Here is a 56,885-nt window from a genome sequence, read left to right on the forward strand (position 1 = left end):
GCGGTTCATCGGTTGCTGATCGGTCATGCGTGCCTCTTAGGTCGTTTTGTCTCGTCGCCTGTGCTGTCTCGCGCGTTGCGCGGGCGTGCTCTAGCGACTATAGCCTGCAGGAACGAATATTCCACGACGACCTCGGAGACCAATATGTCGAATGCACAGCTCGAAGCCGCCATCGAAGCCGCGTGGGACGCGCGCGATACGATCACCCCTGCAACCGGCGGCGAAACCCGCGAAGCCATCGAGACGACGCTGAACGCGCTGGACAAGGGCGAGATTCGCGTGGCCGAGAAACAGGAAGACGGCAACTGGCATGTGAACCAGTGGGCCAAGAAAGCCGTGCTTCTGGGCTTCCGGATCAAGGACATGGAATTGCATGACGGCGGCCCGCAGGGTTCCGGCTGGTGGGACAAGGTCGACAGCAAGTTCAAGGGCTGGGGCACCGCCGAGTTCAAAGCGGCCGGGTTCCGCGCCGTGCCGAATGCGGTTGTCCGCAAATCTGCCTATATCGCGCCGGGCGTCGTGTTGATGCCGTCCTTCGTGAACCTCGGCGCGCACGTCGACAGCGGCACCATGGTCGACACCTGGGCCACCGTCGGCTCCTGTGCGCAGATCGGCAAGAACGTGCACCTCTCCGGCGGTGCTGGCATCGGTGGTGTGCTTGAGCCGCTGCAAGCCGGTCCGGTGATCATCGAAGACAACTGTTTCATCGGGGCGCGTGCCGAGGTGGCCGAGGGCGTGATCGTCCGCGAAGGTTCCGTACTGGGCATGGGGGTCTATCTCGGCCAGTCGACCAAGATCGTCGATCGCGAAACTGGCGAAGTGTTCTACGGCGAAGTGCCGCCCTACTCCGTCGTCGTCGCTGGCAGCATGCCGTCGAAGAATGGCGTGAGCCTCTACTGCGCGGTGATCGTGAAACGGGTGGACGCCAAGACCCGTTCGAAAACCGGGATCAACGAGCTGCTGCGGGACTGATTTTCGCGATATGGTCTTGCGGGCGTTGGAGGGGGAACCTTTCGGCGCCCGTTTGCGTTGGATCGAAAGAGAAACAGGAGGCCAACATGGGACTTGGACTTATCGCATCAATCATCGTCGGCGGGCTTGCGGGCTGGATCGCCAGCAGTTTCATGAAGGCCGACACGGGCCTTTTGGCCAATATTCTCCTGGGGATCTTGGGGGCTTTCGTGCTCAACCTGATCCTGTCGCTCGTCGGCATTTACGCCGCAAATAGCTGGGTGCCGCAACTTATTGTCGGGATTTTCGGGGCGAGCCTGTTGATCTGGCTGGCCCGGCGCCTGCAGTAAGCCGCGCCGGGAATGGTTTTAGACCTGAGGAAACGTCGCGCCCCAGATTCGGGGCGCGTCATGTATCAGGCGCTTGGCTTCGATTTCCGATAAATGCGCCAAGGCACGGGCCTCGCAGCCTCCGCTTTGCTTCAACGCCTTCGACCAGAGTCTGCGCACAGAACGTGGTGACCAAGGTAAAGCCGCCTCGGCCAACCAGAGCCGTAAAGTTCGCGGCAGGTGGTCGAACTCCCGCATCGGATCGCTCGACCGTCGGCGTTTGCGAAGGGAGGTACTGAGATTGCTCATGCTGCGGCCCGACCCCATTTCGGGAAGGGATCTTTGAGCGTTTCGGCCAGCTTAGGGTCGATTTTATCCTCCGGACCGATCAGGGCGGAATCGAGTTTCGCGCGGATCATGGTTTCATCCATACCCGAGCCGATAAAGACGATCTCTTGGCGCCGATCGCCGAATCCATCGACCCAAACCTCCGCAATCTGCGCCCGGCCTTCCGGGTGATTGGGCCAATATTTCTCCGGCACGGCGGCCCACCAATTGCCAAGCGGCTTGATGGTGCTGAGCGCCCCGGCCATGGAGAACTCCGCTGCCCACTCGGGCCGTGTCGCCATCCAGAAATGACCTTTCGCACGGATCACACCCGGCAGATCACCGTTCAGAACGGTCTCGATCGCAGAGGGGTCGAACGGACGCCGTGCGCGGTAGACGAAGGAGGTCACATCGTATTCGTCGGTTTCAGGAACGTGATCGGCAAAGCCGTAGAGTTCCTTGGCCCAGAACGGGTGCTCATGGGCATGGTCGAAATCGAAGAGCCCGGTGCCAAGCACCTCTTCGGTGGCGACCTCGGAGAAATCCGTCTCGATCACCTTGGCGTCGGGGTTCAGCGCGGCAACGATCTTGCGCGCGGCGAGAACCTTGTCGGGGCCCGCGTCGGAGACCTTGTTCAGGACGACGACATCGGCAAATTCGATCTGATCGACCAACAGGTCGACGATCCGGCGCGTGTCGCCCTCGCCCGCCACTTCGCCGCGATCTTCAAGGAAATCAAAGCTGGAGTAATCGTTCAACATGTTCACTGTGTCCACCACGGTGACCATGGTGTCGAGACGGGCAATGTCGTCGAGGCTCTCGCCATGCTCGTCGCGGAAGGCAAATGTGGCGGCGACGGGAAGCGGCTCGGCGATGCCGGTCGATTCGATCAGCAGGTAGTCGTATTTCCCCGCCTCCGCGAGACGGCGCACCTCGGTCAGCAAATCGTCCCGGAGCGTGCAGCAGATACAGCCGTTGCTCATTTCAACAAGAGTTTCTTCGGTTCGGGACAGATCGGCGCCGCCCTGGCGCACGAGATCGGCGTCGATGTTCACCTCCGACATATCGTTGACGATGACCGCCACGCGCAGACCGGCGCGGTTGTTCAGGAGGCGATTGAGCAGGGTGGTTTTGCCGGAGCCGAGAAAACCGGAGAGGACGGTGACGGGCAAGCGTTCGGACATGTGCGAGATCCTTCGTGGAGAGATGGGATCGACTTTTAGATATGTAATAACATAACGTCAAGCTGCACTTGCGATGCCGCGCTTGACTTTCCCGCTCTCCCTCCGCAAAGGAAGGCTATGTCGAAAACAGCCAAACCCTCCCGTCAGAAAGTCTACACGCTCCTGGTCGAAATCGGCCGCAAGGAAGGCGATGGCTTGCCAAAAGACGCCACCGGTGGGGCGTTGATGATCTACGCTTCGGGTGTGGACGAGGCAGAGGCCGTGCGCGAGACCGTTGCGATCCTGAAACAGGCCGATCTCGCGCCGCTGGATGTCACAGGCTATGGCACGCTTGAGGAACGCTTGGCCGAAGGCCACGACATTTCCGATGAGGAAAAAGAGCTGATGCAACGTGCGCTCGACGAAAATTCTGTGATCGTGGCACAGATGACGCCCTTCTATGAGGGCGACGACGGAACCCGTCACTGACACATCTTGCGGTGTTTTCCTGCGGATCAGTCTCTATTTTATCCCGAACCATTTGCGATAGATCGTGTCATAAGTGCCGTCTTCGCGCAGTTTCAACAGGCTGTGGTTGATCTGATCGGCATAGGGGGAGTTGGTTGGCAGAGCGATGCCGTAATTTTCCGGCAGGAAGATCGGGCCGACGAGTCGGGCCTTTCCCTTGCCGGCGTGTGTCACGTAATAGGCCAAAATGGGAGCATCGAACACGATGGCTTCGACCTCACGGGCCTCGAAAGCCTCAAGCATTTCGGTCGGGTTGGCATAGCCAGTAAAGCGCAGATCGCGCCGGGTTAGGAAATCCGAAGCGGTCGAGGATTCGACCGTGCCGATGGATTTTCCATACAGATCGCCAATCCCCGAGACATTCGACTGAATGGCGTCAATGGTCAGAACGGCGGTGATGCGCGCGACAAAGACCGAGACCAGAAACAGAGATGAAATCACCAGGAACACCCCGAACACACGCCCCATCGGAGAGCGGGGCTGGCGTTCCTCGAAACCGCCGTTGACGACAAGATTGAGTGCCCACCAGAAGGCCGGGAACATTGCCTTGCGCGCGGGCATGTTGAAATAGTCCTGATGATGTTTCTCGAAATACCACATCAACATACCGCCGCCGAACAGGAGCGCAAAAGCCCCGGCGATGGCGATCAACATGTCCCGTGACATCACGGCTGACCAGATCGACACATTGCTGCCGTCGGTATCGGTCATGATCTGAAGCCCGGCTTCGAAAATCGGCTGGGTGAAATCCATGACCAGCTCGCGGTTCGCGGTGATGGAGATATTGGCAATCGCGGCGTCGGCAGTGCCGGCCTCAATCGGTCCGAGCATGTCGGCGAAACTGTCGACCCGTTCAATCTCGTAGTCCCAGCCGAGATCCTTGGCCAGAGCCTCCCAAAGCTCGAGAGAGAATCCGGTCTGCTGGCCGTTTTCCTCCATGGAAAAGGGCACGCGGGTCACGGTCATGATCTTGTGGCTCTCGGCCCAGAGCATGGCCGGACTGAGAAACAGAAATAGAGCCGCTAAAAAGCGAAAAAAAAGTTTCATGTTATCCCCTCATCTCCCTGTGGCATATGGCATAGGGCGGGCGATGCTTTCAATCGAAGATCAAAGATAACGTTCGGACAAAAGCGCGATGGCTTCGTGACGCAACAAACTTGCCGGGCCGGAGCCGGTGCGTGCGGGAATATCGTCGGTCTCCAGATGCGACAACCGTGTCGCAGCGCCATGTTCGGCATGGTGATTCCGTGCAAGTGGCATCACCGCGATTCCCGCAACCCGATAGGCGCTGTGCTCGGCCAGAACCAGATTGTGCCGTGTCGACAGAAGGTTCAGACAGGGGCAGGCACCGGGCAGAAAGGGCGCAATATGCATGGCGCGGACGGAGACATGCTCTGCACCGAAGAGGTAGGAAGTGTCGATGCCTTGCGTGACGATTTCACATCGTGGTGTGGCCTCGAGGGTCTGCCGCAGGTTCTGGAATGGACGCCGCAGACGCAGCGGTGTCATCTGACCAACTGCGGGCAGGGTCGAGCGGACATTCGCGAGCAAGGGCGAAAGCCCCCCCGTCTGGGTAGCGATCAGTGTGCCGGGGCTCAGATCCTCGATAGCGCGTGGGCCATATTCAGTCTCGACCAGCGCGCCGGGGGCAAGACCCTCGGCATAGCCCAGAGGCTCGATGTGATCGGCAAAGGCGAAACAGCCTACGTCCGGCGCGAGAGAGGGCTCTCCGACGGCAAAAAGCACGCGGGCCAGATCTTCCCCATGGATCGCAGCAGGCTCTGCGCCAGTCACGGATTTCATCTCGCCTGTGTCGAGACATTCGGCGCCCAGCCAACAGCGCGCACGGCTCAGATCCCAGCCGTAGAGAATGCGAATGGGGGAATCTTTGCGCCAGTCTGACAGGTCGAGAGACAGGACCGAGAGTGCGAGATCGCTTTCGATCGCAAGCCAAAGTCGGCCATTCGGTCCGAGAACCATATGCAGGCTGCGGCGAAACCGCTCAAAGCGTTCAAAGGTCAGAAGGTCGAGGGGTTGCCGGAACTGATCCGGAATGGCGGTCTCCAGAAGCAAACTGCCCTGAGATATGCGGCGCGCGGGCACCTTTGCACGCGAGAGGCCCTTGTCCAACCCGAGCGGATTGTAAACCGGTTTGCGATCTGTCGCCCCTGCGCCAAGCCAAGCCATATCCACCTCCGACAAGGTTGCGCGCCACAAGGGGGCAACCGTTCACCTCTGTGACGCGGGTTTGGGAGATACGCCGACAACGCGCAGGATTTCTGCGCAAGAACACTTGTTAAATGCTGTTCGGAACGCCCGGGTTGACCCGATGCTGTTCGAAACCGTCCGCCTCATCTTGTTTTGCAGAATGTAAACCATGTTTATGAAGATTTGTTAATCTTTTCCCTGGGTTTGGCATGGCAGCGCGCCAGGCTTGTGACCGCCGGGCCACAAGTGACATTGCCCATCTCACGGCAGGACGATAATTCTGGTGCAAAAGGAGACCCTGATGCCGCTCGATCCCGTTGACCTGTCTGCCGCCCTGATCCGTTGTCCGAGTGTGACCCCCACGGAAGGTGGCGCGCTCATCCTGCTGCAAACCACGCTCGAAAGCGCGGGTTTTGACTGTGTTAGGGTCGATCGTAACGGTACGCCAAACCTGTTTGCCCGCTGGGGCGACAAGGGGGCGACAAAGACCCTGGGGTTCAATGGCCACACGGATGTGGTGCCGGTCGGTGACGCCGATGCATGGACGCATGATCCTTTCGGCGGCGAGATCTCTGACGGTATCCTGTGGGGGCGGGGCGCGACGGATATGAAGACGGGCGTGGCCGCCTTTGTTGCTGCGGCTTGCGATTATGCGGCCCAAAACCGGCCCGAAGACACGGCAATCATCGTTACCATCACGGGAGATGAAGAAGGCGACGCCACGGATGGCACCACCGCGCTTCTCGACTACATGACCGAAGCGGGGGAGGCGATGAGCGATTGCATTGTGGGCGAACCGACCTGTCCCAACACCATGGGCGAGATGATGAAAATCGGCCGACGCGGCTCGATCACGGGCTATTTCACCGCGCGTGGTGTGCAGGGCCATGTCGCCTACCCGAACCAAACCCACAACCCGGTGCCCGTGCTGGCGCGGCTGATGGCGGAGCTTTCCGCCCATACGCTGGATCAGGGCACGAAACATTTCGATCCGAGCAATCTCGAAGTGACCACATTTGACGTTGGAAACCCGGCCACCAATGTTGTGCCTGCGCAGGCCAGTGCCACGGTGAACATCCGGTTCAACGATGCCCATAGCGGTGCGTCGCTCAGCGACTGGATGCGTGCGAAGGCGGCGCGCATGGCGGAGGAGACCGGGATCGAGATCGACGTGACCTTGCAGATTTCCGGGGAAAGCTTTCTGACACCGCCGGGCCGCTTCGTTGATCTGGTGGCAGGCGCTGTTGAGCAGGTCACCGGGCAGAAACCGATCCTCTCCACCACTGGCGGCACCTCGGATGCGCGGTTTATCAAAAACCACTGCCCGGTGGTCGAATTCGGCCTTGTCGGCAAGACCATGCACAAGGTCGACGAACATGTTGAAATCCAGCATATCGAAGACCTGAAACGGGTCTATTCCTGCCTGATCAGAAACTATTTTGCATGACTGTGACCATTGCCCCCACCGAGGATGTGAAGACCTGTATCGCACTGCGGATTGAGGTTTTCGTCGAGGAACAGAAAGTCCCTCTCGAGGAGGAAATCGACGATCTCGACGACATTGCCACGCATTTTCTCGCACGCGATGAGGCCGGGGTTGCGGTCGGCACCGCGCGGGTGTTCGAAGAGGGTGAAATCGGCAAGATCGGCCGGGTTTGTGTCGTGGAAACGCTGCGCGGCACCGGTCTCGGGGCGCGCTTGATCGAAGCCTGTCTCGCGGAAATCCGCAACCGCCCACATCTGAAAAAGGCCAAGCTCGGCGCGCAAAACCACGCGATCGGTTTTTACGAACGCTTTGGATTTCGGACCATCGGCGAGGTCTACATGGACGGCGGCATTCCGCACACCGACATGGTGCGCGTGCTGTGACACCGCTCTTGATCGTCATGGTCAAGGAACCGCGTCTGGGGCGTGTGAAGACCCGCCTTGGGCAGGATTTGGGTCTGGTTCAGGCGACGTGGTGGTATCGTCATCAGGTGGCGCGAACGCTTCGAACCCTGCAAGACCCGCGCTGGCGTATCGTCCTGGCCGTCAGCCCGGACCGCGTTGGGCTTCTTAGCCCGATCTGGCCCGGGCACCTGCCCCGCATTGCTCAGGGAAATGGCAATCTCGGCGCGCGCATGTCACGTTGCCTTGCCTCTGTCGGAGATGGGCCCTGTTGCCTGATCGGATCGGATATTCCGCAGATTGAAAAGCACGATATTGCAGCCTCTTTTGCGGGATTAGGCTCATATTCTGCAATGATCGGCCCAGCCACGGACGGTGGTTACTGGCTGATCGGATTACGTCACCCGAAGCGCCAGCCGTGGGGCTTTCTTCGCAATGTGCGCTGGTCCACGGAACACGCGCTGGAGGATACGTTGGCCTCTGCGCCGTCGCTCACATGGGGACGGAGTGCGACGCTTTCGGATGTGGATACGGGCGTGGATCTTGCGCGTCTCAAACATCGCAGATGAATTCCTCGCGACACTACGCTTTGCCAGTGGTGAGGCGATGCGGCGCGTGGTAGCGTCGAGCCATGAGCAGCATCCCGACGAAGGACGAAATCCTGCAATGGATTTCGGACCACCCGACCCAGACCGCGAAGCGCGACATTGCGAAAGCCTTTGGCATCAAGGGCGCGGCGCGCATTGATCTCAAACGTGTGCTCAAGGAGCTTGAGGACGAGGGTCATCTGCGCAAACAGCGCAAGACCTATCGCGATCCCGACAAGCTCCCGCCGGTCTCCGTTCTGGCGGTTCTGGCACCGGACATGGATGGCGATCTGTTCGCCAAGCCGCTCGAATGGGCGGGGGAGGGACCAGAGCCGCGCGTATTGCTCTCGCTGCGAGAGAGCGATCCGGCGGTGGGGGAAGGCGAACGAATCCTGGCCAAGTTGCAGGAAGTCAAAGCCGACGACCACCAATATGTCGCCCGTCTGATCCGCAAAATCGGTTCCAATCCCCGCAAGATCCTTGGCATCTATCGCAAGGGCGCCGAGGGCGGTCGAGTCGTTCCGATCGACAAGGGCAATGAGAAAGACTACCTCGTGCGCCCGGGAAACGACTATGGCGCACAGGACGGCGAGTTGGTCGAGGCGGAACAGGCCGGGCCGAAGAACCGCATGGGCCTGCCGAATGCCCGGATTGTGACTCGTCTGGGTGATCCGAGTGCTCCGAAAGCGGTGTCGCTCATTGCCATCCATCAACACGGCATTCCCGACGATTTCCCCGACGAGGTCATCACCGAGGCTGACAAGGCCAAGCCTGCGGGTCTCAAGGGCCGCGAAGACCTGCGCGAACTGCCGCTCGTGACCATCGACCCGGCGGATGCACGCGACCACGACGATGCGGTTTGGGCCGAGTTCGACCCTGATCCCAAAAATGAAGGCGGTTTTGTCCTTTGGGTCGCGATTGCCGATGTGGCCTATTACGTGACGCCCGGTTCGGCGCTGGATCGCGAGGCGTGGAAACGTGGCAACTCGACCTATTTCCCGGACCGTGTGGTGCCGATGCTGCCGGATCGGCTCTCGGGTGATCTCTGTTCCTTGCACGAAGGCGTGCCGCGCGCCTGTCTTGCCGTGCGCATGGTGATCGACGCCGATGGCAAGAAGCTGTCGCATCGTTTCATGCGCGGGCTGATGCGCTCTGTTGCTTCGCTGAACTATGCCGAAGTGCAGGCCGCGCGTGACGGTCAGGTCAGTGACAAATGTGGCCCGCTGATGGAAAGCGTGATCGAGCCGCTCTATGGCGCCTACGAGGCGCTCACACGGGCGCGCAAGGCTCGTCAGCCGCTTGATTTGGATCTTCCCGAGCGTAAAATCGTCCTCGGCGATGACGGTCGGGTGAAATCCGTGGCCCTTGCCGAACGCTATGACGCACATAAGCTGATCGAAGAATTCATGGTGCTCGCCAACGTCGCTGCGGCAGAGGAGTTGTTCCATCGCAATCGGCCTCTCTTGTATCGGGTGCACGAGGAACCTTCCGACGAGAAACTGGATGCCCTGCGCGAGGTGGCGCAGGCGTCCGGCTTCACTCTGGCCAAAGGACAGGTGATTCACACCTCACATCTCAACAAGTTGCTGGCCCAGGCCGAGGGCACGGATCACGACGAGCTGATCAACATCTCGACCCTGCGGTCGATGACGCAGGCCTATTACCACCCGGAAAACTACGGTCACTTTGGTCTCGCTCTGCGCTCCTACGCGCATTTCACCTCGCCAATCCGTCGCTATGCCGATCTGATCGTCCACCGTGGGCTGATCTCGGCTCATGGCTGGGGCAAGGACGGGTTGTCCGAGGAAGACGTGGAAAGGCTCGAAACCACCGCAAAACACATCTCGGAAACCGAGCGTCGTTCGATGACGGCGGAGCGGGACACCAATGATCGCTATCTCGCCGCCTACCTGAGCGAACGCGTGGGCAATGAGATGACCGGGCATATTTCGGGTATCCAGAAATTCGGCGCTTTCGTGAAGCTCGATGAAACGGGGGCAGATGGGTTGGTGCCGGTGCGCAGCATGGGGGCGGAGTTCTTCCATTACGACCCGAAGGAACAGACCTTGATGGGGGCCGATACCGGCATGGTGATTTCCATCGGCCAAAAAGTCGTGGTGCGCATCGCCGAGGCGGTGCCTGTGACTGGCGGGCTTGAACTGGAACTCCTGTCGATCGACGGCGCCAGCCTGCCACGCGGACCGCGCCGGGCGAAGGGCCGTGTCGTGTCACGCAAGTATAACAAAGGTAAGGCGAAAAAGGACAAGCTGCGCAAAAAGGTCGAGCGTCGCAGGCGCTAAGGACAGACGTTGAATGCGGACAGCGGAAATTTGCCGTCAGAGCATTTGTCCGGTTCAAGCCATACGGGGATTCGGTTTAGGCTGAGGCAAAAGCAAATGGAGCAGTTTGGTATGCGTAGCCTTGTGATTGGCGCCGTGAGTGTTGTTTTCGGCCTTGGCCTCAGCCCCTCTTTCGCGCAGAGCTCTGCGCGTATGGCACAGGATGTGCCGCAACTTCCGGGAGCAGGATTGGTGCAAAACGTGGCCTCTCAGGCGGGATTCGAGACCTGGATCGAGAATTTCAAAACGCGCGCGCGGCGCGAGGGGATCTCCGAAACAACCCTCAATGAGGCGTTTCGAGGCGTACGGTACAATTCGGATGTGATCGCCAAGGATCGCTACCAATCCGAATTCACCAAACAGATCTGGGACTATCTCGACAGCGCGGCTTCGCCCACCCGTGTGTCCAACGGCCAGAAGGCGATGCGTCAGCATGCGAAGACGCTCGATGCCATTGAACGCCGGTTCGGGGTCGATAAATACGTGGTCGCGGCGATCTGGGGCGTCGAGAGCGCCTATGGTGCGACCCGTGGCGACATCAATGTGATCGAGGCGATGGCGACGCTGGCCTATGACGGGCGGCGCGGTAAATTCTTTGAGCAACAGCTCATTGCTGCGCTGAAAATCCTCCAGAAGGGCGACACCCATGCCCGCAACATGAAAGGCAGTTGGGCCGGGGCCATGGGCCACACCCAGTTCATCCCGACCTCGTTCGAGGCCTTCGCGGTCGATGGCGACGGCGACGGCAAGCGGGACATCTGGTCGAACGACCCGACAGATGCACTGGCTTCGACCGCCGCCTATCTTGCGCGGCACGGTTGGAACAAAGGCCAGCCCTGGGGGGTCGAGGTGCGCCTTCCGCGCGGGTTCGACTATACGTCCGCGCGCCGCGACAACATGCGTGCGCCCGGCGACTGGGCCGCTTTGGGCGTGGTTGGGGTCGATGGCCGACCTGTGCCGAATTATGGTCGGGCCTCGATCCTCCTGCCCGCTGGGGCACAGGGCGCGGCCTTCATGATCTTCGACAACTTTGCCGTGCTGGAGCGCTACAACAAGGCGGATGCCTATGTGATCGGCGTCGGTCACCTGTCCGATCGGCTTAAGGGCGGGGCGGAGATTCAGGCCACCTGGCCGCGTGGCTATGCGCCTCTATCCTTCAAGGAAAAACAGCAGATGCAGCGCATTCTGAAGCGCAAAGGCTTTCTCAACGACAAGGTGGACGGCATCATCGGCCCGAACACGATCAACGCGATCCGGGCCTATCAGACCTCTGTCGGGGTAACGCCGGATGGCTATCCGTCGCAGGAATTCCTGAAACTGTTGCGCTGAGACGCGCGATCAGGCCACCCGCCGAGAGGCGCAATCAAACAAGGTGGCCGTTGAACTCGGCCACAAGCGCCTCGTAAATGTCGCGCTTGAACGGCACAATATCAGACACCAATCTGGCGGAATCCGTCCATTTCCAGTGGCTGAATTCGGGATGATCCGTCTCAATCACGATGTCCTTGTCCGTGCCTTTGAAGCGCAGCAGGAACCAGAGCTGTTTCTGACCGCGATACTTGCCCTTCCAGACCTTGCCCAGAAGGTGATCCGGCAAATCATAGGTCAGCCACTCCGAGGTATGACCCAGCACCTCGACCAGATCGGCGGTCACACCGATCTCTTCCCAAAGCTCGCGAAGTGCGGCCTCTTGCGGTTCTTCACCGTCGTCAATCCCACCCTGCGGCATCTGCCAGGCGCCGGGCGTGTCGATGCGCTCACCGACGAAGATACGCCCTTCCGCATCGAGCAGCATGATGCCGACACAGGGGCGATAGGGCAGGGTGGAGAAGTCTTTGCTCATGGGAAGCCTTTGGAAAAGAGAGGCGCCAAAGCGCCCCTCATGGTTGGTGTCAGTCGCCGATTTTCGACAGGCCTTTGAGCAGGTCGATCGCATAAGCCAGTTGGAAGTCCTCGTCGCGCAGTTTCGCGGCCTCTTCGGCGGCGGCGCGTTCTTCCTCGATCTTGGCCCGTTCGTCCTCGGTCAGGCTGTCATTGTTCAGCGCGCCGCGCAGATCGGCCTCGGAGCGGAACTTCGGTGTATCTTCACCCTCCGTTGCTTCGGGCTGACGCGGCGGCTGGTCGACGACGATATCCGGAGAAATGCCGAGCGCCTGAATGGAGCGGCCCGACGGCGTGTAATACCGCGCGGTGGTCAGGCGCATCGCCCCGTCGGAACGCAGTGGCATGACGGTCTGCACCGAGCCTTTGCCGAAGGATTTCGTGCCCACGACCACGGCACGATGGTGATCCTGAAGCGCACCGGACACGATCTCGGAAGCCGAAGCCGACCCGCCGTTGATCAGCACGACCACCGGTTTGCCCTGTGCCAGATCGCCGGGGGTGGCGTTGACGCGGGTGCTGTCTTCGGGGTTGCGGCCACGGGTGGAGACGATTTCGCCTTCGTCGAGGAACGCATCCGACACCTTGATCGCCTGATCGAGCAAACCACCGGGGTTGTTGCGCAGGTCCACGACGATGCCGTCGACATTCTCGATGCCGCCCAGTTCCTCGATCCCGTCCTTGAGCCCCTGTTCGAGGTTCGGATAGGTCTGGTCGTTGAAGGTTGTTACCCGCAGCACGATGGATTTGCCTTCGACGCGCGACCGCACGGCGGTCAGTTTGATCGTGTCGCGGATGATCGAGACGTCGAACGGATCGTCGACGCCCGCGCGCACGAGGGTCACGATGATCTCGGAGCCGACCGGCCCGCGCATCAGCTCGACTGCATCGTCAAGCGTCATGCCCATGATACTCTTGCCGTCGACCGCGGTGATGTAATCCCCGGCTTCGACACCGGCGATATCGGCGGGTGTGCCGTCCATCGGTGCAACGACCTTGACGAAGCCCTCTTCCTGCGTGACTTCGATGCCCAAGCCCCCAAAGGAGCCCGACGTCTGCACCCGCATGTCGGCGGCGTCTTTTGGCGAGAGATAGGAGGAATGTGGGTCGAGCGAGGACAGCATGCCGTTGATCGCTGCCTCGATCAGGTCTTCGGCATCAACCTCCTCGACATATTGCGCGCGGATGCGTTCGAACACGTCCCCGAAGAGATCGAGCTGCTCATAGACATTCGTCGTCTTCTCTGCCTCTTGAGCGAGAAGCGGTCCGGCGAATTGCGTCGAGATCAGCGTGCCTGCAAGGATGCCGGCAACCCCGGCCATCATGTATTTCTTCATCTCATTCCTCTCTCCGGTCCGCAGCCCGCGTGACCCTTGATCGTCTCAAAGCGGACCGCCTGCGAACCACCGTTCCGGGTTCACGGGCTGCCCGCCCTCTCTGACCTCTATATAAAGCGTCTCCGACAGACCCGCGCCAGTGCCTTGTGTGGCATTCCGGACAAAGGCGTCGAGATCGGGAGACGCCCCGCCCATCAGGCCCACGGCCGTATCGGCGGGCAATACCGCGCCAACATCTCCATAGACCTCATCGAGCCCCGCCAAAATCAGCAATACGTCATTTGCGGGCTCAAAGATGATCACGTTTCCGTAGTCGAGAAACGGCCCCTTGTAGCGCACGGTGGCGGGCCAGGGTGTGGTCACCAATGACAAGGGCCGCGTGGCCCAGAGCCAGCCGGGACGTTTGACCCCCGCCGCGTCCGCCTCGTTATAGCCGCGCAACATCTTGCCCGGCACCGGCATCGGCCAGTTGCCGCGGGTGCTGTTCGGATCGGTGATTGGCGGCACCCCGTCGACCACATCCATGATCGCAAGACCCGAGGCAAAGGCCTCGAGCGTCTCTGAACTGTCCAAGAGGGTCTGCATCCGTTCGGGATCGGCGGTGAACCGGCGGGGCAGATCGGTGCGGTCGGACATCGCCTGCGACAGGTCGGTGCGCGCCTGTTGCACGTCCTGCAAGCCACGCGACAGGGTGTCGAGCGCCTCACTCTGCAATTCGCGCAGGATCTGCATTTCCTCAAGGCGCACGCGAATATCCTCGACCTCCGCCTGCATCGACGGCGTGACGGCAGAGACCAGCATCCCCGCACGCGCCTGCCCCAAAGGTCCGCCGGGATGCACCAGCGCTTCCGGCGAAGCGTCGGGTTTCATCGCGATCAGCACACCGAGCAATTGCGCGAACTGGCCGCTTTCATCGGCAAATTCCCGCGACAATTCGGATTCGCGCAACGCCACCTGCCGAAGCCCGGCACGCATCGCCTCGAGCCCATCCTCATAGGCGCGCACCACGCCGGTGAGTGCCTTGACGCGGTCGGTCGAGGATTGCGCGGCCTGAAGCGCCCCATGAGCGTCGTTGAACTGGGCCAGGGCGGCTTCTGCCAGATCCGCCGGGCTCTCCTGCGCCAGCACAGGGCCGCTGGCAATAGCCCCGCCCAGGATCAGATAAAACGCCGCCGCGCGGAGACGCATCATTTGACGATGAGGCTCACGCCGGTCATTTCCTCGGGCTGCGGCAATTGCATCAGCTCAAGGATCGTCGGCGCCACATCGGCAAGCCGCCCGCCATCGCGCAGTTTGACCCCTTTCGGCCCGCCGAACAGGATCACCGGCACCGGGTTCGTCGTATGCGCCGTGTGCGGCCCGCCAGTCACCGGATCGACCATGGTCTCGCAATTGCCGTGATCCGCGATCACCAACATCGCGCCGCCGACCTTCTCCAGCTCCGCGATCACCTTGCCCAGACCATCATCCACCGCCTCGCAGGCGGCCATCGCGGCCTCCAGAATTCCGGTGTGACCTACCATGTCCGGGTTGGCGAAATTGGTGACGATCAGGTCATAGCCCTCGTCGATGGCCCAGACGAATTTCTCCGCCACCTCGGGCTCGCTCATTTCGGGTTGAAGATCATAGGTCGCGACTTTCGGTGATTTCGGCATGAAGCGATCTTCACCCTCTTCCGGCACTTCCTTGCCACCATTGAGGAAGAAGGTCACATGCGGGTATTTCTCGGTCTCGGCCAGACGGAATTGTTTCAGCCCATGTTTCGCGACCCATTCGCCCAGCGTGTTGCGAATGTCGCGCGGCGGATAGGCGGTTTTCATATAGGCGTTATGACCGGTGGAATACTCGACCATGCCCAAGAGCGCCGAAAACGTCGGGCGATCCCCGATGTCGAATTCGGTAAACCCCGGCTCGCCAATGGCGCGCAGGATCTCCCGCGCGCGGTCCGCGCGGAAGTTGTTGCAGAAAAAGCCGTCGCCGTCTTTCACACCCTCATACCCGTCGATCACCGTCGCCTTGATGAACTCGTCCACATCGCCGCGCTCATAAGAGGCCGTGACAGCCGTCACAGCATCCGGCGCGGTTTCGATGCCCTGGCCATGAATCATCGCATCATAGGCCTGCGATACCCGTTCCCAGCGGTTGTCGCGGTCCATCGCGTAATAGCGCCCGATCACTGTACCGACCTTGGCGCCCTCCGGCAGGCGCGCCACGAAATCGGCGATGAATTTATCGGCGGATTGTGGCGCCACATCGCGCCCGTCGGTGATCGCATGAATGATCACCGGCACCCCCAGATTGGTGACCGCTTTGGCGGCGGCCAGCGTATGTTCGATATGGCCGTGCACACCACCGTCGGAAATCACCCCCATGAGATGCGCCGTGCCGCCTGCGGCTTTCACATCGCCCGCGAATTTCACGATGGCTTCGTTCTTGAAAAAAGACCCGTCCTCGATGGCCAGGTCGATCTGGCCCAGATCCATCGCCACCACGCGCCCCGCGCCGATGTTGGTGTGTCCCACTTCGGAGTTCCCCATCTGTCCGGTCGGCAAGCCCACATCCGGGCCAAAGGTGATCAGCGTGTTATGCGGACAGTCCGCCATCAGCCGGTCGAAATTCGGCGTGTTGGCCAGAGCCGGCGCGTTGGCTTCCGGCGTCGGGCCGATGCCCCAACCATCGAGAATGCAAAGAACAACAGGTTTCGGCGCGGCCATGACGGGCTCCTTTCAATCTCAGAGCGAACTCTTTGACCCTATCTAGCGCGCCGCTGCGCGCGTTTGAACCGCTTTGCGCTTCATTGCAGCAAAAATACTCCGATCAGACCCGATGATAGGGCGATCCGGCCAGAATAGAGGCGGCGCGGTAAAGCTGTTCGGTCAACATGGCGCGGGCCAGCATATGGGGCCAGACCATTTTGCCCAGAGAAATGGAAAAATCCGCCTGTGCCCGCAGGCTTGGGTCGATTCCGTCCGCGCCGCCGATGACAAAAGCCACGTCGGAGCGCCCGGCATCGCGCCAGCCCGCGAGTTTCTCGGCAAATTCAGGCGACGTGATCACCTGACCGCGTTCGTCCATGGTGACGATGACGCTGCCTTTCGGCAAAGCGCGCTCCAATAGCGCCGCCTCCGCCACCATACCGCCGCCCTTCTTGTCCTCGACCTCTGCAATCGTCAGAGGGCCGAGGCCAAGGGCGCGCCCGGTGCGGTCGAACCGGGTGGTATAGTCGTCGATCAGAGCGGCTTCGGGCCCTTTGCGCAAGCGCCCGACCGCACAGATATGCAGCTTCATGAGTGTCTCAGCTTGCGGTGGTCTTTCCCGCCAGAGCGGCTTTCGCCTCTTCCGGCGACATCCACATTTTCTCGAGCTGATAGAAATCGCGCACTTCCGGGCGGAAGATGTGGACGATCACGTCGCCCGCGTCGATCAAAACCCAGTCGCCCTGTTCCTTGCCCTCGACACGGGAGAAAATCCCGCATTGCTGTTTCAGTGCATCGGACAGTTTCTCGGCCATGGCGCTCACCTGACGGGTCGAACGACCCGAACAGATCACCATGTAATCCGCAACCTCCGACTTGCCGCGCAGGTCGATGGACACGAGGTCTTCGGCTTTATCCTGATCGAGGGAGTGAGTGACGAAGTCCAGCAATTTCTGGCCTCCGATCCGGTCCGGCATCGCACCCGTCATGGGCGTCTCCGGGGATGCGGCATGCTCAGCCGCGCTCTGTACGTGAGACAGGACATAGTCCTCCAAAGGTTGAACGCCGTTCCGCCCCGGCGCCGGGCATGGATCAAATGTAACATCTGTATGGGCAAATCTCAATGTTTCGTGCGGTAAAGATCAATCGAGGGCCTGCTGAGCCTGTCGTGTGGCGAGGGTCGAACCCTCCAGCACCCGCACTTCACGTTGCGGGAAGGGAATGGAAATGCCGTTCGCCTTGAACGCATCCCAGAGCGCCAGATAGACATTGCCACGCACATTGGTCAGCCCGCCGGTCGGGTCGGTGATCCAGAACCGCAGGATGTAATCCACCGAGCTGTCGCCAAATCCGACGATATGGCACACGGGCGGTTTATGCGTGAGCACCCGGTCCACGCTCTGGGCGGCCTCGACGGCAATCTTGCGCACCTGATGCGGATCGTCGCCATAAGACGTGCCGAAATAGAGATCGAGCCGCACGAAATCGTTGGTATGGGACCAGTTCACCACCTGCCCCGTGATCAGGTCTTCGTTCGGGATCAGATATTCCTTGCCGTCCCGTGTGGTGATCGAGGCATAGCGTGCGCCCAAAGCATTGATCCAGCCGAAGGTGTCGCCAAGAGAGATCACGTCGCCCGGTTTGATCGACTTGTCCAGAAGGATGATTACCCCCGAGACGAGGTTCGACACAACCTTCTGAAGGCCGAAACCAAGCCCGACACCGATCGCGCCCGAAAGCACGGCCAGACCGGTGAGATCGAACCCCACGGCCTTCAGCCCGATGAAGAACGCGGCGCCGTAGAGGAAAAGTTGCACCCCCTTGATGATCAGTTCCCGCATCGAGGGTGAAATATCCTCATTGCGCCGGATTTGGGTCGATGTCTGGCTTGAGATCAGCCGTGCGAAAGTGAAGAGAAGTCCGGTGACCACCAGCGCCTTGAGCACCGCCAGCGCCGAGAGGCGGAAGCTGCCAAAGGTGATGGCCATGGTGTCGAGGAAGGCGGCGGTCTCCTCCACGGCGCCGAAGAAATACAGCGTGACATATGCCCAAAGTCCCCAGCGCAGAAGCCGCCTGAGCGCGCGGTTTTTGACCAGTTGAACGACCAGTTCGACCGCCACCCAGGCGGTGACGATCCGGGCGAGAATCGCGATCAGATAGGAGCGAGACGGCCATGTCATCTCATGCATGACAAGATAGGTGCCCCAGAGCAGCAGAGCCCAGACAATCAGGATCAGTCGCTTCTCGATCGCCAACAACCAGCGGAGCTGCCATTTCGGACGCCCTTCGAGTCCCCGCATCCAGTTCCGCATCCGGCCCCGCAGATTGCGTCCAACTGCAAGCGCGATGGCGAAGGCAATCAGGGAAATCCCGATCTGATAGAGGTTCCAGCGCCTGAGCAGCCCCTCGAGAAACGAGAGAACCTGTCCGCCCGTGTCGCCCAGAAGATCGGTGATTTGTGTCGGATCCAATCCGGCCTCCCTTTTACACAAGCTTGGCACGGCGAAGCGCAATCGGGCAAGCGCATCTCTCTTGCGAGACTCGCGCGCAGGTTATATGTGAGCGCCATGGAACGTATGTTTGAGATCGCAGACCGTGCATGGTTGCCGTGGCGTTTCCACGGCGCAATGCAATCCGTCCTAGCCCGACTTTGAAGCCGGGCCTTTTGGCGTGTCCGCGCGCATGATCCAAAACTTCCAATTTCACAGCACATCCACGGGAGAGCGAAATGACCGCCCCGAAGACACTCTATGATAAAATCTGGGACGCCCATGTGGCCCATGAGCAAGAGGATGGCACCTGCCTGCTCTACATCGACCGCCACCTCGTCCACGAAGTAACAAGCCCGCAAGCCTTCGAAGGTCTGCGCATGGCGGGCCGCAAAGTGCGCGCGCCGGAAAAAACCATCGCCGTGCCGGATCACAACGTGCCGACCACGCTGGACCGCGTGTCCGGCGTGATCGCCAACGAAGAGAGCCGCATTCAGGTTGAAGCCCTCGACAAGAACGCGAAAGAATTCGGCGTGAACTATTACCCGGTTTCTGACGTGCGTCAGGGCATCGTGCACATCGTCGGCCCGGAACAGGGCTGGACCCTGCCCGGCATGACTGTTGTCTGTGGTGACTCTCACACCGCGACTCACGGCGCGTTTGGCGCGCTGGCCCACGGCATCGGCACCTCCGAGGTCGAGCACGTTCTGGCAACGCAAACGCTGATCCAGAAGAAGTCCAAGAACATGAAGGTGGAGATCACCGGCAAGCTGCGTCCCGGCGTGACCGCCAAGGACATCACGCTTGCTGTGATCGGCGAAACCGGCACCGCCGGCGGTACCGGCTACGTGATCGAATATTGCGGTGAAGCGATCCGCGATCTCTCGATGGAAGGTCGGATGACCGTCTGTAACATGGCGATCGAAGGCGGCGCCCGCGCCGGTCTCATCGCCCCGGACGAGACCACGTTCGAATATGTCAAAGGTCGCCCGCACGCCCCGAAAGGCGCGCAGTTCGAGGCCGCTTTGAACTGGTGGAAAACGCTCTACACCGACGAAGGCGCACATTTCGACAAGGTCGTGACGCTGAAAGGCGAAGAGATCGAGCCGGTTGTGACCTGGGGCACCTCGCCCGAGGACGTGCTGCCGATTTCCGCTGTTGTGCCCGCGCCCGAGTCGTTCAAAGGCGGCAAGGTGGACGCGGCGAAACGGGCCATCGAGTATATGGGGCTCGAAGTGGGTCAGAAACTGACCGACATCCAGATCGACACCGTGTTTATCGGGTCGTGCACCAATGGCCGGATCGAGGACCTGCGCGCAGCCGCCGCGATCCTCAAAGGCAAGAAGATCAAGGACGGGATGCGGGCCATGGTCGTTCCCGGCTCCGGTCTTGTCCGGGCTCAGGCCGAAGAAGAAGGCATCGCGCAGATCTTCATCGACGCGGGCTTTGAGTGGCGTCTGGCCGGGTGCTCCATGTGCCTCGCGATGAACCCCGATCAGCTGTCCGAGGGCGAGCGCTGTGCGTCCACGTCGAACCGCAACTTCGAGGGACGTCAGGGTTATAAGGGCCGCACGCACCTCGTGTCGCCTGCCATGGCCGCCGCTGCCGCCGTCACCGGTCATCTGACCGATGTGCGCGAACTGATGACCGAAACCGAGACCGCTTAAGGAGCCGCAAAGATGGAAAAGTTCGAAAAACTGACCGGCATCGCGGCGCCCATGCCGCTGGTGAACATCGACACGGATATGATCATCCCGAAAGTGTTCCTGAAAACCATCAAGCGCTCCGGCCTTGGTGTGAACCTGTTCGACGAGATGCGCTATGACCGTCAGGGCAATGAAATCCCCGATTTCGTCCTGAACAAACCGCAGTATCGCGACACGCAGATCCTCGTGGCGGGCGACAACTTTGGCTGTGGCTCCTCGCGGGAACACGCGCCGTGGGCGATTGCGGATTTCGGCATCAAATGCGTGATCTCCACGTCGTTCGCCGACATTTTCTACAACAACTGCTTCAAGAACGGCATCCTGCCGATCGTGATGCCGCAAGAGGTTGTGGATGTGTTGATGAAGGACGCCGAAAAAGGCTCGAACGCCCGGATGGTCGTCGATCTTGAGGCCCAGACCGTCACCACGTCTGATGGCGAAAGCTTCCCCTTCGAAGTTGACGCGTTCAAGAAACACTGCCTGCTCGAAGGTCTCGACGACATCGGCCTGACCATGGCCCATGTTAAGGATATCGACGCCTACGAGGCGAAGATGGCGCAGGAACGTCCCTGGGTCTGAGGCTCACGGATCAAGAACGGAAAACGGCGGCCATTGGGTCGCCGTTTTGCATTGGGTTCACTTCGCACGCATCAAGCGGCGAATTTCGGCAAGGCTGTCCAACTGCTTGGCATTCGGCTTTTGTCCGACGCCTGCATAGATGGAATGGAGGATGCCTTCGACCGGGCCGTAGCCGTCGGAGCCCGCGAGCTTGTAGAGCTTGCGCGCAAGCCGCGTGATTGCAGTGCTCGACCCGTTGCAGGATGCGATCAGCCAGTCGGCGAGCGTCTTGATCTCTTCCGCATCCGTCAGGCTGAAATCCAGATCCTTTTGCAGCCGGATCACATATTGCAGGATCAGTTCCGAAGTCGGATAGCCCGCTTCGTCGATCACCGCCTTGACCAGAGCGGCCACCGCGATCCGGGCATCTTCGATCTGCTCCACGGGATGCGTTCCCGACTTGCGGGTAAAGCCGAAACGGCGCACGGCGAGCCGGAGATCGTCCGCCATCCCGATCAGATCGGAGGCGGCATTGGCGGCATTGCGCGCCCGGTTCATGTAGAAAAACGCTGTAACGGCAACCCCGAGAACGGCCAGCAATATTGGCATGATAACACTCCGAAAACGTCTTTCTCCGGACTATTGGCAGATCACGTTTCATTCACAATGGGAAAAAATCCCTGTGCATGTCTTCTATGGTGACAATCACATGTTTACCTGTGAGACATAAGCGATCAGCCGAAAGGAGATCAGCTATGACGAATTGGAAAATCTGGGTCGGGATCGGTGTCCTGACGTTTCTTTTCGGCTTTCTCGCGCTGGGCAATACGGTGGTCGCCTCGCTTGCGATCACCATCATGCTCGGTACGCTCTTCGCCATCGCCGGTGCTGCCCAGCTTTGGGCGGGCTTCTCCGGCGCGGCCCATGACAACCGGGTCTTTTCCCTGCTCTGGGGGCTTTTGAGCCTGATGATCGGAGTGAGTTTCATCGCCAACCCGGTCGAGGGCACGGTGTCGCTCACCATGGTCGTCACCGGTTTCCTTTTGGCATCCGGTGGGATTCGTCTGCTGATGGCCTGGCGGATGCGAGAAAGCCCCTTGTTCTGGACGCTGCTGCTGTCCGGGACGGTGACCGTGCTTCTGGCCGGTTACATCATCGGCAATTTTGCGGCGATTTCCCTGTCGCTTCTGGGCTTGCTGTTGGGCATTGAGCTATTGGTCGACGGTGCCGGTCTGATCGGTTTCGGCCTGTTCCTGCGCAACCACCGGTCCTGAAACGGCGGCCGGAGAGGCCGCCGTCGTCGCATGCGTCATTCCATCGTCGGCAGCAGGCCGTTGGTTTGCGCTGCGGCCAGTTCCTCGATCGACACTTCGCCGCTGGCATCGGCATCAATCGCCGCAAAGGCCTCTTCGCTCAGATCGGGATAGACTGCACGCATTTCCGCCATGGAAAACGTGCCGTTCCCGTCGCTGTCCACCAGCGTGGATTGCGCAAAAGCCGGGGCGGCAAGAAGGAGGGTCAGAGCGCCAAGGGTCCGTGCAACAGATTTCATGTTCATGTGTCCTTTCTTGTGATGGCACCCGCGTCTTGCGGGCAAATCGGAACGGTTCTGCACCGTCGATCCGAGAGATACGCCCGAGAGGCGAGCTCGCAAGGCGCTGGAAACATTGCAAAGATTTTGCGCGCCTGACTGCCGGAAGGGGGCGAAATGTCGCGTATTTTTCGGCGGGTTTCGGTACTTCGGCGGATTTTGACGGTCAAAACCGGCAAGGATCTGCGCGAAGGGCGGGACGGACGGTATGTCCCTCTTGATCGCTCCGAAAGATTCTCCAGGGGCTAGGGGCTGCGCCACCGAGTTCCCGGCATGTCACCTTTTGCCATCCCACATTTTGTGCTGTTCGCGCGACACCCCACAAGAGGCATCGACAATGATGCAAAAACGCACCGCTTTGTCCACGAATCTGCCCGATTTCAGCAGTTAACCTTAACCATTCCTTGCTGGCGGATATGAAAGAAGGCAAAAGTTGGGCAAGATTGAGGCAATCCGTCATGATTGGCGGGATCAAAATGGAACAAGAGAGCGGCATCGCATCGCTTTCAGCCAGTTTGAAGGGAAATGGGCAGTGGTTCATCGCGTCTTGGGAGCGCTGTTGCGTGCTGCGTTGGTGGTCATTCTGATCACGGCGCCCTCTGCACTGTTGCCGAACGTCTCCGCCGATTCCGCACAGGTCGTGGCGCTCGTCGCCTTTTTCGGCGCGGCTCTGACCTTCTTCGAATATGTCTCCGCCTATCCCGGTCTCGTGGAATTCCGCAACGCGCCGCCGTTCAACCGTGTCCGCTTCGGATCGCTTTTCGTCACCGTGATCCTCTTGAGTCTCATCGTGCGTGGCGAAGCCGCCCCGACCGTGGTCACGGATTTCGTCACCGCCATCGGCGCGCTGATCGGCTATGTGCTCGATTTCCCCTATTCTCCGGTGCGCCTGATGCTGACCGCTCTGCCCGACACCAGCTCGCTGGGTGAGATCGAATTGATGCGCGAAGCGGCGGGGATGAGCTATCTCATCTCGCTCATGGCGCTGTCGATCTTTCTCATCGTGCTGCGGATCGGCCACTGGCCGTCGAAATCCGGCTCCTTCAATGTCTGGATCAACCTGCCGACCTTCGATCCGACCGCCGGGGGCGATGTGGTCGAACGGCTGAAACGCGATGCGCGGGTCAACACGATCATCGGTTTTTCCTTGCCCTTCGTGATCCCTGCGGTGCTAAGATCGGCAGGCGATCTCTTCGGGGGTCTGAGCGTCACCAATGACCAATCCATGATCTGGGCCGTCGCAGCATGGGCATTCCTGCCGTCTTCTCTCTTCATGCGGGGCATCGCCATGGGGCGCGTGGCCTCGATGATCGAAGAAAAGCGTCGCCAGACCTACGCCCGCGCCGATCTCGATCACGCCCACGCGTGATCCGGGGCGCGCTGCTTTCTCTCTTCCTGCTTGCGCCTTTTGCTATGTCGGCGGAGACGCTGCGTGTCGCCACATGGACTGTGGAACTCATGCGCAAGGGGCCGGGGCTTTTGCTGCGCGACATCCTCGATGGCGACGATCCGCAGGTTCTGGCCGCACAGGCGCATATCCGGGTGCTCTCCCCCGACATTCTCTTGCTGACCGGCTTCGACACCGATCTCGACGGCCACACGATGACCGCTTTCGCGGAGGCGCTGGACTATCCTTATCTCTTCACCCGTCCCGGCAATTCCGGCCGCCCCACCGGGCGCGATCTCGACAAGGACGGGCGGCTGGGTGAGCCCGAGGATGCGCAATCCTACGGCGAGTTCACCGGTCAGGGCGGCATGGCGCTCCTGTCCCGCCTGCCGATTGTCGCGGGCGGCATCCACGATTTCTCCGACCTTCTGTGGCGCGATCTGCCCGGGGCCAACCTGCCGCAGGGGTATTTCGACGCGGAGGATCTCGGTGTCCTGCGCCTGTCGTCCCATGCGCATTGGGACATTCCCGTGCTCTGGCACGACCAGCCGCTGCATCTCCTCGCCTATACCGCGACATCGCCGGTGTTCGACGGGCCGGAAGACCGCAACGGGCGGCGCAACAGCGACGAGACCCGGTTCTGGTCGCTTTATCTCGACGGGGCGCTGGAGGCCTCACCGCCCGACGGCCCGTTCGTTGTTTTGGGCGACAGCAACCTCGACCCGATGGATGGCGATGGCGACCGGGCAGAGATGCAGCACCTGCTCGCTGACCCCCGGCTACAGGACCCCCGTTCTCGCGCAACGTCCAACGCCCCGGTCGCCAATCCCGGCCAGCGCGGCGATCCCGCGATGGACACCGCCGACTGGACCGATCCCCTGCCTGGAAACCTGCGGGTGGATTATGTCCTGCCCTCAGCCGATCTGGCGATTGTCGCCTCGGGCATCGCATGGCCGGAGGTGAATTTGAAAAAAAACGACTTTCGGCACGGGCTTGTCTGGGTTGATATCGCTGCCATTCCTTGACGACAGGGCAAGCAGCCGTTACCCCGAGCCAACCTTAGGAAAACAAGGACTCGACGCGACATGAGCACGCCTTCTCTTCTCATTCTCCCCGGTGACGGTATTGGCCCCGAAGTGATGGCCGAAGTGGTTCGGATCATCGACTGGTACGGCGACAAGCGCGGCCTGAAATTCGATGTCACCACGGATCTCGTCGGCGGTGCCGCCTATGACGTGCACGGAGTGCCGCTCGCGGATGAAACCATGGCGAAAGCCCAGGAAGTGGACGCCGTCCTGCTCGGCGCCGTCGGCGGTCCGAAATACGACGTGCTCGATTTCTCCGTGAAACCGGAACGTGGCCTTCTGCGCCTGCGCAAGGAAATGGACCTTTTCGCCAACCTGCGCCCGGCACAGTGTTTTGACGCTCTGGCCGATTTCTCTTCGCTGAAAAAAGACGTGGTTGCCGGCCTCGACATTATGATCGTGCGCGAACTGACCTCCGGCATCTATTTCGGCGAGCCGCGCGGCATCATCACCGAAGGCAATGAGCGCGTGGGTATCAACACCCAGCGTTACACCGAGTCCGAGATCCGTCGTGTTGCCATCGCCGCTTTCGAGCTGGCGATGAAGCGCAACAAGAAGCTCACCTCGATGGAAAAGGCCAACGTGATGGAATCCGGCATCCTTTGGCGCGATGTCGTCAACGAGGTGGCTGCGGATTACCCAGAGGTCGAGGTGGGCCACATGTACGCTGATAACGGTGCGATGCAGCTCGTGCGCGCGCCGAAACAGTTCGACGTGATCGTGACCGACAACCTCTTCGGTGACATCCTGTCCGACTGTGCCGCCATGCTCACCGGGTCGCTCGGCATGCTGCCGTCTGCCTCCCTCGGCGCGCCGATGGAAAACGGTCGTCCGAAAGCCATGTACGAGCCGGTCCATGGTTCGGCCCCGGACATTGCGGGTCAAGGCAAAGCGAACCCGATCGCCTGTATTCTCTCCTTCGCCATGGCGCTGCGCTACTCCTTCAATGAAGGCGAAGAGGCTACGCGTCTGGAAAAAGCCATCGAGAAAGTTCTGGCCGACGGTGTCCGCACCGGCGATCTGCTGGCGGGCGAAGGTGTCACCCCGGTGTCCACCTCCGGCATGGGCGACGCGATCCTTGCAGCGCTCGACGCCTCGCTCTGATCTGCTTTGACATTGACGAAAGGGCGTCCCTTGGGGCGCCCTTTTGCATCGGTCGAATGTGTCAATCGAAAAGATCGAAAAGATCCTCGGCGGCATCGAACAACCGATGCGCCACGCCCTTGCGCTTCTTCTTTTTCTGACGGGGCTTCTCCAAGGCTAGCGCGCGGGCCTTCTTCGCCGTCTTGCCTTTGGGCGAAACCGTCTCACCCACATGGTCCACCCGCAACGCCTTCATCCGCGACAAGGGGGCGCCGCAATTGGTACATTTCAGCTCATGCCGTGCCGCATCGAGCGTCAGCACGGTTTTCGAGCCACAATAACAGCAGGTTGCGGATTTCCGGGTGCGATACATGAATCATGAGATGGGGTCGGGTCTCCTCGGGAACAAGGGCAAACCGACCGATCCCGTTGAAAGCATTCTCCGGAGTGCTACTGTGATAGCGCAAGCAAACAGGCCAGCAACAGGACAGACCGCATGAACATCACCGGAGCCTTCTACGCGCTCGCCGCCTTCGCGATTTTCTCAACCCATGACGTGGTGATCAAATTCTTGGGCGGGCATTACACCCCGTTCCAGATCATCTTCTTCTCCACGCTGTTTTCCTTCCCGCTGGTCATGTTCATGCTGATCCGCGACCGCAACCCCGGCCATCTGCGCCCGGTTCACCCGTGGTGGACCCTGTTCCGCACGCTCGCCGCGATGATCAACACGGTCGCGGCCTTCTACGCCTTTTCCGTCCTGCCGCTGGCGCAGGTCTACGCCCTGATCTTCGCCACCCCTCTGGTGATCACCATCCTGTCGATCCCGATGCTGGGCGAAAAGGTCGGCTTTCACCGCTGGGCGGCGGTTGTGTTGGGCCTCATCGGAGTGATGGTCGTTCTGCGCCCCGGAGGCACCGAACTGACCCTTGGCCATGCCGCAGCACTCTCCTGCGCGCTCTTCGGGGCTTTCGCCTCCGTCGTCGTCCGTAAGGTCGGGCGGGAGGAGCGCACCGAAGTGCTGATGCTCTACCCGCTGATCGCCAATTTCATCGTCATGGGGACGGCCATGTCGTTTTTCTACCATCCCCTGCCGCTGCTGGATCTGGGCGGGGTGGCAACCGTGTCGCTCTTGGGCTTCACAGGTGGCGTGGTCCTCATCCTGGCCTATCGTGCCTCCGAGGCGGCCATCGTCGCGCCGATGCAATATTCCCAGATCATCTGGGCGACGATTTATGGTTATTTCATCTTTGGCGAGAGCGTCGACCGCGCCACCGTGCTTGGCGCCGGGATTATCATCCTGTCGGGCCTCTACATTGTGTTCCGCGAATCGCGTGGCGGTCATTCTGAGAATACTCCGGTGCTCAGGACCCGCTCGCGGGCCTCGACAGCGATGTCCTTTCGAATTTCGCCTTTTGTCCGGCGCGAGAAGCTCCGCTGAGCCGTGCCGGGTGTGTGGGAAAACCTGTTTTTCATGGAAACGGAGATGGGTCAGGGCATGTTATCGGTCTTTCGTGGCAAAGACGAAATTCGCTCTTGCAAATCGCCGCGCCCCCCTATATTCCGCCCGTCACGGTCGGAGCGTAGCTCAGCCTGGTAGAGCACTGTCTTCGGGAGGCAGGGGCCGGAGGTTCGAATCCTCTCGCTCCGACCAATTCAAACTTTGTAGAGTTCACTGAACTCTGCCTTTTTGGCGCTGAATCTTTCCTTTCTTTACAAGATTTTGCCTCCCGCACGTCTTTGTGGGGTCTGATGGTGGACGGACGGCGGCGCGCAAACGCGCCTGCTGTGAGCATCTGGCAGTGTACGTGGTGAAAGCAAACTGTCGATTGCCACTCGATTTTTCGGGACAAGAGTTCGGGAATGCGTCGATCTCAATCTCGCGGAGCATGTGCTCCTCAGGCACGTGCCGCTCCAGATCGAAATCATAAAACAACTACGCCGGTGCGTCCTGAGTGCCCATCATGGCAGAATCCTCCAATTCCCTCATAATTGAGTGAATCAAACGACTTGCTGCGCCGCAACAAAGACTTTTTCAACAGCATCGGCGGAGAGCAGACCTTCGCTGCGGTTGCAGAGTCGAGACAGTTGTTGTGCAAAGTACCTATACCTCCTTGAGAGGCGGCAGTTTCCAACGATTGGCCTGTGCGGTATGGTTGTGCAAAAGAATGAAATGATGAACGAGGCTGGGGGAGTGACGGACGAAAGCAACTTAGCTCAACTGATTGTCGAGGGCGACGCCGCCAGACGCCTTATCCCCGTAATTCTCGACCTCGAATACAAAGACAGAAAGCGTGAATTAGGCGGTTTTTTAGCTGAACTGCACAACTCGGGTGAGATCGCTCTGCTCTCGAACGACAACCTTGAGGCCATACGACGGCTTGAGCACAATGAATTTTGGATCATTTTCGGCGCGTTGTCTGATGCAATTGAGCATGTGAAAGATGACTATCCCGCTGTTCAGCGATTTGCTGAATGTTTGGTCGAAAGAGCAGGCAATGATGGGGCTTCTAACACACCATTTGTGTCATTCGTCCGTTGGTGCGAAAAACATCCCTCAAAGGCCAGAGAAATCATACTAGGCGCAAAAGACGGCCAAGCAGATTGCCAACGCTCCTGTGTGTTTGCTTTGCAAGGCCTCAATGACTTTGGGTGCTTGGTAGACTTTGTAGGGGACTATAGAGCAGAAATCCGATCTATTGGATTTCGTGCCTTAGGAAGGCTCAAAAACATGACATCAAAGGATGACCAAACTGGCATAGATGCTTGCCTGTCGGAAATTCAAAGCCCGTCTTCTGATGATGCGCGAAATGCTGCTATCGAAGCCGTTTTTCGCATTTGGGACAAAGAGGCGGGCAAAGAAAAATATCGGCAAGATGAAGTGATAAAGTCCATTCTCGCCCAGCCGACCGACGAAGACTTGGTGCGCCTGTGCGCGATGCTTTTCTATCACAAGAATGCATCCACAGGGCAAACTATCAGTGCAGTATTAAGTAGATCACAAAGCATATCCTCGAGCTTTGAAACAGCAAGCCAGTGGATAGATCACGCGCTAACCTGGAAAGATGACCGCTGGTCGTTCAAGGAAGTGGTCGCGTTCATAGAGGCCTTGGTTCCGCGCTTCGAGGAGCCAGCAAAGAGTAAGCAGTTTCATAGTTTTTGCGAATGGGTTTGGAAGGAGCCTGCAAACGCGTCATATCTCTTCGCACGATGGCTTAATTCTGGTGACTTTTCCTTGTGCAGCTTCTTAGCCGAGATGGTCAGCGGCGGAGATAAGGGAGTCGCGCTACCTCTCCTGCCGCAAGACCTACCCCACGAAGCGGCTGATCAAGTCTTTCTAGCCCGAAAATGTATCGGGTTCCTTTGGCTGCATGAGATCACGGCGGCGTCAATTCTTCTCAGCCTAGTAGAACATGGACATCCCAACGCAGTGCCCGAGGTAGAAGGACTGCTTTGGGAGCCACTTCTGCTTAGCTACTCTAGTGAGCTAAGGCCGTATCTTGAGCAGCAAGCGTCTAGTGCTTCTCCGACTGTGGCTAAGGCATCTCAAGACCTGATAGCGCGACACAAGGCGTACATAGAGGGATTGAGAAATGCGGAAGAAATCAGTGAACTTGAACCCTCAAACGAAGCGAGGCGGGCAGCTGCGATAAAAGATCACCAGAGGAACACTGATATCCAAAAGCAAGCTCGGAAAATGTCTATCTTTGGCGATATGTTTCATACTGCGACGATGCTCTACGGTCGCAAGAGCTTCAGTATGATCACGGGTGCTGATGGCAAGAAGTTTCCAAGTATCACCCCCCTGAGCGAACAATCCTATAGCTTCGAATTCCCTCGTTTGTCCGTTGTGGACCCGGTTGGATTTAATCGTTTGCTCTTGGTTTGCAGGGTCGAGCAGAGAAAAGAAAAATGAAACTGATACTCAAAGAATATCTGGCGTCTCTCAAGGAACGTGGAGACCTTGACAAAGTCTTGTTGCCCAACTTGCTGTCTGCGATGGGGTTGCAGGTGCTGAAAACTCCAATGATCGGAACTCGCCAAGATGGAGTTGATATATCTGCCGTAGGTCAGTTGCCAGACGATGATCAGAAGTACCTCTATTTGCTCTGCGTAAAGGCAGGAGACGTAGGGCGCAACGATTGGGATGCAGGGCCACAATCAGTGCGTCCAGAGCTGCAGGAAATACTGGATGTCTACATCGGTTCGAAAATTGCAAAAGAGCATCAAGATTTACCGATCAAAATATGTTTGTGCATGGGGGGTGAGTTAAAGGAAACTGTTGAGGGCAACTGGGCTGGTTTCACGCAGAAAAACGCGACTAGCGAGGTGTGCTTTGAGCTATGGAACGGGGAGCGCCTAGCTGGATTTATGGAAAAATCCTTGTTGGCTCGGGAGTTGTTGGACGAAACGGCGCGCAGGCATTTTCAGAAAGCTCTCGCAATGGTGAACGAACCAGAAGCTTGCTACGAGTACACTAGGAGCTTTGTCGCCATCGTTCTCCCCCTCCAAGAGGAGATGAAAGACAAAGAGCGGCTATTGAGGCTAAGACAAGCGTATATTGGCCTGCACGTCATATGCGCCTGGGCGATTGAAGCTAAGAGCCTCGATGTCGTCTATCGGATATCTGAACTGGGCTTGCTGTTTTGCTGGGATGCAATGCGAGAACAACCAGTCAGGACGAAACCAACTAAGCATCAAACTGCTCTGATGTCGATCTTGGATCAGTACATTCGGCTTTATTTGATGATGTCCGAGTTGTATTTTGAGAAGGTACTGTATCCTCATGCCGAGACGCTTCATGCGCTCACCGTTTCGGTGAAGTCGCGAGAAGCTGTCGATGCCAATCTTGCGATGTTCGACCTGCTTGGGCGGGCGGCTACCCGTGCAATCTGGACGGATTTGTTCGGGAAGGCTCTATCGGAGGCGAACCCCGAGTTCGCTCACAGCCTGAACGAGCAGACAAAGATGATGCTCGATATGTTGGTGGCCCTGCTCAACAACAACCCGACTCTGGAATCTCCGATTAAGGACGATCACATGATCGAGGCAGCCTTGGTTATGTATCTTGCTCAACAGACATCGTCAGTCAGGCGATTTATGCCATGGTTTCATGCCATGGCTGAGAACACATCGTTCGCGCTTCTAACCAATGCCAGCTACCCAACGTGTTTTCGCGACTACAACGATCTGCTTGCTCACCCTGCGAGTAGTGAACAGGAATACCGTGACGAGGCCTGTGTTGGCAGTGTCCTATATCCCTACCTGTTCGTGTGGCTTCAGTATGGTGCCGAACAAGATTTGATTGAAAAATTCTCCAGTCGACTTTCGCAAAAAATACCCGACTGCACACATCAGGCATGGTTCCCCGATGAGGAAACAGACCAGAAAGTCTGGCGTGGTGATACCTACCATGGGATTTGTGTGACTGATCTTTCGCCAGCAAGTGGGCATGCGGAGATAGCAGACTCATTGAACCTAGCAATCAAGGAGTGTGGGGCAATTTTTGAAATGACAGCGATGAAGAGAGGACTGGTGCCACTGTTTTTAACGGCGTGCAGGCACTACCGCTTGCCCATCCCGCCGACACTTTGGATGCCGCCGCAAAGCCATTCAGATGTGGCTCCAGTGGAGCCCAATTCATAGAAGAGCAAGAACCTTCCTTGTCCTTCTGCGAAAGCTGCGCCGCAGCACCGTTTGGGTACGCCAATGTCCGCATTGGGCCGGACTTTCCCTATGAGTATGATTTTGCAAGCGGTTTTAGAGAAGCTGGTACCGCTTTTAAGATATAGAATTTAATCGAAGGAGAATTGACACAATGGACATATGCTGGTTCCTGAAACAACGTTTGGATTTCATCCGAAACCACTACGATTGCAGCGCATCGAATTTCTTAAACACAATACGGAAGATCGAGAGCGGAGAAGCGCCTTTTGACAATCCGCCTTATAGCGAGGATGGAGAGCCAGCTTTTCAAATTGAATGGGAAGAAGCCAACACTTCTGTCGATCTAATTGGGATCTCCTGTGTATCGCTTCTTAGTGATGCATTGAAGCTTTACCTTAACTCCCTCAAGAAAATTGAGTTTTGTTTCGAGTTTGATGAGAAGGAAAAGAAGATGTTAAAGGGCGGGTATGTCGGTGCTTTTAAGGCCGCATTGGGTGAAATTCTCAATACAGATTGGGTGGAGAGTGGTGTCAATTTTGAGATCTTAGAGCAAGTCGTGCTTGCTCGAAATCAAGGTCAACACGGAAACGACATCACTGGGTTTCGAATCAAGATTGATGCTGTGACTATACAGAAACACCCACGACCAATTTTCGGTCGAACCGAGGAAATAGAAGCCATGAACGGGGAAGGCTTAGAAGTCAGTAATTTCTTTGGCATAACGATGAAAATTGACCGTGCGTCTTTATTCGCAGCGATGGATGAGATCGAGAAATTGGGTGATTGGGTTGAATTAAATCGAGAACGAGCGCTGCCGTGGTTGGAAAAACAGCGTTCACTACGTCAAGTGAGGGGAAAACCTGAATCTAAATCCTAACATCAAAGAAAACACAATATTCTTTTAGGGGCGACTAAAATGCTGCATCCTGCTAAATGTCCGCAACGTGGGCTGCGGGCGCAGCAACAAACGGTTGTGGTCAGCGTCAGCTTTGGGCCGCTTCCTCTATTCATTTTTCAATGGAAATCGCGGCTTGGAAACAACCGCTTGGCCTGCTCCCGCGGATGACGGGCACGGGGCGGGTAGCGCGGCGGTCGCGGCGCATCGTCGGCTTGGGGCTGGGTGACGCCGATGGCGTCGTCGAGCGGGTGGCCGAGTTCCGAGAGCTTGTGCGACAGGTCTTCGATGTGATCGGCGATGAGGTGGACGACGATGCCTTCGCGCTCCAGCCGCCCAGTGACGCGCAACAGCCGTCCCCCCATGACGATGCGGCGGAAGCGCTCGTAGACCTTCGGCCAGACCACCACATTTGAGACGCCGGTTTCGTCTTCGAGCGTCAGGAAGATCACGCCCGAGGCCGTGCCGGGGCGTTGCCGGGTGATGACGAGGCCGCAGACGGTGGTGCGGGTGAGGGGCGCCGTTGGCAGGCGGTCGTGTGGCGTTAGATTTGGGATCGTCGGTCGCAAAAGCTCCATCGGATGGGCGCGCAGCGTCAGCCGCAGCGCGACGTAATCCTCCACCACTTCCTCGCCCAAATGCATGTTGGGCAGGCGCACCTCCGGTTCGCGAATACCCTCACCATCGAGCGGGTCGGAGAACAACGGCAGCGGCTTCGGGGCCCGGATCGCGCGGACCTGCCATAGCGCATCGCGGCGCGTTAGCCCCATACCAATGAAGGCGTCGGCTTCTGCCAGCCGTTCGAGCACGGAGGGCGCAACGCCCGCCCGGAGCCAGACGCTTTCCGGGTCCTGATAGCCATTGCCGCGCGCCGCCGTGATCCAACCGGCGTCTTCCTCGCGAAAGCCTTTGATTTGTCGAAACCCGAGGCGCAGCGCCAACGCCCCGTCCGCGCGGCGTTCCAACAGGTTGTCCCAGCCCGAATGGTTGACGCAAACGGGGCGCACCTCGATGCCGTGGTCGCGCACGTCCCGCACGATCTGCGCCGGGGCGTAAAAGCCCATCGGTTGGGAATTCAGAAGAGCACAGGCAAACACCGCCGGGTGGTGGCATTTGAGCCAGGACGACACATAGGTCAGCATGGCGAAGGCGGCCGCGTGGCTTTCGGGGAAACCGTAATCGGCGAAGCCCTCGATCTGGCCGAAGCAGGCCATGGCGACCTCTTCGGAATAGCCGTTCTCCATCATGCCGCGCACGAACCGGTCGCGGTGCTCGCCGATGGTGCCCATGCGCCGGAAAGAGGCCAGCGAGCGCCGGAGCTTGTCGGCCTCTTCCGCCGAATAGCCTGCGCCGACGACGGCGATCTGCATCGCCTGTTCTTGGAAAAGTGGCACGCCGAGCGTCTTGCGCGTGACCTCTTCGAGCGCAGGGCCAAAGGGTTCGGGCGCCTCAAGCCCCTGACGTCGCCGGATATAGGGTTTGACCATACCGCCCTGAATGGGGCCGGGACGCACGATGGCGACCTCGATCACCAGATCGTAAAACGTGGCGGGTTTCATGCGTGGCAGAAAATTCATCTGCGCCCGGCTTTCGACCTGAAACACCCCCACCGCATCGGCGCGTTGCAGCATCTCATAGGTCGCGCGGTCCTCTTGCGGCACTCTGTCGAGGGTGAGGCGCGTCTTCTCATGCGCGTCCAAGAGATCAAAGCTTTTGCGCAGACAGGTCAGCATCCCGAGGCTCAGAATATCGACCTTAAGAATGCCCAAGGCGTCGATGTCGTCCTTGTCCCATTCGATCACTGTGCGGTTTTCCATCGCGGCGTTCTCGATGGGACATAGCTCGTCTAGGCGCCCGCGTGTGATGATGAAGCCGCCGACATGTTGCGAAAGATGGCGCGGGAAACCGATGATCTCGCCGATGAGCTCAATCGTTTGCGCCAACCGCCGGTCCTTGGGGTTGAGGCCAAGTTCTTTCGCCCGCTCCATATCCGCGCCGGAATTGGTCAGCCCCCAGATGTCGCCCGACAGCCGCGCGGTGAGGTCTTGGGACAGGCCCATGACCTTGCCCACCTCGCGGATCGCGGCGCGGGTGCGGAAATGGATCACGGTCGCACAAAGCCCGGCGCGGTGGCGACCGTATTTCTCATAGATCCACTGGATCACCTCCTCGCGGCGCTCGTGTTCGAAATCCACGTCAATGTCGGGCGGCTCGCCGCGATGGCGGGAGATGAAGCGTTCGAACACCATGCCGATCATGTCAGGCGAGACATCGGTGATCCCGAGAAGGTAACAGAGGATGGAATTGGCCGCCGAGCCGCGCCCTTGGCAGAGGATGCCGCGCGACCGGGCCTCTTGGACAATGTCATGCACGGTGAGGAAAAGCCACGCTTAAAGATGTGCTGCTCGGTATGGTGCCTCCTGAGAATGGAGCACGTCAGAATTACTCAAAAATCTATGGTCCCTTTTACGAATGGCTCACAGACCAAGACGGCGATGCAGGCTTTTCTCCGATCATGGATATTATGCGCGATGTAATCACGGACAATTACGTTGTTCGCCCCGGCATGACTATTCTGGGAACGGTCATTGAAGAGCAGGCCAAATTTTCGTTCCATGGGATCAAGGGCAATTTTAAACTCGGGACGAAGCGCATGCGTGATGAGTTACTGGCACGCGGATTGGCGCGAGAAGACCCCAGATGGCCTGACAGCGTCATTCTGGACAGACCTCTTGATCGCGCACTCATAGACGAAATCAGTCGCAGCATCGAAGAGAATATCAATCTTCAAGAGGCTGCGCAGCGCCTCGGTCTCAGCGAAGAGCTGTTTCGCAAACTGGTTTACGACGGGCTGATCCCTCGCCGGGGCTACCGCCAACTCAGAAACCACCAGTATGATCCCATATTTTTAGACCGATTTTTGGCAACGGTCACGCAGGGCGCCGATATCATTGACAGCGTCCCGGAAGATCATGTTTTGGCCTTGCAAGCAGGCCAGATCGTCCGTGCGCGAAGTTCCGAAATCCTGCATCTTTTGGCGACACGGAAGGTGCCATGCGCAGGGTTGCTACGCGGCAAGACAGGATTGGCGGGGGCGATTGTTCACCTCGACACACTTAAAAATGCGGTGCAGACGATCTCATTCTCCGGGCTGACCTATCGAGAGATGTATCAAAAATTGCGGGTCTCAAGTCCGACGCTGCGCTATCTGCTCGATCAGGGATTTCTGACGACCTACAGAGGCAAAAATCCGGCGACACTCATGGAGACCGAGATCATCTCTCAGGTTTCGATAGATGCGTTTTTGCAGCAATATGTGACCCTCGGCATACTTGCGGAGGCATGCGGGCAAAACGCGAATTCCGTGCGGTTCCATCTGCTCGACGCTGGCGTTGAGAAAATCCCGATCAAACATGGGCTCGGCGCGATCTACCGACGCAAAGAAGCTGAGGCGGTGCTGATCGAGCTGGGGCTTTTGCGGTCTCTAAGCGAATGATCTGGGCGTTCGCAAAAAATGCAACACGGGGTGAAGGATTGCTGACAGTAGTCTTTCCCCGTGTTCTGAGATGTTCTTTATGTTACCCTAATACATATTCTTGGATATTTAAACATGACCAAATTTGAAGCATGGATTGGCGAATGCCATTTTACTACCTCTGGCGGCGAAGAAGCCCACTGTCATTGCGCCGTCTGGGCGGACGGGTATGCGACCTTTCGTGCCGGGGTTGAAGCCAGTGTTTTGTATCAAAACCTCTCTCTCATCCGGCTTCAAAACGTCCAGCCGGTCGTGACCCTGTCCGACGTTCCGGCGCACATCATGGAACTGGCGCAGGCGGTTCACTCAGGTCACCCTGCCGAGATGGGGGCGATGTCCGTCATCGCGAAACACGCCAATGGGCACACTGCGGAAAGCTATCTCACGATCACCGAGCATGAGATCGCGCCTTTGTCGGATCAAACCGACATTCCGTTTTGGGATCGGGCTTGGATCGCGCCAGAACTGAAAGAGCTTCTGTTCTGTCAGCCGCAAGATGGACCAAAGATGCGAACCTATCTCATCGTCGATGCCACGCTGCGCAAGAACGTCATCGGCGCCTTCGATCTCGACAATGTCGATGTGCCGGTCCAGTGCCTGTTCAAAGGCAGCGCCGCCGAGGAGCTTAAAGAAAGCGCGCCGTATCTCATCGACATGACCCTGCCTGATGGTGCTTGGGACGACGGCGGCCTCGTACCAGCCTTTCACAAGAGCTTTTTTGCGAAGCATTGGGGGCACAACACCGGCATTTTCATCCGCACAACGGCACTCATGGCCGAGGTCTGTGGGCATTTCAGGAAGTTTACAAAAGTACAAGTCGAAGCAGATAGAACATGGGTCTTTTTCCGCTTTTGGGATCCCCAAGTTGCTCGCAGCTATTTCGAAAGCATTCAGGGCAAGTTCTTAAAAAACACTCAGTGGTTCGACATCAGAGATGGTCAACAAGTATGGAGAGTCATTGGCGATCAATCGGATGGGAAACAAGCATGGGAACTCATCCCGGCTTTACAAATGCGCGAAGGGAAACACGTCACCGGGCAAATACTGCTTTCAGATACAGAGCTGACCGCAATTTCCAACTATCGGAAAGATCGCTACGAAATGCGCGCGATGACGTTCTTTCGGAAACAATTTTCGCGATTGGCAGACACACTATCCGATGAGCAGCTTAGGGGAGTCATACGTCTCGCCTATCAGAACGCCAAAAAGCGCGGAATTTCCTCTGAGCGCGATCACTTTAAATACCTGATCATTGTCGCTTTTTGGGGAAGCTATTTTGAAGATGATCCGCAATATCAGCCAGCTCTAAATAAGGTTCTCTGGACCAATACCGAATACAAACAATTTGATAGGTTATTTGAACTCATCGACCAGTCAGATGAAGGGCGACGAAAGGACTTGGAACATCCTATGCGCACTCTATTGGGCTTTGAGCGTCTTTATTCGAGGCCAATCTCCGAAATTACACATGAAGCCGTTGAGGAACGTTTGAGAGCGATTTGGCCCAACGGCATGCAAGGCCTCTCATCCAAGGACGCGAGAGCATTCATAGACTGTTCAGGACGTATCGGACAGAGGCTTGGGTTAAATGGTTCAGATATTGTGGCCTACATATGCCTTGCGCTCTATTTTGGAGCTAATTTTGCACAAGATCCAATTTATCCGTGGGCACAAACCGTGCTGAAGATGTCGGATGAAACGAGAAGACGACATGCATTGGGAGATGCCGTAATGACGTATTTTAAAAATCTTATGGAGCAGGTAGCTTGAGTAAAGATTTTTGGCACAATGCCGTTCAGACGGTTCAAAACTGGTTGTCTCCTACGGTCTCCTCGCTTTCTGATGTTTCGACTACGACACCAAGTGATATCTCCGGCAATGTGGGGGATGTACAGGAAGGTAGCGCAACGAAGGAGGCTAACCTAACCGCAGAGCAACAAGGCTCGGAGCAGAATGCGGAGCAAGTAGAAGCGGCTTGCTGCCCTCCCCCCAGATGGATGCCGATTGCTTGGAATGAATTGGGGGTATCAGAAATAGCGGGTCCGGAAACCAATCCTAGAGTGATGGAATACCATGAAGCATCCGGATTTACTTGGGCAAGGGCCCAAAATGGTGAAACTCCCAGACTTGATGATAGTCGTAGCATTGATGCTTGGTGCTCATCCTTTGTAACATGGGTTCTGAAGCAAGCAGGCTACGCGAAAAACAAGTTAGCCGATGATCCATTTAGAGCCCGTATGTGGCACGATTCCTGGCCGCATGGGGTAAATACCGGTAGGCCTATATATGGTTGTTTGGGCGTGCAAAAATCTCACGTCGGTTTTATTGTCGGACACAAGGAAGGCGATCCGAATACGCTGGCCATGCTTGGGGGAAATCAAAGTAATACAGTGAAGGTATCTTATTATCACAAATCCAAATTCAAGGGTTTCTGGGTTCCCGATGATTATCCCCACGCGTGCTGCGAATTGAATGTGTACACGGGGCGGGCTGCAAATGGCGACGGAGAGTCAACACGATGAATTTGCTTGGAAGAATACTGCTGCTCATATTTGTCATTCCCGCGAGGATTTGCGCTGACCCGTACTATCTTGAAGGGATCAATTATACCGCAAACGGACCAATCATGATGCAACCCTCCCCGGATCAAGAAGGCTATGCTCTTGTATGCGGGTTGAGTGACTCAGAAAGCTATCTCTCTTTGAGATCTGGGCCGAGTACATCTTCCCCCGAAATTATAAAGCTGAATAATTTCATGCTTGTTCATATGACCGGGGAATTTTCCGAAGACAATAAATGGTCAGCTATAGATTATTTTCTAGTTGCTGCAGATTCTGATGGACGAGAATGGCGCGAATTCAGTCAAATGCCTATAGAACTGTACGGTTTCGTGAGCACAAAGTACCTTTGTGATTTTTACGATCATCCCGAGAATTGAACAGCTTGCGCTCCCGACGAATGGGGTACTTCTAGCTTCCTAAGCGGCTTGGTATCGGCGTGGAAACGGCTTGATCTGGGATTTTGATCGTAAAAATCGCTGTGAAACCAATCTGTTTACGCGGCAAAAAAGGGCAGCCATTGGCTGCCCCATTTCGTTTCTTGCATTCAGTTCCTCGGCTCTTGAAAGACCAAGTTACAATAGGAAACATTTACTGACACAAGAGGAAGTTTTCTTGACGCGAACAACTTTTCTCTCTTTGTTTTCAGTGCCATAGAATCCCGAAAAGGCAGAATTCTATGACACGCTACAAACTTGTAGAGTTCACTGAACTCTGCCTTTATGGCACTGAATATTTCCTTTCTTTACAAGTATTCGCCTCCCGCACGTCTCTATGACGTCTAAGGGTGGACAGAAAGCGGCGCGCAAACGCGCCTGCTGTGAACAGCTCAGTGTACGTGGTGAAAGCGAACTGTCGATTGCCACTCGATTTTTCGGGACAATAGTTCGGAATGCGCCGATCTCATGCATTTCGCTAGTTGGATATTATCGCTAGGATTGCGAAAGCCGCCAGGGTTGTGGCGGCAGGCAAGAGGCGGCTGAGGCGATGTCTGAGCATGCGAAGTTCCCTTGTTTTACTGAAGATCGATGAGGACGGGCACGCGGGTCGCGACGCGGATGTCCGGCGCGGAAACGGGCGTGCCCGACAGCCGGGACCGGATCCGATGGATGCGCGCGATGTAGTCGCGGGTCTCGGAGAAAGGTGGCACACCGGAATACTCGACCACCCTGTGCTTCCCGGCATTATAGGCCGCGAGCGCCAGGTTGATGTCCTTGAACGTTCCGAGTTGTGCGAGCAGGTAGCGCGCTGCGCCGTCGAGGTTCTGGGACGGATCGCGCGGATCGACGCCGAGCGCGCGCGGTGTCAGGCATCAACTGCCCCAAGCCATAGGCGCCCTTGGGGCTGGCGGCGGTCGGATTGTAGTTGCTCTCGGCCTCTACAAGCGCGCGGAGCAGGACCTGCCAGTCACGGGCCGCAAGGCTGACTTGCCTGAGGGCGTGATTGTTCTGGTGGCGTTCCGCAGTGGCCCGGATCAAATCGAGGATCTCTGTGCGCTCCGAAGTCGGCGTGGCCTCCTGAGATGGTAAGGAAACCACGGGTTCAGCGCCGTTGTTCAGTCCTGCCCAAGCGGGTTTGTCGCCGTGGAAGGTCCAGCCAGAGGTCCGGGCTGTCCCGTCGTGGCTGAAGGCGATGACGTCAGCCGCGCTCCTCGAGGGTGAGCTTATAGTCAGGACCAAAGCGCAGATCGCGCCCGTCACCGAACTCGAGATGATGTTTGAAGAGCCCCGGCCATATGTTGAAGTACCGTGGCTCTGGCCCGTGCGGGGTAATCCGGGTCGAGACCAGAATGGCTTCCGGTTCGCCCTCGCGCAGGTAGATGCACTGGTAGCGCGGCTTGCCATCGTCCGTGAACCCCACGAGTTCATACCGGCAGCGGAACGCGATGCCTTTCTCAGACAAGTCTTTGACACCATCGATGGTGATCAGGATCTGGTTGCGCGCTATCGGCATGTTCGGACTCTCCCACTGAGAGCCCTTCTACTTCACGACACTAAGGCCATAAAGTCATATGGAGTCAATACGACATATTGCATATAAATACATATTGCGCGATAGTCTGCTCAGCTATTGCGCGAAACAAGGCTGGTGAGTGACATGAAGCGACAGGCAATGGCAGCGGCGATGGGGGCGATGGCGGTGTTTGGAACCCCAAAGAAGGCGCAGGCCTATGACATCGACTGCGCCATCATGCTCTGCATGGCGGGAGGTTTCCCCCCGAGTGCCGTCTGTGCACGTGCTTACAGTACCATGATCCGCCGCATCACGCCTTGGCCAAGCCTGCCCCCGTTCGGGGTCTGCACCTTTGCCGATGTGCCGATCGAACTGGGTGGACCCGGCGGAGAGGGCGAGCTCGACACAAACCTGCCGGAATATGAATGGCTGAACCGCACCCATGTGATCTGGTTCACCGTCCGCTCCTACAAGAAAGATGATGATGGTCGTGTATGGGGGTGGTCAATCAAATCATGTGATCGAGAAAACCGAATCTGCACGTATCTTCAAAGAGTGAATGGAGCGGATAGGCCTTGGTTTGACACGTTTGTTTCCCAAAGCGGTCAAGAGATCGACCTTCCAACAAGGCAAAGGTCCGGCGAATATTCTCTGCGCAGCATTATGATTGAATATGGCGACTATGAGGGCAACATGGACCACTCGGAGTGGTTTTCTTATTGATCGCTCTCATCAGGAGGTTGCGGTGATAGTGGGCGCAGGATTGCACGGCTGGCATCAAATTTGTCAGGAGCGATGTGCCAGAGGCGGCTCACGGATCCGTCGTCCCATCGGTAATCTGTAAAGACGAGGGATTCGATTTGCCCCGAGATGAAATAGCCCTCCTGAAAGGGTCTTACGATCTTCTTTTTACTCATAAAAATACTGCTTGTTAAGAAAATGTGCGCATGGAAGCGCGGGGGCACGATAAAAGGCCTGCACGGCGCTCTGTGAACAAGAGGGTCGGGTCGTCCTCCATGAATTTTGTGATACGTTCCAATAAATTGATGGATGAAGCGAACTTTGTGTTCTCCTCCTTGCCATGTGAATTCGACTCATGTTGGCCAGATTAGTAAGTTCGTCATGACTAAGAAAACGCGCGTCTCAGCTCCTGCATGTTCAATACAAACACAGTTGCTCAAGTTGACGACTATGGAATGGACATTGTGCGCGAAATGCAGTCACGCTAAATAAATGTTACAATCACAGATTATTCTCTTTGTTGTCCACGCGGCTAAGACGCACGAGTCCGGGTGTGGTTCACGGGCGTCGCGCGTCTTATTAAGATGGGGTAGACCCGCGCTGGCGGGCATCCATAGAGCCACTTCTTAGTAGTTACTATGAACCAAATGTCGTCTCGTTCCGCTTTGTCTAACTGTCCCGTTGTCGTTGGCATCAAACATGCATGTAGGGGTCATTCTCTTAGTGCGACATGAACACTGGAACTTTGGCGGTGCGGATCACATGGTGGGTGACACCGCCGAACAGATCCTGCGAAAATTTGCTGTGCTCGTATGCGCCCATCACTATCAACTGTGCGCCGATTTCAGAAGCTGTCGTTTCGATGATCTCCGCGATTTTTCGTCCCGCTTTGGGACGCAGGATATGTTCCGCCTGAATGCCGTGGCGTTCGAGGTGGGTCACGATATCGGTGCCTGTGGGCATCTCGTGAAGTACATCGCCGACGGTCAGGATCGAGACCTTCTTCGGTGCGTCTTCGAGCACGGTCATGGCGTCGCTCAGCGCGCGAGCCGAGGCTCGTTTGCCGTCCCATGCGACCAGCACATGATTGGCCAGCCCTTCTGAGATATAGTCATCGGGCACCACAAGCACGGGGCGACCGCTTTGCAGCGCCATCACATCCGGGCTGACGGCCCGGTATTCATCCGTGGGAAGTTTCGGAGGGTAGCCGGTTACGATGAAGTCGAAATTCCGGGCGATCTCTGCCAGAGAAAGCTTGCCGATGACCTCGGGCATGAGAAAACGGGCGCGATTTTCGATCCCGGCGGCTTCCACTTCCTGCTGAAACAACTCCCGCGAGCCCTCGATTTTTGCGGCTCTCACCGTCTTGAGCTTGTCGTGGAGGTCTTCGGTCAGACCCAGCACCTGATCGAAATAGGACGACGGTCCGCCATAAATGCCGGTCAGCCATGCTTCATGGCGTTTTGCAACTTTCACGGCGTGACGAAGGCTATGGGGAAATCCCGCGCTTCCAGTGTGGGCGAGAAGGATGTTTTTAATGGTCACGATGTCCTCACAGTCCGAAAATGATTTTCGAAACCTTAGACGACACAATCTTAGAGGTCTATGTTTTTGTGGTTTCCCGTCCGAAATTCGCAAACGTAGTGCGGATTTCCGAGATCAGTTCGATTTGCGGCGCGGAGAAGACCATTTTCTTGTCATGTATCAGGAACAGGGGAATGGCGATGTCGATTTCCGGTGTCTGTACGATGCGAAGCCCGTCTTTTTCCGGGTTGGCGGGTACGGCGCTCTGAAACACAAAGCCGACACCGATATCTGCGCGAATGGCGCTCAGGATCGGTTCGGGATGCCCGAATTCCAGGACGCTGTTTGTGCGGACAACGCCCGCGGTGCGCAGCGCCTCGTCAATGAGTTCGCGGGCGATCTGTCCCTTGCGGGGGGTGACGAACGGCAGGGAGGCGAGGTCCGACAGGCTCGCGACATTTCCGACGAAGCTGCTGTTCAGGGCCGCAACAAGGAAGAGGGGTTCTTTCCAGAGCAATTCGATTTCAAGCCGCGATGTGTCCTGGTTAGGGTCAATCAGGGCGACGCCAAAATCGCAGTCGCCGGAGAGAACGGCCTCGGTGGCGAGGCGGGGGCTGGACATCGACATGCAGACCTTGCTGGTCGGATACTCCTTGTGAAACCGGACAATGATATCTGGAAGTTTATATGTTCCGACGACCATTGTGGCTGCGATCTTGGTTTCTCCGAGGATGCCCTGACGGATATCCTCCAGATCAAGAAACATCTCCGAGCTGCGTTGCATGACCTCGGTTGCCCAGGAATAGACCCGTTCGCCGGCTTGGGTCAGTTCGATATTGCGCCCGGCCTTGCGCACAAGTTGCGTTCCGAGACTTTCTTCGAGGCTGCGCAGGTGCGCCGTAACAGCCGGCTGGGCAATGTTCAGATGTTCGGCGGTCCGTGTCACGCTGGAATATTTGGCAACGATGCAAAATACATTGAGTTTATGCAACGTCAGGTTTCTGGAATGCAGAAACTCCTGTGGCAGAGGGACATGCTTCGGCTGTTGTGTCATGGCTTCGGTCCGGTTTCAGGTTTCAGTCGGTATTGGCAGGCCGGGATGTCCCGGCAGGGGAACGAGTTTGCGAAGGTTATTCGCGAACACGCATCGGGCGCGTGTTCACGGGCGGTGTCGGTGATGGCATGGCGGGCAGTTGATGTTTCCAAGGGAATATCCGTTCTCCCGTATGGGTGGGGGTGTCATGGATGTCGTACTATGAGAACTCTAATTCATAATCTATCTCATATGTATTTTTGTGAAGTTGATATTAGACAAAATATCGCCCGATCCCAAAGATACGGGCAGCAAAACAAACAAGACGACAAAATGACGCGTCCGGTTGGCGCCGCACAACGATCTTGCCAAAGGCTTGCGACAGGGAGGATGGCAAGGAGGGCATCGCCTTTGTCAGGTGACACGGACGACACATGACGCCTGTCGGGATGAATGCAGACATTCGCCCGGGATTGTCAGGCATGACATTATTTTGGGTCCCGCTCTGAAACGATCGCACATGAAGATGCGACGAGGGCAGGGGCATGGCTTGGGGAGGAAGCCGCCATGACTGCACAGCAAAACATGACTGCACATCAAAAAACGAGGTTCTCGTTGAACCAGGAACAAATGGTGCTTGCCATTTCCGGGGCGCTTTTCGTGATTTTCTCGGTGACACTCGACAGCTTCTTTCAGGTGTCGAATCTGGTGTCGCTTTTACAGAATGTTTCGATGCTGGGTATTCTGGCCATTGGCATGGCCGGGGTCGTCATCGGACGCGGGATAGACCTGACGATGGTCGCGGTCATGGTGTTTTCCACCGGATGGTCCTTTGTCCTTTTTTCCGGCGGCATGCAGATCGAACTGGCGTTGCTGTTGGGGCTGTTGCTGGCGCTGGCCATTGGGACGGTCACCGGCATCCTCGTGGCCTATGTCGAAATCCCGGACATCTTCGCCACGCTTGCCATGGCCACCGTCATTACCGGGCTGGGGCGTTTCGCGCTGGTGCCGAGCGACAATATTTTCATCAGCGGCGATGTTGGCTGGCTGGCCTCGCTTGGGACGGGGAGCGTCGCGGCGCTGCCGATGCCCGTCGTGCTGTTCCTGGTCGTCGCCTGTGCCGCCTTCGTCGGGCTGCGCCTGACGCGCTACGGGGCGTTCGTCTATGCGATCGGCGACAACCCGATGGCGTCGCGCAACAGCGGTATCCCGATCCGCCCCATCAAGGTCCTGATGTACAGCAGTTCGGCGTTCATCGCCTTCTGTGCCGGTCTGATCATGGCGATGACGGTGTCCTCCGTGAACACCAAACTGGCCAGCTCGACGATGATCTACGACATCATTCTGGTGGTCGTGATCGGGGGGATCGGTCTGGCCGGGGGCAAGGGCAGCGTGCGCAATGTTCTTTCGGGCACGCTTTTGATCGGATTGCTGCTGAACGGCATGACGATCATGAACATCAGCTATTCCGCGCAGAACATCATCAAGAGCCTCATTCTGTTGCTGGCGATCATCGTCGACTCGGTGCTCAACCCCAGAGATGAACAGACCTCTCAACAGGGGGATATCTGAGGCGCTCACAGGCCAAAACAACACGCAATAATAATCGAAAAAAAGCACAACAAGTCTCATGGGAGGAGAAACATGAAACTGTCCAGATTGACAAAGGCGCTCGGTGTCACAGCCGTTCTGTGCGCGACCCTCGGGGTTTCCATGCCAGCGATGGCGGAGCGCCCGAACGACGGCCTGATCTTTGACTATCACAAGGCATTGGAAGGCAAAAAGGTCGCTTTCGTTCCGATCACGATGGGGTTCGACCTGACACAGGGCTGGATGGCGGCCGTTGAGCGGGATGCAGAGCGGCTCGGGTATGAGCTGACGATCCGCGATCCCAACTGGAATGTCGATGCCGGGGCCCAGGCCATCGAACAGCTCATCAACGAAAAGCCCGATGTGCTGATCGTCCACAACAATGACATGCAGGCCTATGCCAAGCTCATTCGCCGGGCGATGGATGCGGGCATCAATGTGATCCAGATGAACCTGAAGACCCCGGTCAACTCCGATGCTTTCGTTGGCGGGGACTGGTACGATGTCGGGGTGAAAACGGCGCAGGAGGCCGCCCGGATGTGCGGCAAGGGAACCTCGGGCAAGGTCGCCGTGGTGCAGGGGCCGGTCACGGCGCCGCCGAACCAGTTGGGCGTTGCAGGCGTCGAGGATGCCCTGTCGGAGTACCCGGATATCGAGATCGTTTCCAATCAGGCCGCCGACTGGGACGCGTCCAAGGCGCGCTCGATCGCCTCGACCATTCTCAAACAACATGGCGATCTCTGCGCCTTCATCGGTTTGTGGGACAATATGGATGTCGGCATCGCGGCGGCCATTCGCGAAGCCGGGCTGACGGAGCAGGTCAAACTGATTTCAACAGGCGGCGGCAATCAGCAATTCGGCTGTACGAACCTCGAGAGCGGCGCGTTTGCGTCCTATGTCAAGGTGGACACCCGCGATCAGGCCAATCAACTGGCTGAAACCATCCAGATCCTGTTGCAGACCCGGCCCGAACCGGGATCGCAGCCCTTCGGTCTTTATACGGAAAACAAGATCCTGACACCGGACACGGTGGGCCCCGCATCCTGCTGGACGCTGGACGGGATCAAGGCGGGCGACTGAGCCCCCGGACGCGGTCGTATGCCTGTGTGCTGCGGCCGCGCATATTTTCGGAGTAAGTTGAATGAGCGTAAACGAAACGTATCAGCGCTGGCGGTATCGCTATGTCCCGGATCATCTGCTTGGCGAGATTCTCGCCAAGAACTGGGTCGATAACGCGATCCCGGTGCTTTTCCTGGTCCTCGCCATCGCCGTATTTTCCACGATCATACCGGGGTTCTTCACCATCGGGAGCCTGTCGACGATTGCCCGTGTTCTGGGGGAATACATGTTCATCTGCATCGGCATGACGCTGGTGCTCAAGGCCGGGGGCATCGACCTGAGTGTCGGGTCCAATTTCGCCCTGTGCAATTTCGCCGCGCTCTATCTGGTGAATGCGCTCGGCATGCCGCTGATCGTCGTCATCCCCGCGGTCCTGCTGCTCGGCGGGCTCGTCGGGATGTTGAACGGGCTGCTCATCGGCTACATGCGCCTGCGCGCGTTTCTGACCACATTGGTGACGCTCATCCTGCTGCGCGCCATCGTGGAACTTCTGTCGCTGAACTACGGGGTGCAGGCCTCCTATTCCGATACGGCGGTGCCGGCATGGGATTATCTGGGGCTGGCCAGTGTCATGGGGGTGCCGGTCTCGCTCGTGTTTGCCGCCATTGTCGCGGTGATGATCCATATCCTGATGACGCGCATGCGCTTCGGCTGGCATCTCAGTGCGGTCGGCGGTTCGCGCCGCTCGGCCTATAATGTGGGTCTGCCGGTCAAGCGGATCGTGGCGCAGACCTATGTGATGTCCGGCGTTCTGACGGCGGCGGGGGCGCTGTTCTATGCCTCGCGCCTCGGCAGCATCGGCGGCTCTGTCGGTGTCGGGCTCGAAATTGTGATCCTGACGGCGGCGGTGCTCGGCGGCAACAGCCTTGGCGGTGGCCGGGGATCTGTTGCCAAGGCTATTATCGGCACGGTGATCGTCGTGCTGGTGACCAACGCGCTGGTCCGGCTCGGACTGCGCACCGGGACAAGCGAACTCGTTTTGGGGCTGATCCTTCTGGCCGCCGTGGCGATTGACGTCAAATGGGTCAAGAACCGGCTCAAGATCCTGAACCGGGCCTATGTGTCCCCGACCTATTTCGCGCTTCCGCCCTGTCCCGAAACGGTGGAAGGCTCGTCGTCGGTTTACGAGGTCAACGACAGGTTGTCGTCGGCGGAGGCAATCGGTCTGGGCGAGCTCGACGGGCCGGAAGACATCATTCTCGATGAAGACGACAACCTCTATTGCGGCAGCCGTCATGGTGATGTGATCCGGTTCTTTGCCCCGGATTACAAACGGCACGAGGTCTATGTCCATATCGGGGGGCATCCGCTTGGCATGGCGTTCAACCGGGATCAGGAGCTTGTGGTCTGTGTCGGGGGAATGGGGCTTTACAAAGTCACCAAGGATCGCAAGCCGGTCAAACTTTCGGACGAAACCAACCGTTCGCTGTTCTCGGTGATCGACGATTCCCGTATGCGGCTCGCCGACGATCTCGACATCGCGCCGGACGGTCGGATTTTCTTTTCCGAAGCCACCATCCGCTACGAGATTCACGACTGGATTCTCGATGCGCTGGAATCGCGCGGCAATGGTCGGATCATCTGCTACGACCCGCACGACGGCTCGTCCCGGACGGTTCTGTCGAACCTCCAGTTCCCGAATGGCATCACGATGGTCGGCGACGATGAATCCTTCCTCTTTGCCGAAACCTGGGGCTGTCGGATCAGTCGCTATTGGTACGCGGGCCCGCGCAAGGGGCAGACCGAAGTCGTGATCCCGGATCTGCCGGGCTACCCGGACAATATCAACCGTGCCTCGGACGGGTCCTTCTGGTGTGCTGTCATCGGCATGCGGTCGCCGACATTCGATCTCGCTCAGCGGATGCCGCAGTTCCGGCGGCGCATGGTCTACCGCGTGGCGGCGGACGAATGGATGTATCCGAACATGAATGCGGGCTGTCTGTTCAAGTTCAGCCTGGAGGGCGAAATCCTTGATGTGCTGTGGGATCGCGACGGGGTCAAGCACCCCTCGATCACCTCGATGCGCGAGCACAAGGGCAGGCTCTATCTAGGGGGGCTCTTCAACGACCGGATCGGGGTCTACGACCTTCCCGGTGCGGACCCCGAGTGGACGGGCATCAAACATTACTGGGGAGACAAGGAAGACAAAACCGATGAGTAACATTTTCTCCCGGACACTGGACCGGTTTCGGGGCAGCGGCAGCGCGGCCACCACATTGCCCCCGATGGACGGGGCGCTGCGACCGAACACGCGGATCGACGAGGCAGAGGCGCTTGCCTCTCTGGAGGCCCCGGACAACATCCTCTCCACCCCTGATGGCATCTTGCTGTCGAGCCGTGAGCGGTTGCTGCGTCTGACGCCGGAGGGCGGAACCGATGTGATCTGGAGCGCGTCCAGCGACATCACATGCCTTGCAAGCGACGGCAGCGGCGCTTTGGCGGTGGGGCTCGACGAGGGCCGAGTGCTCATTCGCGGTGGTCGTCATGACGGCTGGGAGGGGACGCAATTGAACGGAATGCCGATCGTCGCCCCGTCCGCCGCCGTTTTCACCGACCCGGACACACTCCTTTTGTGTCTGGCAAGTCAGGACAACCGGATGGGCGACTGGAAGCTTGACCTGATGACGAAACGGGCCAGCGGCTCCGTCTGGAAACTCGATCTCGCGGCTGGCACAGCAACCTGCCTGTGCCGGGGTCTGGCGTTCCCCTACGGGATCGTGGCGGCCGAGGAGAACAGTGTCATCGTGTCGGAAAGCTGGTGCCATCAGGTGTTGCGGATCGGCGCGGACGGGCGGACCGAGGTCATGCTCGCGGAGCTTCCCGGATATCCGGGGCGTCTGGTGCGGGACGTGGAGGGAGAGGACCTGTGGCTCACTCTCTTTGCACCGCGGACGCAGTTGATCGAATTCGTTCTGCGCGAGGACGAATACCGACAGCGCATGATCGCGACCATCGAGCCGGAATACTGGATCGCGCCGTCACTGCATGCTCCGACTTCTTATCTGGAACCGTTGCAAGGCGGCAGTCTCAAGCAGCTCGGAGAACTCAAACCATGGGCGCCGTCACGCTCGCTCGGCATCGTGCTGCGTCTGGACCCGGCGGGCCATGCAAAAGAGAGCCTGCATTCCCGCGCAAACGGGGTGCGCCACGGCGTGACCAGTTGTCTGCCGTCTCGCGATGGCTTGCTCATGACGTCCAAGGGCGGCGATGTCGTCGTCCGTGCGAAACTATAGGTGACCACCATGCAGATATCACCACTTATCGAAATGCGATCCGTGACCAAGGAATATCGAGGTATTCCCGCGATCCGGAACGTGGATTTCAAGCTTCTTCCCGGAGAAGTGCATGCGCTGCTGGGCGAGAATGGCGCCGGCAAATCGACGCTGACCAAAATCATGGCGGGCGTCACCCAGGCGACGGCGGGCGAAATGCGGCTCGACGACAAGGCGGTGTCCTTTGCGACACCGGGTGAGGCGCTGGCCGAAGGCGTGGCGATGGTGTTTCAGGAAACCAGCCTCGTCCCCAGCATGACGGTTGCGCAAAATCTTTTTCTCGGGGAGGAAAAGCTCTTCAACCGGCTGCGCGGGATTTACATCGCGGCGCAGCAATTCATGCAGTCGCTGAACTTTCAGGTCGATCCCTGGGCCGATGTGGCGACGCTGGGTGCCGCCAAGAAACAGATGGTGGAGATTGCCCGCGCCGTCAGGCAAAAGGCCCGCGTCATCATTTTCGACGAACCCACCGCGACGCTGACGCCCGAGGAAAAGCGGCATTTCTTTGCGCTGGTCCGCGATCTCAAGGCGCGCGGGGTGGCGGTGATCTTCATCACCCATGCGCTCGAAGAGGCGCTGAGCATTGCCGACCGGATCTCGGTCTTGCGCGATGGCGAACTGGTGATCAGCGACGATGCGGACCGGTTCGACCGCGATATGATCGTTCAGGCGATGGTGGGGCGCAGCCTGTCCGACGAGCTTTACCACAGCCATGGCGAGGACAAAATCCGCCCCCCCGGCCACAAGGTCCTGTCCGTTCAGAACCTGTCGATGTCGAAGATCGTCAAGAACAATTCGTTCTCGGTCTATGGCGGGCAGGTCACCGGCATCTTCGGCCTGATCGGCTCGGGGCGCAGCGAAACCGCAAAGGTCGTCTGCGGCATCTATAAACGCGATTTCTTTCACGGCGGCGAGGTGAGGCTTGAGAACAAGCCGGTTCGCTACCGCACGCCCCGGCCCGCGGTGATGGACGGGATCGTTTATGTCACCGAGGACCGCAAGATAGAAGGATTTTATGAAAGCATGTCGATAGCAGAGAATATCCATCGGGCGGCCCAGGCGGCCAATGTCAGCCCGGGCCTCTTCGTGAGCTATACCGAGATGAAGGCAATGGCGGCGGACTGGAGCGACAAGCTCAACATCAGGGCCATCGATTCCGATGCGAGCGTCATCGAACTGTCCGGTGGTAATCAGCAGAAAGTGGTGATCGCACGGGCGCTTGTCCAAAAGCCGAAAGTCGTGTTTTTCGATGAGCCGACGCGGGGCGTCGATGTCGGGGCGATTTCGGAGATTCACCAGCTGATCAACGATCTGGCCGAACAGGGCATCGCGATTGTGGTGATCTCGTCTTACCTGCCTGAAATCCTGAACCTGTCGGACCGTATTCTGGTGTCGCGGGGCGGGCGCATCGTCGAGGAGTTCACCCCGGAAGAAGCCACAGAGGAACGCATCATGTATGCGGCGGTGCACTGATGGCGTTCGGGTTCGGGACACATCCCCCCGCAGGCGGGCGCATCTGTGTTGTCGGGGCCGGGTTCATGGGCTGCGTGATCGCGACGCTTTATGCGCGACACGGCTACGAGGTCGTGCTCTGCGACAGCCAGACCGTCATGCTCGACAGCTATGCCGAGCGCGCGCGGCCCATTGCCGCGACACTGGCCGACGACACTTTGACGGTCGAGGCCATCTTGGACCGTGTGAGCACCGAGGCGTCTCTCAAGACGGCGGTGGCCGGTGTTTTCATGGTGCATGAGGCCGTTCAGGAGGTGTTGGAGACCAAGCAGGCGGTGTTCGAAGAGTTGGATCGCCTGTGCCCGCCGGATGTGGTTCTGGCAACAAACACCTCGTCGTTCCTGATCTCGGATATCGCGACAGGGATGTCGCGGCGGGAGCGGATGGTGGGAATTCATTACATCACGCCAGCGCATATCATTCCGGTGATCGAGATTATCCACAGCGCGTTCACGCCGCCGGAACTGGTCGCATGGGGCCGTGCTTTCGTCCAGAGCATCGACCATGTCGGCGTGGCCTGCCCGGAGCGGCCCGGTTTTCTCATCAACAAGATCCAGTTTGCCATGCTGACGGAAATTTACCGCCTGATGGACGAAGGCCTGGCCAGCCGGGACGATATCGACGCGGCGGTGCGCTTGAGCCTGGGACCGCGCCTCGCCCTTTGGGGGCCGCTTCTGACCGAGGATCTGATCGTCTCGAAAAAGACCGCGCTGGCCGTGACGGAGTCGCTGTTTCACCAGACGGGAGACGAAAACTACGCGGGACGCAAGGTGCTCCGCGATCTTGTGGATCAGGGCCATCTGGGCGCCGCGACGGGGCAGGGCTGGTACAGGTTCGAAGACGATGTGGACCAAGTCACCGAAGAGCGGGACCGGCAATTGCGCGCGCTCCTCGACTGGTTGCGCGAGGCCGATCCTGTGGAGCGGCTGAATGTGCGTTGAAACGTGTGCTCCGACATTTCGGAATGGCGCGCCGCTTGATGGAAAACATGTCCTGAAACCGAGAGTTCAGGATAGAGCATATGGGAGAATGTTATGCGTGGAGTGACCTTTCCGGGGGATCGCAAAGTGGCGATCATGGAATTCGACGATCCGACGCCGGGGCCGGGAGAAGTGGTCATCGAAGTCAAGGCATCGGGGCTGTGCGGAAGCGATCTGCATGGCTACCGGGCCCCTTCGGACGACCGGGCCTTTCGGGAGCTGGCGAAGGGAAAGCCCTATGAGACCATGCGCGACACCGGGCCGAAAATCGCCGGGCACGAGCCCTGTGGTATCGTCGTCGCGATCGGTCCCGGCGTCAGCGATCGTGTCGCCCGTATCGGCCAGAGGGTCATGATCCACCATTATTCCGGCTGTCATGTCTGCGATCAATGCCGGACGGGATGGCCGCAGATGTGCGAGGGCATGGTGCCCGATATCTACGGCTGGACTGCCCACGGGGCGCATGCGCAATACATGAAATGTGCGGCGCATACGCTGGTTACCCTGCCGGACGAGCTGTCCTTCGAGGCGGGGGCGGCGATTGCCTGCGGTTCGGGCACATCCTATGCGGCGCTGCGAAAAATTCAGCCCAATGCCAGTCATACGGTTGCGATCTTCGGTCAAGGACCGGTCGGCTTGTCGGGCACGCAATTCGCCGCCGCGCTGGGCGCGCGGGTTATTGCGCTGGATGTCAACAAGGAGCGTCTGGAAATGGCTCGACGGTTCGGGGCCGCCGAGACAATCAACCCGGCGGAGGTGGATGCAGTCGAGGCGATCAGGGAACTGACCCATGGACGGGGTGCGCATTTCTCGCTTGAAACCTCGGGCGCGCCGCAGGCCATCGAAGGGGCGACCAAGTGTCTGCGTCTTTGGGGCACGGCGGTTTTCGTCGGTCTTGGCAAGCCGCCCGTGGTCGATTTCGCTTCGGATGTCATCTTTCGGCAGATTTCCTTGCAGGGATCGTTCACCTTTTCGACGAATATCATGGAGGAATGTGCGATATTCTCGGTTGATCGCGGCGTCGAGGTGGACGCAATCTTTTCGGATCGCTGGACGCTCGATCAGGCCGGAGAAGCCTATGAATTGCTGGACAGGCAGGCCTCGGGAAAAGGTGTGATCGTCTTTTGACGGGGGATCGCGCAAACGCAGTGGGCGTTCAATTTCGGGAAGGGCGTAACGCCGCTGATCCGGGTCCGAAACGACCGGATACGGCGTCGTCCGTCATTAAAACAGGGAGGAAAAACATGAAAACCATTCTGAAAGGCCTTTGCATTTCGGCGGCGTTGATGCCGGTTGCGATGGGGGCCATGGCGCAGGATTTGAAAGTCCTGTCGAGCTGGGATCAGAGCTATGCCGCTGTCGGTGAGGTGCTGATGCCGTTCATGGAATATCTTGAGGAGGAAACCACGGCTGACGTGAAACTGAGCCGCTTCGGGCCGGAAACCATCCCGCCTTTCGAACAGTTCAACCCTGTGTCGCAAGGCTTGTTCGACCTGCTGTATACCAATGGCGGCTATCACTATAACGACATCGCGGTCGGCATGTCGCTGGATGCGCTCAGCGGGTCCGCGGAGGAACTTCACGCCTCCGGCATCTGGGATTTCGCGGATCGTCAGTATCAGGAAATGGGCCTGAAACTGATCGCCGTCTTTTATGACAGAAACGGGTTTCACATGGTTCTCAAAGAGCCGCTCGGCGATGACGCTCTGGCCGGTCGTCGTATTCGCGGCACCCCGCTTTATCATCCGGTGATCGAGGAACTCGGCGGCTCTCCTGCGGTGTTGCCGGCACAGGAAATCTATCCTGCGCTGGAACGCGGTGTGGTGGACGGTGCGGGGTGGCCCGCCGTCGGCGCCGTGAACTACCGCTGGTTCGAAGTGGCCGGGTACTTCGTGCGCCCGACCTTCGGGCAGGTGAGCCATATGCTGCTGATGAATCTCGAAACATGGAACGGGCTCGACGAAACGACACAATCCGAAATCGAGACGGCCGCGCGGCATTACGAAACGGTCAGCTCCGGGATTTTCGACGAGCTCGCAGCCAAGGAAGAGGCCACGCTTGTGGCCGAAGGCATGGAAGCCACGTATTTCCAGGAGGACATCGCCGCCAATCTCAAAAGCGCCTGGTTCGAGGGCGTTCTGGATTTGTCGGCGACCATCAACCCGGAGGCCATCGCCGAAATCCGGGACATGGCGGCGCAGGCGAATATCGGTGGCTGAACGCACAAACGATAAGGATCGTTCCCCTGCGGGGACGATCCAAAACCAGAAACAAGGGGTGGTTTCGGAGCTCACTATGAAGAATTTTTTGCGACGCGTTTTCAGGGCGCTTCTGTCCGGTCACGATGCCCTGGTCAGTGCCGGGTTCTGGCTGGGCTCTCTGGCGCTCATGTCCATCGTGGTGATTTTCGCCTATGAGGTCGTGATGCGGTATTTTTTCGACGCCCCGACGAAGTGGGCGAGCGATTTCGTGTCTTTCCTGCTTCTGATTTCCGTTTTCCTCGTCATCCCGCATGTGACACGCCTCGAAGGCAATGTCTCGGTTTCGATCCTGCTCGATCTTCTGGGGGAGCGCAGCTCCGAGGTTCTGCGGCGTCTGGGCTTTGCGGTCGGGGCGGCTGTCTGCCTCTGGGTCGGATATATCTTTTGGCAGGAAACACATCGCCTGTTCCTGCGGGGTACGGTCACGCTGACGACGGTTCCGGTGCCGAAATGGACGCTCTATGCCTTCATCCTGTTCGGGATGCTGAATTCCGGGGTGTATTTTTTGCGACAGGCGCTGGGTGACAGGTTTCATGGCGTGAAAGGGGCGGGCAAATGATCGAGGGAATTCCTGCCGTTCTCGCCGGTGTCGGCCTGTTGTTGCTTGCCATGTTCAGTGGCATGCCGGTGTTCGTGGCCTTTCTTGTGGTCAATCTCGGGGCGACCGTTCTTTTGCTGGGCCCCGCAGGGTTCGGGATGTTCTCGGGCAGTTTCTTTGAAACCGCAACGAGCTCCTCTCTGGTGACCATTCCGCTCTTTATCCTGATGGGGGAACTGCTCTTTCGCAGTAGGGCGGTCGAGGTTCTGTTCCAATCCATCGACACGCTGGTCGGGCGTGTCCGGGGGAGGCAATATATCCTGTCGATTGTGCTCGCCACCGTGTTTAGCACGCTGTCGGGCGCGGCCATGGGGGTTGCTGCGATGCTCGGACGGTCGCTGTTGCCCGGCATGATTTCACGGGGCTACGATGCGCGCCTGTCGATCGGGACCATCCTTGCCGGGGCCAGCCTCGCGCCGCTGATCCCGCCCAGTGTTCTTGTGATCATCATCGGCACCCTGTCCGGGGTTTCCATCGCAGGTCTTCTGATTGCGGGGATCGTTCCGGGTCTGATGTTTGCCTCGCTGTTTGCCGCCTATGTGTTCTTTCGGATCTGGCGCAACCCCGAACTGGCGCCGATGACGGAAGATGCGACCCGTCGGTCGAGTGCCAGAGAGGTTGTGTTGGCGCTGCTCAAACTTCTGCCGTTCAGCATCATCATCCTTCTGGTGATGGGGCTTATCCTTATGGGTGTCGCCACGCCCACCGAAGCGGGTGCCATGGGAGTTCTGGGGGCTTTGATCACGGCTGCGATTTACCGGAACCTGAGTGTGAGAATGGTGGCGGAATCCTTGGGGGCCTCCGCGCAGGTCTCCGCGATGATCCTCATCGTCATGGCAAGCTCCAAGCTGTTCAGTCAGCTTCTGGCCTTCTCGGGTGGGGCGACGGCTTTGACGGAATGGATCGTCGCTCTGGAAGTGTCGTCTTGGACCATGCTGATCCTGCTGATGGTGCTGCCCTTCGTTCTGTGCATGTTCGTCGATCAGATCGCGCTGATGCTCATCGTCATCCCGATCTACCTGCCGATCATCGAGACCTTCCACTACGACCCGATCTGGTTCTGGCTTCTGTTCCTCGTGAACATCACGGTCGGCGGTATGACCCCGCCCTTCGGATATACGCTGTTCGCCCTGAAAAGCGCGTGGTCGGAGGGCTCTCTCTCGACAGTCTTTCGCGCCGCCTGGCCGTTTGTTGCGCTGTTCGTCTTGGGCATGGTCCTACTGGCGTTGATGCCGGGCCTGACGACCTTTCTTCCCTCCCTGATTTGAGGGGCGGACATCCAACCACGACAACCGGGCCGACGAAGTGAAACGGGCCAGAAAAGACAAACGGGATGGAGTATGACAATGGAAAACAGCATGAAGAAATATCAGGTGTTCATCGGAAACGCATGGAAGGACAGCGCCTCGGGCGAGAGCTTTCAGAGCTATAATCCCTTTACCGGAGACCCCTGGGCCGAGATTCCGAAATGCGACGCGCGCGATGTCGATGAGGCTGTGGAGGCGGCGCATGACG

The 56,885-nt window shown here is 58.4% G+C and carries 54 protein-coding genes, 1 tRNA gene and 2 pseudogenes (2 of these 57 running past the window's edge); 35 read left to right on the top strand and 22 right to left on the bottom strand.

Features of this window, described 5'->3' with window-relative positions; translation table 11 throughout:
* Positions 1-27: the 5' portion of an LOG family protein gene (locus CEW89_RS13575; RefSeq protein ID WP_066707295.1), read on the bottom strand. The gene continues 822 nt to the left of window position 1, outside the view; the window shows 27 of its 849 coding nt (coding positions 1-27); the start codon lies at positions 25-27; the stop codon falls past the left edge of the window.
* A gap of 117 nt (positions 28-144) precedes the next feature.
* On the opposite strand from CEW89_RS13575, the gene dapD reads away from it, so the two are divergent.
* A complete protein-coding gene (gene dapD, locus CEW89_RS13580) occupies positions 145-972 on the top strand; it encodes a 2,3,4,5-tetrahydropyridine-2,6-dicarboxylate N-succinyltransferase (protein ID WP_096806250.1) in 828 nt (275 codons plus the stop codon).
* 86 nt (positions 973-1,058) lie between these two features.
* Positions 1,059-1,301 (top strand): GlsB/YeaQ/YmgE family stress response membrane protein, encoded by a 243-nt coding sequence (locus CEW89_RS13585; RefSeq protein ID WP_096806251.1) that lies wholly within the window; start codon positions 1,059-1,061, stop codon positions 1,299-1,301.
* A gap of 18 nt (positions 1,302-1,319) precedes the next feature.
* Here the strand turns inward: CEW89_RS13585 and CEW89_RS21235 are convergent, their stop codons facing one another.
* The gene (locus CEW89_RS21235; RefSeq protein ID WP_338012198.1) at positions 1,320-1,607 is read right to left on the bottom strand and encodes a DUF6525 family protein; all 288 of its coding nucleotides are present in this window, start codon (positions 1,605-1,607) and stop codon (positions 1,320-1,322) included.
* Complete coding sequence (locus CEW89_RS13595) at positions 1,586-2,791, bottom strand: GTP-binding protein (protein WP_096806252.1); 1,206 nt, start codon at positions 2,789-2,791, stop codon at positions 1,586-1,588. The genes CEW89_RS21235 and CEW89_RS13595 overlap by 22 nt, the downstream gene beginning before the upstream one ends.
* Before the next feature lie 117 nt (positions 2,792-2,908).
* Here CEW89_RS13595 and CEW89_RS13600 point away from each other — a divergent pair, with 117 nt between their 5' ends.
* Positions 2,909-3,259 carry a hypothetical protein gene (locus CEW89_RS13600; RefSeq protein WP_096806253.1) on the top strand — a complete coding sequence of 117 codons (351 nt, stop codon included), beginning with the start codon at positions 2,909-2,911 and terminating at the stop codon, positions 3,257-3,259.
* Positions 3,260-3,292: 33 nt separating this feature from the next.
* Here the strand turns inward: CEW89_RS13600 and CEW89_RS13605 are convergent, their stop codons facing one another.
* Together CEW89_RS13605 and CEW89_RS13610 are read right to left on the bottom strand one after the other, a co-directional pair.
* A complete protein-coding gene (locus tag CEW89_RS13605) occupies positions 3,293-4,345 on the bottom strand; it encodes a transporter substrate-binding domain-containing protein (protein WP_066707309.1) in 1,053 nt (350 codons plus the stop codon).
* A gap of 60 nt (positions 4,346-4,405) precedes the next feature.
* Positions 4,406-5,485 carry a Hint domain-containing protein gene (locus tag CEW89_RS13610; RefSeq protein ID WP_096806254.1) on the bottom strand — a complete coding sequence of 360 codons (1,080 nt, stop codon included), beginning with the start codon at positions 5,483-5,485 and terminating at the stop codon, positions 4,406-4,408.
* Between the two features lie 322 nt (positions 5,486-5,807).
* On the opposite strand from CEW89_RS13610, the gene dapE reads away from it, so the two are divergent.
* The 5 genes from dapE to CEW89_RS13635 all read left to right on the top strand — a co-directional run bounded on the left by dapE (position 5,808) and on the right by CEW89_RS13635 (position 11,648).
* Entirely contained in the window at positions 5,808-6,953 is a 1,146-nt protein-coding gene (dapE, locus tag CEW89_RS13615) for a succinyl-diaminopimelate desuccinylase (protein WP_096806255.1), read from the top strand.
* Positions 6,950-7,375, top strand: a complete 426-nt coding sequence (locus tag CEW89_RS13620; RefSeq protein WP_096806256.1) for a GNAT family N-acetyltransferase — start codon at positions 6,950-6,952, stop codon at positions 7,373-7,375. The genes dapE and CEW89_RS13620 overlap by 4 nt, the downstream gene beginning before the upstream one ends.
* The gene (locus CEW89_RS13625; protein WP_096806257.1) at positions 7,372-7,962 is read left to right on the top strand and encodes a TIGR04282 family arsenosugar biosynthesis glycosyltransferase; all 591 of its coding nucleotides are present in this window, start codon (positions 7,372-7,374) and stop codon (positions 7,960-7,962) included. Before CEW89_RS13620 ends, CEW89_RS13625 begins: the two co-directional genes overlap by 4 nt.
* 62 nt (positions 7,963-8,024) lie before the next feature.
* Positions 8,025-10,280, top strand: coding sequence for a ribonuclease R (gene rnr, locus CEW89_RS13630; RefSeq protein WP_096806258.1), 2,256 nt, complete (start codon positions 8,025-8,027; stop codon positions 10,278-10,280).
* 192 nt (positions 10,281-10,472) lie between these two features.
* Positions 10,473-11,648 carry a lytic murein transglycosylase gene (locus CEW89_RS13635; RefSeq protein ID WP_425321032.1) on the top strand — a complete coding sequence of 392 codons (1,176 nt, stop codon included), beginning with the start codon at positions 10,473-10,475 and terminating at the stop codon, positions 11,646-11,648.
* A 34-nt stretch (positions 11,649-11,682) separates the two neighbouring features.
* Here CEW89_RS13635 and CEW89_RS13640 read toward each other — a convergent pair whose 3' ends face one another.
* The 7 genes from CEW89_RS13640 to CEW89_RS13670 all read right to left on the bottom strand — a co-directional run bounded on the left by CEW89_RS13640 (position 11,683) and on the right by CEW89_RS13670 (position 18,704).
* Positions 11,683-12,162, bottom strand: a complete 480-nt coding sequence (locus tag CEW89_RS13640; RefSeq protein WP_096806259.1) for an RNA pyrophosphohydrolase — start codon at positions 12,160-12,162, stop codon at positions 11,683-11,685.
* A 49-nt stretch (positions 12,163-12,211) separates the two neighbouring features.
* On the bottom strand, positions 12,212-13,537 hold the full coding sequence (locus CEW89_RS13645; RefSeq protein ID WP_066707325.1) for a S41 family peptidase: 1,326 nt from the start codon (positions 13,535-13,537) through the stop codon (positions 12,212-12,214).
* 45 nt (positions 13,538-13,582) lie between these two features.
* Positions 13,583-14,728, bottom strand: coding sequence for a murein hydrolase activator EnvC family protein (locus CEW89_RS13650; RefSeq protein WP_096806260.1), 1,146 nt, complete (start codon positions 14,726-14,728; stop codon positions 13,583-13,585).
* Positions 14,725-16,251 (bottom strand): 2,3-bisphosphoglycerate-independent phosphoglycerate mutase, encoded by a 1,527-nt coding sequence (gene gpmI, locus CEW89_RS13655; RefSeq protein ID WP_096806261.1) that lies wholly within the window; start codon positions 16,249-16,251, stop codon positions 14,725-14,727. Before gpmI ends, CEW89_RS13650 begins: the two co-directional genes overlap by 4 nt.
* A 103-nt stretch (positions 16,252-16,354) precedes the next feature.
* Positions 16,355-16,825, bottom strand: coding sequence for a 23S rRNA (pseudouridine(1915)-N(3))-methyltransferase RlmH (gene rlmH, locus CEW89_RS13660; protein ID WP_096806262.1), 471 nt, complete (start codon positions 16,823-16,825; stop codon positions 16,355-16,357).
* Positions 16,826-16,832: 7 nt separating this feature from the next.
* Positions 16,833-17,222, bottom strand: a complete 390-nt coding sequence (gene rsfS, locus CEW89_RS13665; protein ID WP_096806263.1) for a ribosome silencing factor — start codon at positions 17,220-17,222, stop codon at positions 16,833-16,835.
* Positions 17,223-17,375: 153 nt separating this feature from the next.
* Positions 17,376-18,704 (bottom strand): mechanosensitive ion channel family protein, encoded by a 1,329-nt coding sequence (locus CEW89_RS13670; RefSeq protein ID WP_096806264.1) that lies wholly within the window; start codon positions 18,702-18,704, stop codon positions 17,376-17,378.
* Positions 18,705-18,961: 257 nt separating this feature from the next.
* Here CEW89_RS13670 and leuC point away from each other — a divergent pair, with 257 nt between their 5' ends.
* Positions 18,962-20,389, top strand: coding sequence for a 3-isopropylmalate dehydratase large subunit (leuC, locus tag CEW89_RS13675; protein WP_096806265.1), 1,428 nt, complete (start codon positions 18,962-18,964; stop codon positions 20,387-20,389).
* A 12-nt stretch (positions 20,390-20,401) separates the two neighbouring features.
* Complete coding sequence (leuD, locus tag CEW89_RS13680) at positions 20,402-21,007, top strand: 3-isopropylmalate dehydratase small subunit (RefSeq protein WP_066707340.1); 606 nt, start codon at positions 20,402-20,404, stop codon at positions 21,005-21,007.
* Positions 21,008-21,064: 57 nt separating this feature from the next.
* On the opposite strand, the gene CEW89_RS13685 is transcribed toward leuD, so the two are convergent.
* The gene (locus CEW89_RS13685; RefSeq protein ID WP_157779852.1) at positions 21,065-21,595 is read right to left on the bottom strand and encodes a hypothetical protein; all 531 of its coding nucleotides are present in this window, start codon (positions 21,593-21,595) and stop codon (positions 21,065-21,067) included.
* 146 nt (positions 21,596-21,741) lie between these two features.
* Here CEW89_RS13685 and CEW89_RS13690 point away from each other — a divergent pair, with 146 nt between their 5' ends.
* A complete protein-coding gene (locus CEW89_RS13690) occupies positions 21,742-22,260 on the top strand; it encodes an HdeD family acid-resistance protein (RefSeq protein WP_096806267.1) in 519 nt (172 codons plus the stop codon).
* Positions 22,261-22,295: 35 nt separating this feature from the next.
* Here CEW89_RS13690 and CEW89_RS13695 read toward each other — a convergent pair whose 3' ends face one another.
* Positions 22,296-22,538, bottom strand: a complete 243-nt coding sequence (locus CEW89_RS13695; RefSeq protein ID WP_096807242.1) for an EF-hand domain-containing protein — start codon at positions 22,536-22,538, stop codon at positions 22,296-22,298.
* Positions 22,539-23,109: 571 nt separating this feature from the next.
* Here CEW89_RS13695 and CEW89_RS13700 point away from each other — a divergent pair.
* From CEW89_RS13700 to leuB, 3 genes are read left to right on the top strand one after another with little or no spacing between them, the layout of a single operon-like run.
* A complete protein-coding gene (locus tag CEW89_RS13700) occupies positions 23,110-23,946 on the top strand; it encodes a hypothetical protein (RefSeq protein WP_096806268.1) in 837 nt (278 codons plus the stop codon).
* A gap of 44 nt (positions 23,947-23,990) precedes the next feature.
* On the top strand, positions 23,991-24,989 hold the full coding sequence (locus tag CEW89_RS13705; RefSeq protein WP_096807243.1) for an endonuclease/exonuclease/phosphatase family protein: 999 nt from the start codon (positions 23,991-23,993) through the stop codon (positions 24,987-24,989).
* Between the two features lie 60 nt (positions 24,990-25,049).
* Entirely contained in the window at positions 25,050-26,153 is a 1,104-nt protein-coding gene (leuB, locus tag CEW89_RS13710) for a 3-isopropylmalate dehydrogenase (RefSeq protein WP_066707353.1), read from the top strand.
* 61 nt (positions 26,154-26,214) lie between these two features.
* On the opposite strand, the gene CEW89_RS13715 is transcribed toward leuB, so the two are convergent.
* Complete coding sequence (locus CEW89_RS13715; protein WP_066707356.1) at positions 26,215-26,505, bottom strand: hypothetical protein; 291 nt, start codon at positions 26,503-26,505, stop codon at positions 26,215-26,217.
* A gap of 123 nt (positions 26,506-26,628) precedes the next feature.
* Between CEW89_RS13715 and CEW89_RS13720 the strand changes: the two genes are divergently transcribed.
* The 5 genes from CEW89_RS13720 to CEW89_RS13740 all read left to right on the top strand — a co-directional run bounded on the left by CEW89_RS13720 (position 26,629) and on the right by CEW89_RS13740 (position 32,676).
* On the top strand, positions 26,629-27,573 hold the full coding sequence (locus tag CEW89_RS13720) for a DMT family transporter (RefSeq protein ID WP_066707359.1): 945 nt from the start codon (positions 26,629-26,631) through the stop codon (positions 27,571-27,573).
* A 136-nt stretch (positions 27,574-27,709) separates the two neighbouring features.
* Positions 27,710-27,786: transfer RNA gene (locus CEW89_RS13725), tRNA-Pro, on the top strand.
* Between the two features lie 498 nt (positions 27,787-28,284).
* Positions 28,285-30,048 carry a hypothetical protein gene (locus CEW89_RS13730; protein ID WP_157779853.1) on the top strand — a complete coding sequence of 588 codons (1,764 nt, stop codon included), beginning with the start codon at positions 28,285-28,287 and terminating at the stop codon, positions 30,046-30,048.
* Complete coding sequence (locus tag CEW89_RS13735; protein WP_096806270.1) at positions 30,045-31,778, top strand: hypothetical protein; 1,734 nt, start codon at positions 30,045-30,047, stop codon at positions 31,776-31,778. Before CEW89_RS13730 ends, CEW89_RS13735 begins: the two co-directional genes overlap by 4 nt.
* Before the next feature lie 172 nt (positions 31,779-31,950).
* The gene (locus CEW89_RS13740) at positions 31,951-32,676 is read left to right on the top strand and encodes a hypothetical protein (RefSeq protein ID WP_096806271.1); all 726 of its coding nucleotides are present in this window, start codon (positions 31,951-31,953) and stop codon (positions 32,674-32,676) included.
* Positions 32,677-32,813: 137 nt separating this feature from the next.
* Here CEW89_RS13740 and CEW89_RS13745 read toward each other — a convergent pair.
* Positions 32,814-35,075, bottom strand: a pseudogene (locus CEW89_RS13745) (error-prone DNA polymerase); the annotation flags it as partial.
* A gap of 17 nt (positions 35,076-35,092) precedes the next feature.
* Here CEW89_RS13745 and CEW89_RS13750 point away from each other — a divergent pair.
* The 4 genes from CEW89_RS13750 to CEW89_RS20850 all read left to right on the top strand — a co-directional run bounded on the left by CEW89_RS13750 (position 35,093) and on the right by CEW89_RS20850 (position 39,167).
* Complete coding sequence (locus CEW89_RS13750; protein ID WP_157779854.1) at positions 35,093-36,190, top strand: hypothetical protein; 1,098 nt, start codon at positions 35,093-35,095, stop codon at positions 36,188-36,190.
* Positions 36,191-36,304: 114 nt separating this feature from the next.
* Positions 36,305-37,999, top strand: coding sequence for a DUF4123 domain-containing protein (locus CEW89_RS13755; protein ID WP_096806273.1), 1,695 nt, complete (start codon positions 36,305-36,307; stop codon positions 37,997-37,999).
* Positions 37,996-38,751, top strand: a complete 756-nt coding sequence (locus CEW89_RS20845; RefSeq protein ID WP_157779855.1) for a TIGR02594 family protein — start codon at positions 37,996-37,998, stop codon at positions 38,749-38,751. The genes CEW89_RS13755 and CEW89_RS20845 overlap by 4 nt, the downstream gene beginning before the upstream one ends.
* 104 nt (positions 38,752-38,855) lie before the next feature.
* Positions 38,856-39,167, top strand: a complete 312-nt coding sequence (locus tag CEW89_RS20850; protein WP_157779856.1) for an SH3 domain-containing protein — start codon at positions 38,856-38,858, stop codon at positions 39,165-39,167.
* A gap of 635 nt (positions 39,168-39,802) precedes the next feature.
* Here CEW89_RS20850 and CEW89_RS21240 read toward each other — a convergent pair.
* From CEW89_RS21240 to CEW89_RS13765, 3 genes and pseudogenes are all read right to left on the bottom strand, one after another.
* Positions 39,803-39,955 (bottom strand): hypothetical protein, encoded by a 153-nt coding sequence (locus CEW89_RS21240; RefSeq protein WP_244906230.1) that lies wholly within the window; start codon positions 39,953-39,955, stop codon positions 39,803-39,805.
* A gap of 42 nt (positions 39,956-39,997) precedes the next feature.
* Positions 39,998-40,487 (bottom strand): annotated as a pseudogene (locus tag CEW89_RS21245) (lytic transglycosylase domain-containing protein); the annotation flags it as partial.
* On the bottom strand, positions 40,426-40,740 hold the full coding sequence (locus CEW89_RS13765) for a hypothetical protein (RefSeq protein WP_096806274.1): 315 nt from the start codon (positions 40,738-40,740) through the stop codon (positions 40,426-40,428). The pseudogene CEW89_RS21245 and the gene CEW89_RS13765, both read right to left, overlap by 62 nt.
* Positions 40,741-40,884: 144 nt before the next feature.
* Here CEW89_RS13765 and CEW89_RS13770 point away from each other — a divergent pair, with 144 nt between their 5' ends.
* Positions 40,885-41,463, top strand: a complete 579-nt coding sequence (locus tag CEW89_RS13770) for a hypothetical protein (protein WP_096806275.1) — start codon at positions 40,885-40,887, stop codon at positions 41,461-41,463.
* Here the strand turns inward: CEW89_RS13770 and CEW89_RS21065 are convergent.
* From CEW89_RS21065 to CEW89_RS13785, 3 genes are all read right to left on the bottom strand, one after another.
* Positions 41,457-41,657, bottom strand: a complete 201-nt coding sequence (locus tag CEW89_RS21065) for a hypothetical protein (protein ID WP_096806276.1) — start codon at positions 41,655-41,657, stop codon at positions 41,457-41,459. The two genes, CEW89_RS13770 and CEW89_RS21065, sit on opposite strands and share 7 nt — an antisense overlap.
* Before the next feature lie 544 nt (positions 41,658-42,201).
* The gene (locus CEW89_RS21250; RefSeq protein WP_244906061.1) at positions 42,202-43,026 is read right to left on the bottom strand and encodes a universal stress protein; all 825 of its coding nucleotides are present in this window, start codon (positions 43,024-43,026) and stop codon (positions 42,202-42,204) included.
* A gap of 58 nt (positions 43,027-43,084) precedes the next feature.
* Positions 43,085-44,059 carry a LysR family transcriptional regulator gene (locus tag CEW89_RS13785; RefSeq protein ID WP_096806277.1) on the bottom strand — a complete coding sequence of 325 codons (975 nt, stop codon included), beginning with the start codon at positions 44,057-44,059 and terminating at the stop codon, positions 43,085-43,087.
* Between the two features lie 594 nt (positions 44,060-44,653).
* Here CEW89_RS13785 and CEW89_RS13790 point away from each other — a divergent pair.
* The 11 genes from CEW89_RS13790 to CEW89_RS13840 form a co-directional block, all read left to right on the top strand.
* Positions 44,654-45,610, top strand: coding sequence for an ABC transporter permease (locus tag CEW89_RS13790; protein ID WP_244906062.1), 957 nt, complete (start codon positions 44,654-44,656; stop codon positions 45,608-45,610).
* A 72-nt stretch (positions 45,611-45,682) separates the two neighbouring features.
* Positions 45,683-46,708 carry a sugar ABC transporter substrate-binding protein gene (locus tag CEW89_RS13795; protein WP_074646895.1) on the top strand — a complete coding sequence of 342 codons (1,026 nt, stop codon included), beginning with the start codon at positions 45,683-45,685 and terminating at the stop codon, positions 46,706-46,708.
* 61 nt (positions 46,709-46,769) lie between these two features.
* Entirely contained in the window at positions 46,770-48,908 is a 2,139-nt protein-coding gene (locus CEW89_RS13800; RefSeq protein WP_096806278.1) for an ABC transporter permease, read from the top strand.
* Positions 48,901-49,980 carry an SMP-30/gluconolactonase/LRE family protein gene (locus CEW89_RS13805; RefSeq protein ID WP_096806279.1) on the top strand — a complete coding sequence of 360 codons (1,080 nt, stop codon included), beginning with the start codon at positions 48,901-48,903 and terminating at the stop codon, positions 49,978-49,980. Before CEW89_RS13800 ends, CEW89_RS13805 begins: the two co-directional genes overlap by 8 nt.
* A 9-nt stretch (positions 49,981-49,989) precedes the next feature.
* The gene (locus tag CEW89_RS13810) at positions 49,990-51,492 is read left to right on the top strand and encodes a sugar ABC transporter ATP-binding protein (RefSeq protein WP_244906063.1); all 1,503 of its coding nucleotides are present in this window, start codon (positions 49,990-49,992) and stop codon (positions 51,490-51,492) included.
* Entirely contained in the window at positions 51,492-52,472 is a 981-nt protein-coding gene (locus tag CEW89_RS13815; RefSeq protein ID WP_157779857.1) for a 3-hydroxyacyl-CoA dehydrogenase family protein, read from the top strand. The genes CEW89_RS13810 and CEW89_RS13815 overlap by 1 nt, the downstream gene beginning before the upstream one ends.
* Positions 52,473-52,565: 93 nt before the next feature.
* On the top strand, positions 52,566-53,639 hold the full coding sequence (locus CEW89_RS13820; RefSeq protein WP_096806281.1) for a zinc-dependent alcohol dehydrogenase family protein: 1,074 nt from the start codon (positions 52,566-52,568) through the stop codon (positions 53,637-53,639).
* A gap of 116 nt (positions 53,640-53,755) precedes the next feature.
* Positions 53,756-54,730 carry a TRAP transporter substrate-binding protein DctP gene (gene dctP, locus CEW89_RS13825; RefSeq protein ID WP_096806282.1) on the top strand — a complete coding sequence of 325 codons (975 nt, stop codon included), beginning with the start codon at positions 53,756-53,758 and terminating at the stop codon, positions 54,728-54,730.
* Positions 54,731-54,806: 76 nt separating this feature from the next.
* Positions 54,807-55,331: a TRAP transporter small permease gene (locus CEW89_RS13830; protein WP_096806283.1), complete on the top strand. Its 525-nt coding sequence runs from the start codon at positions 54,807-54,809 to the stop codon at positions 55,329-55,331.
* Positions 55,328-56,638: a TRAP transporter large permease gene (locus CEW89_RS13835; protein ID WP_096806284.1), complete on the top strand. Its 1,311-nt coding sequence runs from the start codon at positions 55,328-55,330 to the stop codon at positions 56,636-56,638. Before CEW89_RS13830 ends, CEW89_RS13835 begins: the two co-directional genes overlap by 4 nt.
* 90 nt (positions 56,639-56,728) lie before the next feature.
* Positions 56,729-56,885, top strand: partial view of an aldehyde dehydrogenase gene (locus CEW89_RS13840; RefSeq protein ID WP_096807247.1) — the 5' portion only. 1,322 nt of this gene lie beyond the right edge of the window; only the first 157 of its 1,479 coding nucleotides appear in the window; its start codon is at positions 56,729-56,731; its stop codon lies off the right edge, out of view.

Source organism: Celeribacter ethanolicus, assembly GCF_002407265.1.
Taxonomy (GTDB): Bacteria; Pseudomonadota; Alphaproteobacteria; order Rhodobacterales; family Rhodobacteraceae; genus Celeribacter; species Celeribacter ethanolicus.

Coding starts and splice junctions, on each gene's coding strand:
- dapD (WP_096806250.1), top strand. CDS start 145: ATGTCGAATGCACAGCTCGAAGCCGCCATCGAAGCCGCGTGGGACGCG.
- CEW89_RS13585 (WP_096806251.1), top strand. CDS start 1,059: ATGGGACTTGGACTTATCGCATCAATCATCGTCGGCGGGCTTGCGGGC.
- CEW89_RS21235 (WP_338012198.1), bottom strand. CDS start 1,607: ATGGGGTCGGGCCGCAGCATGAGCAATCTCAGTACCTCCCTTCGCAAA.
- CEW89_RS13595 (WP_096806252.1), bottom strand. CDS start 2,791: ATGTCCGAACGCTTGCCCGTCACCGTCCTCTCCGGTTTTCTCGGCTCC.
- CEW89_RS13600 (WP_096806253.1), top strand. CDS start 2,909: ATGTCGAAAACAGCCAAACCCTCCCGTCAGAAAGTCTACACGCTCCTG.
- CEW89_RS13605 (WP_066707309.1), bottom strand. CDS start 4,345: ATGAAACTTTTTTTTCGCTTTTTAGCGGCTCTATTTCTGTTTCTCAGT.
- CEW89_RS13610 (WP_096806254.1), bottom strand. CDS start 5,485: ATGGCTTGGCTTGGCGCAGGGGCGACAGATCGCAAACCGGTTTACAAT.
- dapE (WP_096806255.1), top strand. CDS start 5,808: ATGCCGCTCGATCCCGTTGACCTGTCTGCCGCCCTGATCCGTTGTCCG.
- CEW89_RS13620 (WP_096806256.1), top strand. CDS start 6,950: ATGACTGTGACCATTGCCCCCACCGAGGATGTGAAGACCTGTATCGCA.
- rnr (WP_096806258.1), top strand. CDS start 8,025: ATGAGCAGCATCCCGACGAAGGACGAAATCCTGCAATGGATTTCGGAC.
- CEW89_RS13635 (WP_425321032.1), top strand. CDS start 10,473: ATGGCACAGGATGTGCCGCAACTTCCGGGAGCAGGATTGGTGCAAAAC.
- CEW89_RS13640 (WP_096806259.1), bottom strand. CDS start 12,162: ATGAGCAAAGACTTCTCCACCCTGCCCTATCGCCCCTGTGTCGGCATC.
- CEW89_RS13645 (WP_066707325.1), bottom strand. CDS start 13,537: ATGAAGAAATACATGATGGCCGGGGTTGCCGGCATCCTTGCAGGCACG.
- CEW89_RS13650 (WP_096806260.1), bottom strand. CDS start 14,728: ATGATGCGTCTCCGCGCGGCGGCGTTTTATCTGATCCTGGGCGGGGCT.
- gpmI (WP_096806261.1), bottom strand. CDS start 16,251: ATGGCCGCGCCGAAACCTGTTGTTCTTTGCATTCTCGATGGTTGGGGC.
- rlmH (WP_096806262.1), bottom strand. CDS start 16,825: ATGAAGCTGCATATCTGTGCGGTCGGGCGCTTGCGCAAAGGGCCCGAA.
- rsfS (WP_096806263.1), bottom strand. CDS start 17,222: ATGACGGGTGCGATGCCGGACCGGATCGGAGGCCAGAAATTGCTGGAC.
- leuC (WP_096806265.1), top strand. CDS start 18,962: ATGACCGCCCCGAAGACACTCTATGATAAAATCTGGGACGCCCATGTG.
- leuD (WP_066707340.1), top strand. CDS start 20,402: ATGGAAAAGTTCGAAAAACTGACCGGCATCGCGGCGCCCATGCCGCTG.
- CEW89_RS13685 (WP_157779852.1), bottom strand. CDS start 21,595: ATGCCAATATTGCTGGCCGTTCTCGGGGTTGCCGTTACAGCGTTTTTC.
- CEW89_RS13690 (WP_096806267.1), top strand. CDS start 21,742: ATGACGAATTGGAAAATCTGGGTCGGGATCGGTGTCCTGACGTTTCTT.
- CEW89_RS13695 (WP_096807242.1), bottom strand. CDS start 22,538: ATGAAATCTGTTGCACGGACCCTTGGCGCTCTGACCCTCCTTCTTGCC.
- CEW89_RS13705 (WP_096807243.1), top strand. CDS start 23,991: ATGTCGGCGGAGACGCTGCGTGTCGCCACATGGACTGTGGAACTCATG.
- leuB (WP_066707353.1), top strand. CDS start 25,050: ATGAGCACGCCTTCTCTTCTCATTCTCCCCGGTGACGGTATTGGCCCC.
- CEW89_RS13715 (WP_066707356.1), bottom strand. CDS start 26,505: ATGTATCGCACCCGGAAATCCGCAACCTGCTGTTATTGTGGCTCGAAA.
- CEW89_RS13720 (WP_066707359.1), top strand. CDS start 26,629: ATGAACATCACCGGAGCCTTCTACGCGCTCGCCGCCTTCGCGATTTTC.
- CEW89_RS13730 (WP_157779853.1), top strand. CDS start 28,285: ATGGTTGTGCAAAAGAATGAAATGATGAACGAGGCTGGGGGAGTGACG.
- CEW89_RS13735 (WP_096806270.1), top strand. CDS start 30,045: ATGAAACTGATACTCAAAGAATATCTGGCGTCTCTCAAGGAACGTGGA.
- CEW89_RS13740 (WP_096806271.1), top strand. CDS start 31,951: ATGGACATATGCTGGTTCCTGAAACAACGTTTGGATTTCATCCGAAAC.
- CEW89_RS13755 (WP_096806273.1), top strand. CDS start 36,305: ATGACCAAATTTGAAGCATGGATTGGCGAATGCCATTTTACTACCTCT.
- CEW89_RS20850 (WP_157779856.1), top strand. CDS start 38,856: ATGATGCAACCCTCCCCGGATCAAGAAGGCTATGCTCTTGTATGCGGG.
- CEW89_RS13765 (WP_096806274.1), bottom strand. CDS start 40,740: ATGCCGATAGCGCGCAACCAGATCCTGATCACCATCGATGGTGTCAAA.
- CEW89_RS13770 (WP_096806275.1), top strand. CDS start 40,885: ATGAAGCGACAGGCAATGGCAGCGGCGATGGGGGCGATGGCGGTGTTT.
- CEW89_RS21065 (WP_096806276.1), bottom strand. CDS start 41,657: ATGAGTAAAAAGAAGATCGTAAGACCCTTTCAGGAGGGCTATTTCATC.
- CEW89_RS13785 (WP_096806277.1), bottom strand. CDS start 44,059: ATGACACAACAGCCGAAGCATGTCCCTCTGCCACAGGAGTTTCTGCAT.
- CEW89_RS13795 (WP_074646895.1), top strand. CDS start 45,683: ATGAAACTGTCCAGATTGACAAAGGCGCTCGGTGTCACAGCCGTTCTG.
- CEW89_RS13800 (WP_096806278.1), top strand. CDS start 46,770: ATGAGCGTAAACGAAACGTATCAGCGCTGGCGGTATCGCTATGTCCCG.
- CEW89_RS13805 (WP_096806279.1), top strand. CDS start 48,901: ATGAGTAACATTTTCTCCCGGACACTGGACCGGTTTCGGGGCAGCGGC.
- CEW89_RS13810 (WP_244906063.1), top strand. CDS start 49,990: ATGCAGATATCACCACTTATCGAAATGCGATCCGTGACCAAGGAATAT.
- CEW89_RS13815 (WP_157779857.1), top strand. CDS start 51,492: ATGGCGTTCGGGTTCGGGACACATCCCCCCGCAGGCGGGCGCATCTGT.
- CEW89_RS13820 (WP_096806281.1), top strand. CDS start 52,566: ATGCGTGGAGTGACCTTTCCGGGGGATCGCAAAGTGGCGATCATGGAA.
- dctP (WP_096806282.1), top strand. CDS start 53,756: ATGAAAACCATTCTGAAAGGCCTTTGCATTTCGGCGGCGTTGATGCCG.
- CEW89_RS13830 (WP_096806283.1), top strand. CDS start 54,807: ATGAAGAATTTTTTGCGACGCGTTTTCAGGGCGCTTCTGTCCGGTCAC.
- CEW89_RS13835 (WP_096806284.1), top strand. CDS start 55,328: ATGATCGAGGGAATTCCTGCCGTTCTCGCCGGTGTCGGCCTGTTGTTG.